Origin of the sequence: Bradyrhizobium archetypum (genome assembly GCF_013114835.1) — a bacterium.
Taxonomy (GTDB): Bacteria; Pseudomonadota; Alphaproteobacteria; order Rhizobiales; family Xanthobacteraceae; genus Bradyrhizobium; species Bradyrhizobium archetypum.
This window is the reverse complement of the sequence record NZ_JAAVLW010000010.1, coordinates 115344-173014: the sequence shown is the minus strand read 5'-3', so window position 1 is coordinate 173014 and position 57671 is coordinate 115344. Positions and strand designations below refer to the sequence as shown.

Here is a 57671-nt window from a genome sequence, read left to right as displayed (position 1 = left end):
GCGCTTGTAGGCCTCGATCTTGGTCAAAATGTCGGACATCGGTCAGCTCGGCTGTCAGGCATTAGAGATTGCGACTAGATGTTTCAATCGCGCCGCCGCGGCACCGCTATCAAGCGATTTCTGCCCAAGGGCGACGCCTTCCTTCAAGGTTTTGGCACGGCCGGCCACGATCAATGCCGCGGCCGCATTGAGAAGCGCGATATCGCGATACGGGCTTGGGGCGCCGTCGAGCACGCTTTGCAGCGCGACTGCATTGGCATCGGCATCGCCGCCCTTCAGCCCCACGCTGCCGCAGCGGGGGAGACCGGCATGTTCAGGGGTCACTTCGAAGGTGCGGATCTCGCCGGTCTCAATCGAGGCAACCAAGGTAGGGCCGGTCAGGGTGATCTCATCAAGTCCGTCCGAGCCGTGCACCACCCACACTGACTCAGCGCCAAGATTCTTCAACACCTGCGCCATGGGCAGCACCCACTGCCGCGAAAACACTCCGACTATCTGTCGCTTGACGCTGGCCGGATTGCACAGCGGTCCGAGCAGATTGAAGATGGTGCGGGTAGCGAGCTCAACCCGGGTCGGGTGAACGTGCTTCATGGCGGGATGGTGGACCGGCGCAAACATGAAGCCGATGCCGGCTTCGTGTACGCAGCGAGCGATGTCTTCAGGGGCCATATCGATCCTCACGCCGAGCGACGCCAAAACGTCGGCTGCGCCCGAGCGCGAGGACAGTGCGCGATTGCCATGTTTGGCAACCCTTACGCCAGCGCCAGCGACGATGAAAGCGGCGCAAGTCGACACGTTGACCGAGCCCGAGGCGTCGCCGCCAGTCCCGACAATGTCAATGGGATCCTGCGGCGCACTGACTCGCAGCATCTTACTCCGCATTGCAAAAGCCGCGCCGGTAATCTCTTCCACCGTCTCGCCGCGCACCCGCAGCGCCATAAGAAGTCCGCCCATCTGCGCGGGTGTGGCTTCGCCCGACATCATGCTATCGAAAGCGGATGCCGCTTCCTCGCGGGTCAGCGTGGCGCCACTGGCGACTTTGCCAATAATCGATTTGAAGGCGTTCATCGTGCTTTCGAACGTGCTTAATTGTTGCTACCGGCAGCGGTTGCCTGGGCGAAGGCGGCCTCGTTGATCGATGAGCCGATCCCGATGTTCCAGCTTGGTGACGAGGGCGCCGGGCCGCTCGATCGCACAACATGCTTGAAGACGCTCTTTTGGCTCTTTGCTTTCGTCCGATGCGAACTCGACAAACGGCACGATCTCGCAGCCTTCCGGCATCATCAGTGGGAAGTCAATTCGAACAGGCGCCAGTTCCAAACTTGCGATCATGCGCACGGGAACCCGTCTGCCGCGTTAGCCGATATCCATTGCTTGCGTGGTGTAGCTTTGGTCATAATTGGTTTCCAAGCCTACAACCTGACGCAGCGTAAGGTTCAACCCCTTTCAGTGGCTTGGCTGAACATTATTCCAGTATTCCATTATTCCATTGTGCCACCACCATATGCGTCTCCTCGCTTCCTGAGGTACGAGGACACAAGCGACCAAATGCAGGCCACTGCCATGGTGGGAAACCATTTCCCAGCGCAGGCTGGCTGATATGAGAACACTCACTGCGGGCGTTTCCAGACAGACGCGCTCAAGATCCCGATGCGGCGCAAAGAAGAGATTGGATCCAAAACGGCAGCCCGACGTGCTCCAGCCGACTTGTCTCGGCAATGCCGACGTTTATTGCACCCAAGCGAAGCGCGCAGTGAGGTGACCGGAGCCGACATCGCTATATTGCAGATATCTCGGTGCACCTCCTAGCCTCGTCAACCTTGCACGAAGCGGCGGATCGAGGGTATCTTCCATTGTGGAATAGATGCGGTTCAGAGCCCCGAGCGATTGTGCACCTTTCTCGAGTGTGGCCTCCTAGAGTGCTCGCCGTAGTGCGGGCGCAAAAGGTTGCGGTACGGAAATAGTTAGCTAAACGCAAATCGTGCCGGCTCGATGCCACTCGATCGACCTGCCTCTTCAGATCGGTCATAGCGGCGTGAAGCCCCGCATGACGATCACGCACCGCCTCGCAGTCCCGCGTTTTCCGGGCCGGGGATATAGGGCGAGGCAAGGAATGGTAGGGCCCATGGGCGGGTCTCCCATTCTTCCTTCAGGTGCGGGCGATCGTTAGACCAGCATTCTCAAGGGCATCCAGGATCTTGCCGGCATAAGCCGGCGGGTCGTGTTGGTGTTCGCCAGTCAGGGCGCCGGCAATGACCGCATACGCCTCCTCGCGCTCCGCGGGCTTGTGCTCAGTATATTCGCCGCAGACATTACAGGCGATCATCGGTCGACCGCTCCAGGGATCATGCGACGCGATTTCGCACCAGTTATCGGAGTTGCATTTCGGACACTGCATGGGCGGGGGCTCCTGGCGGTTCTCAGCTCGCGGGCTCGATACTAGCCAACTCGAACGGGCGCTTGGGCAGCTTACCTGTGCAGAAGCATCGGGAGTGTGGAGCTCGTCTCGGACATTCCAGAAGCGAATAAAGCTAGCGAAGCCAGTGCGGAAGACAGCGAACAGACGTGGCAAACGCGCGCGGCCTTTGCAGCGCGCAAGCGGCGCGCCTCTTGGATCCTTGGTGGCTCAGAAGTACTGAGCCTCGAAACCGCCTTTTCAGCTGCGGCGCAGGCGAACATTGCGAGCAAAGCGAGCGCGGCCCCCAACGGGTAGGACAGCGTTGTTGAGGCGAGGGCGCCGATTAGGCTCAGATCGATTGTGGCTCTGCTTGATATGCCTCCGAGGAACGCCAAGACTGCAAGCGCAGCTCCACAGTTGATCAATATCAGAGCGCAAAGCGCAGTCGGGCCCGAATCGAGGGCTGCCTTTTTGACAAAGCTGCGAAGTCCGCCGTTGTAACGGGCGCGCTGAGTATCTTCGCGGGTCAGGCCGTGATGCCATTTTCCACCTCTTACCACCTGCTCGAGAGCCGAGTGTTCTTCAAGCGCTATTTGTTTGTTGGCATTATCCACTAGGTGTACTCCTGGATCCGTTCGGGGTCGACGAAAACATCGCTTTTGGGCGCGAGCGAAGAGCTAATCCGCCTAAGGCGATAACCCGGTTTCGTGTTTGCGACAGCACATCGCGTTCGTTCAACGACGTATCGGCATCAGAAATTCATAGACCACCATTTGCGTGATGACGTCGTATTGGCACACGACCGTTTCTGAAACCGTTCGCCAGCGCTGCGTGAGGTTAACGGACTTCAGCGGCTCAGTGGTTCCCACCGAAACTGGTTTGAAGCCAATCTCCTCTAGCTGCTTCGAGAGTGTCGACGATGGGGCACATTGAAACCGGATCCGCCTGTCCTCAGCTGACCGACAACAACGCCGCCACTATTGTGAGTAAAACCGTGGCGAGCGCCATCGATACCTCGCCGGTATTCGCCAGCAGCAAGGCAACGATCCTTCACCATTGCTAGCGTTCGAGCTGCGTCATCCAAGGCGATGATGGGCTTTGTCATCAATGAAACGGCGGCTTCTGAGCCAGCGAAGGGCATTCAATCTCTCGCTTCAACGGGACGGTTTTTGTTCTGCAGTACGGGTCGACTGACCGGAATCGTGGTAGTGCGGTCAGGAATCGATCGGGGGACACGCGGACATTCCGATGATGCCCGACGATCTGTTACGGCGCAGATCATCGGGTAAGCGCGGATTACTCTGCTCTGTTTCTGACTGTGCTCTGTCTCTTGCTCTGGTCGTGTCGGTGAAACGCTTTCGCGCTCGCTCTCGTCTTCGTCGCCGCAATCCTGCTGGCGACGATCTCTCCGGTCTTGTGCGACCTGTCAATGGGGCGCACGCACCGCTCCGAGCGCACCGCCGTCGTCGTGATCGGCGTAGATGTGCGACGGCGCACCGAGGCGGGACATTTCTTTCGGCTTGCGGCGCCTGATCTGTGTGGGCGAACGCGATGCATGGTGACGTCGATCGAGCGGATGCCGGCAAGGAAGCCGGCGCTGGCTTCGAGCTCGGGGCCAGCGTGCGCCGCGCTCGTCAGAGTCAGCAGCGCCGCTGCGAAGGTGATGCATTTCACTTGTCTTCCTTTCTGTGGGTGTGGAGGTAGACCCCGCCGCCGATTTGAAAGCCAGCCAGATCGAAGGATGAGCGTGATCATCGCCTTGCGCTTTGCAATTATCGCGCCGATTTCCATTACACGTGTGCCTGGATTGCGCTGCGCTACCTCGATGATCCCGCCAAGGCGGCCCTGATCCGATCGCTACATTCTGAAGATGCCGTAATGTGGCGCCTCAATGGGTGTATTGAGCGAAGCGCTCAGGACGACTGCGAGCGCGTTTCTGGTGTCGATAGGATCAAGAATGCCGTCGTCCCAGATTTCGGAGGTCGCATAATAGGCGCTCGATCGTTCCCGATACTCTTCCAGAATCGGCTCTCGAATAGCTGCCAACTCCTGCTCAGATAGGCGTCCACCCTCGCGGGCTAATTGTCTTGCCTTGACATGGGTGAGCACGCCTGCTGCTTGGTCTGCACCCATCGCAGAAATCTGAGACTGCGGCCAGGTGAACATAAAGCGCGGATCGAAAGCCCGCCCGGCCATAGCGAACGTCCCCGCTCCGTAGGAGCCGTTGCAAACGACTGTGAACTTGGGCACCGACGCTCCAGAAACGGCCATAATCAGCTTGGCGCCATCCTTGGTGATGCCGCGCCGTTCGTATTCGCGGCCGACCATGAAACCCGTGATATTCTGCAGAAAGAGCAGGGGCGTCCGATTCTTATCGCAAAGCTGGATAAAGTGAGCGCCCTTCAGCGCACTTTCGCTGAACAGCACACCGTTATTTGCAATAACCCCGATCTGATATCCATAAAGCCGCGCGAAGCCGCACACCAGAGATTCGCCATAGCGTGGCTGGTATTCGTGAAATCGGCTGCCATCGACCAGACGGGCGATGATCTCCCGCATGTCGAACTGCACTCGAGGATCCCTGGGAATAATGCCGTACAGCTCAGACGCATCATAAGCGGGCGGCTCCGGAGGGGCTCGATTGATCGAGGCTTTCGTAGGAGGATTGAAGCGAGCGACGATCTCCCGTGCGATGGCAATCGCGTGCATCTCGGAGCTTGCGAAATAGTCACTCGTCCCAGACACGCTGGTATGCATATGAGCGCCACCAAGCTCTTCGACGGATACTGTCTCGCCCGTGGCTGCTTTCACGACCGGGGGACCTCCTAGAAAAATCGCGCCCGTTCCCTCCACGATGATGTTGTAGTCGCTAAGCGTCGGGACGTACGCTCCTCCCGCGGTGCAATGACCCATTGCGATGGCGACTTGCGGCACTCCCATTTTCGAGAGAATGGACTGATTGCGGAAGATTCGACCCGCGTAGTATCGATCCGCGAAGAACTCCGCCTGCAAAGGCAGGAAACCACCAGCACAGTCGCACAGATGAACCATGGGCAGACGGTTCTCGATTGCTATGTCCAAGGCCCGCACGATCTTCTTGACAGACAACGGATACCATGCGCCGCCCTTCACGCTGGCGTCATCCGCGTGAACAATGACCTCGCGACCCGCTACGATGCCGATACCGACGACCTGCGCTGCGCCAGGCACCTCGCCGTCGTAAGCCTTATTAGCAGCTAGCGTCGAAAGCTCGAGGAACGGAGTGTCTGGATCGAGCAAAGCCTCGATCCGATCACGTACAAACAGCTTGTTTTGTCGACGCAGGCGCTCAAGGTCCCGTTCAGGACGGTTGAAGCGGACGACACGTTGTCGTTCCTTCAGTTCGGCCGCAAGTCGTCTATTGTGGAGTTCGTTGAGGCGAAATTCGTGGGATTTGACGTCCGCTGCAGAGGAAATGCGCTGCATCTCAACGCCCTTCCTCGGAGAGCGTGACCAGCACTGCGCCTCGCTCGAAGCTCTCGCCTTCGTTGAAGTGAATTCGGTCGATCACGCCGTCCCGTGGAGAGCGTATGATGGTTTCCAACTTCATGCTCTCGATTGTCATCAGCGCCGTGCCTGCGGAAACCGGTTGACCAGGCGAAACGCTGATCGTAACGACGAGGCCCGGCATTGGCGCGCGGGCCAGGAGATGATGTGCCTCATTATTCGCGCAAGCGAGCGTTCTCAACGGGTCGCGGTAGTGCAAAATGCGCGTCCTACCGCGGATATGCACGTGAATAATCTCGCCGTCGATGGCGAATCGGACCGGTTCGCTTTCGCCAGCGATGGTAAGGACGCCGCGACCGTCGCCTTGCTGGGAGAACACGACTGGGGCAATCACTTTGTTACTCAAGCGAAGGCGATAGCCCTGTTGGCAACGTGAAAGCGAGAACTGATAATCTACGCCATCAACTTCAAAAGAGTGTTTCACGTCAGTTTCTCCAGCTGCCCATCGCTGCATGAAGCTCGGGCACGGCATCTGCCGGTTCTCGGACCGGTCTCGTCAGGAGGGCGGCTGTGGCGAGGAAGCCAGATAAGTCGGATGCAGGTTCGCCCGATGCGATGTGCGGATTTTCCTCAAGATAGCCTGTATGGATGTGTCCGCTGAGAAATGCCTCCTCGCGGAGGATACGTGTGAGAAAGCTTGCGTTTGTCTCGCAGCCGAGAAGCACCAGCTCCCGCATCGCGCGATGGGCCTTCAGCGCAGCCTCAATGCGCGTGGGCGAATGCACGATGATCTTTGCGAGCATGGGATCGAACGCTGTCGTGATCTGCTGGCCTTGTAAGATGCCGCTGTCGATCCGTACGCCGTCGCCATCCGGGTACTCGAGAACAAGTACCTTGCCAGTCGTCGGAACATATCCGCGTTCCGGGGCTTCCGCATACAGTCTAGCCTCGATCGCGTGTCCTCTCGAGACGATATCGGACTGCGAGAATCCAAGTTCGCGGCCCGCTGCGACATAGATCTGTTGAGCAACAAGATCGATGCCGGTGATCATCTCGGTCACGGTATGCTCGACTTGCAGACGCGTATTCATCTCAAGAAAATAGAACTCTCCGCCGCCGAAGATGAATTCGACAGTGCCTGCGTTTCGATACTTTGCGGCGCGCGCGATGCTGGCGGCGGTTTCGCAGACCCGTTTCCGCAACTCTGGCGACAGCGCGGGCGACGGCGACTCCTCGATGATCTTCTGGAACCGGCGCTGCACGGAGCACTCCCTCTCAAAGAGATGGACCACGTTTCCGAAGGAGTCGCCGAGCACCTGTACTTCGATGTGCCGCGGGTTTTCGACATATCGTTCGACGTAAAGCCGGCCATCGCCGAAGTACCTCTGCCCTTCACTGCGCGCCTGCGCGATCGCGTCCTCCAGGGTCGCGAGGTCGCGTACGACCCGCATGCCCTTGCCGCCACCGCCCGCCGATGGTTTCACCAGCAAAGGAACTCCAACAGCTCGCGCCCTAAATGTGAATGTCGCTGGATCATCTTCTTCGATCGCCGAAGGTGCGACCGGAAAACCGTTTCGCTGAACGAAGTTGCGGGCCCGGATTTTGTCGCCCATCAGTTCGATGCTTTCGGGAGCGGGCCCGATGAACGCAATGCCCGCCTTTATCACGGCCCTAGCGAACTCAGCGTTCTCGGAGAGAAATCCATAACCCGGATGAAGGGCGTCGGCGCTCGCCTTGTGGGCAGCAGCGATGATTTGCGCGATGTCGAGATAGGCCGCAATCGGCGTGCGACCGCTGATGGCAATCGCCGTGTCAGCCATGGAGACAGCCGGCGTCCCCGCATCGGCCTCGTGGTAGACAATTGCAGAGCGAAGCCCCAGCCTTCGCAAGGTCTTGATGATCCGTACGGCAATCTCGCCTCTATTGGCGATCAGAATGGTGTGGAAGGGTAATTCACGCATTCGCCTATTCGCCCAAACAAGTACCCGATTGCGGGAGTGCCGTCAGTCGCAAGCGGTTGGTGCTGCCTCAATTGCCCGCGCCCGTTCATCTGTCCCCATCCGGCGTTGCCGTCCTGGATTCAGCCGGGGACTAGTCTCGAACGCGGGCAATCGAAGGCGCCAGCCTATTGTCGCTGGCTCATTTCGAGCCTTCCTTGCCTTTGGCAGAGTCTCGAACTGATATCACGTAGCGACATTGGTCACTCAGGTTTGTGAACTTGGCTCTGAGACAGGCAGTGATGGCGCCTGCATCAGGTATGTGGCTGCCACAAAAGCGAAACACGTCCGGTGTGCAAGCCTCTCGCTCCTCCGGTGTCGCCGGCCGATCTCGCGCACCCGCCTGCTCATTGCATAGAGCTGTTGTCGTCACAAGAGCAACAGCAAGTGCTGTTGCACAGCGGTGTGCTTTGAAGAACCAAGACCCATGCGTTCGCTGCTTTTGATTCACGATATCCTCTTCAAGTCGATACATCCTGCGGTATTGTTCGTCCTGCGCGAAGCGCAGTATGACCTGTCTACCGGGAAACAGGCCGGAACCATTCAAAGCATTGACGACCGCGGAAGCGCACTTGCGTATCTGCACACCCATCGCAGCGGTGCTTCGGTCGCTTTGTCGTGAGATACCTAACTTCCGAGCGCATGGAGGCGGCTATCAACCCGCCAGCCGGCTGATGACCCAGAGCCGGCAACGCAGGGCGAAACAACGATTGCGGCCTGGCTAGACGAAAGAAGTTACGATAGCGGTAAGATATACCCCGGGAGCAATTCCGGCATTCAGCTACGTCCAACACGCCCCCGAAGCTGCACCTGGTTGGGGAGAGCGAACACTTGGCGGTCTGTCGCAGCCGGGGCCATCACCCACGTGGTGCGCCGCTGCATTCTACCTCCTGAGAGGAGCGGCGCGCGCGAAATCGGAGATCGAGATTGTGCCAAATGCTCGTCCTGTTCTGGCTGCAACTTGGCCAGTTCGCCATGCGGTCCATAGATCACTTCGCCTTCGGGGGAGTGCTCTCGGATCGTGACGGACTCTTGCGGCGTGAGCTTAAAAGTGTGGGACATTCGCAATTCTCATCACCTGGCGGGACGCTTTCAGATGGCCGGAGGGAGCGCCACCTACTTTTAAGATCGTACAATCTAACGCTACGTACGATTCAAGCCCCTTCGAGGACTGCTCGTGTGGATATGTCCAAACCCGCACGCCCCAAGAGCCGTCTGGCGCGAATCAGAGTGAGAGGCCTTCACTGGCGCGGAAAATCTCAGTTTCATTCCCAACTAGGCCGAGCGCAGCCGTGCACGTGCTAGAAGCGAAGGCTCCAGCACGGCTGATCTCTGCAAGCCGGCAAGTGGGAGAGATCGAAATATTGGATTGGTTTGCGATCCTAGTCAGCGCAATTGCGCGGCCCGGTAGCAGTTCGAAAAGGGAAGAGCTTCATGCCCGAGAGGGCGGGCGCTTTAGATGCTGCGCGTCTAAACCTTCGTCCTGGAAGAAACTTGACCTAGCGCGCTTTCGGAGGAGGTCGTGGTGGCTGGGGGTGGTATCGTGCTGGGTCCGGCTGCCACCGGCTGTGTACGAGGCATGAGCAAAGCAACTCTATCAACCGCTCAATGCGTGTGCGCCCGCTTCGGCTTTATCAAGCGAATCGTGTCCCGCGGCTTCGCTCCCTCTGAGATATCGGCAATTGGGTCGAATTTGCGAAGTTTGCGGGGAGGGCGGCCTACATGATCTTGGAGGTCTGGTGTCGCATTCGCTTAATGTACGAACTGCATGCTCATCTACATGAAACCGAAAGATCAGTTCTACGATCCCAAATTCTGGCGACGCCGTGCGGAAGCGACGCTGACCAAAGCGGCGTCGTTCGCTGAAGGCAGGTCCAGAGATAGGCTTCTTAAGATTGCCGAGGAATATGAGAAGCTAGCCCGACGCGCAGAGGAGTGGCCGACGCTCAAAAAGGATGGCGGCGCAGACTCTAATCACAGTTCCTGATGCTTCGCCGCGGCCTCTCGATAAAAATCCGCAGGTAGCTCTCTGGGAGCGACTAGATTGGTTTCTCGGCTCGATAGGGCTAATTTTGCTGCGTCAAAAGTCATAACGCATGGGGGCGAATTGGATTGCTCAGCCGTTAGCGGTTCGCTCATCGGCGCGCGATCAACCTCAGGCTTGAACAAGCGACGCCCAAGGTTAGCGCCCTGGCTCCGTATCTCGCTGACCCGGTATCATCCAGAATCTTGGTCGCTACTTCTGGAGGAGGCTGAATCCAACGTGTCCTCCAGCATGGAGTTCATCCACGGCTGCTGATCTATTGCAGGAGCCTGGAGGTCACACGGCCTGATGCAAGCGGAAAGCCATCCGATGAGCCAGCCTAGCCTCTTCGTACCGCTTCTTTGTGGAACCCTTGCGATGGTCAGCTGGAGTATCGGCAACGTTCTGTCCAAGGCCGCGCTCTGCTGCATCGAGCCGCTCTCGCTACTAACAGGGCAGTTGGCGGTGAGTGCCGCAAGCCTGACAGTACTATCCATCTGGTCAGGCGCGCCGCCTCGCTTGAGGGATTGGCCTGCCGGCCTTCCCGGGCTCCTGCAGCCAGCGCTTGCGTCTGGCTTTTCGACCTTCGGCCTGACGATGCTGTCGACGTCTGTGGAAGCGATCCTGTTCGCAGTTGAGACGCCAATGATCATACTCCTCGCGTGGTTGATTCTAGGCGAGATCCCCAACCGGGGTGTCGGCTTGCTCTGCTTGTTGGCCTTTGCCGGAGTTGGTTTGCTGAGCTGGACCTCTGAACCCGATCCCTACGCAACGCGCGGACTGGGAGTCGCCCTCGTGCTCGGCGGTGTTCTATTTGCCTCGCTCTACAGTATCACAGTCCGTTTTATGTCGGTTCGGATCGATGCGCTGCGGCTTACGACATTAAGCCAAAGCGTCGCGTTCGCAGCAGTGGGATGTGTATGGATTGGTATTCGTCCATTGCCGGCGCTCGCGCCAACTATCACTGACGTTATTTTGGTGGTCGCATCCGGATTGCTGCTCATGTCAATTCCATTTCTTCTCTACGGCGTTGCGCTGGAGCGTATGAGCGCGACCGCAGCCGCGCTGTTGCTGCCGCTAGTTCCGATGTTTACATCCATTTTCGCATCTCTTTTTCTTCAGGAAGCCCTGACCGCAACACAATGGCTAGGGGCGGCTACGGTTCTCGTATCGGCGCTTGGAATGCCCTTGGCCCTTCGTTCCAAGCCGCACGATTGACCTGAATCAACTTGGCGCAGGCCACGTCGTCTCGCCCGCGGCCCCTGGAATCAAAAATGCCGCGGCTTCCTCGGTCGCGGCCAAGTTGCGGGCGGACAGCTCCTACAGATGTTTGGAGCACGAGATCCGAATTTCTATCGATTTAACTCTCTTTCGCGGGCGGCCCGCACGATCGTCGGCGACCAGATCCTTTTGGATCGTCGGCACTTAATCCCATCGGAAGATGGCTCCTCGCTTCTCATCCCGGCCCAGATGATGCGACAGAAGCTGGATCTGATCGTCCCGCCTTGTATCTTCGCCCCTCACACGCTAGCTGCGAGGAGTTCCGCCAGGGCCTTTGCTCGCAATCCAGCGATCGACGAGCTCGCTGAGGAGTCCGAAGGGAAGTGCACCGCTGCCGAGAACGACATCGTGGAACTCGCGCGTGTCGAACGCCCGGCCCAGCTGAGAGCTTGCCTTGCTCCTCAACGCGAGCAATTGCTGCATGCCCACCTTGTACGCAGTAGCTTGGCCCGGGATCACGACATAGCGTTCCACCTCACTTATGATTTCGGACAACGGATTGGGCGTTACCTTGCGTAGGTAGTTGATCGCTTGTTGGCGCGTCCAGCGACTGGTGTGGATGCCGGTATCCACCACAAGCCGCGCGGCGCGCCACAGCTCCGCCGCGAGCCGTCCGAAATCGGACATCGGATCGCGGTACGCACCCATGTCCTTGGCAAGCGACTCAGCATATAACGCCCACCCTTCCGCATAGGCGGTGTACGAGCCGAACTTCTGGAACGCGGGAACTCCGGTCAGTTCTCTCGCAATCGCAATCTGCATGTGATGACCCGGCACGCCCTCGTGGTAGGCGAGAGCTTCGAGCTGGAACGTCTTCAGGATCTCCATTCTGGACAGGTTAACATAGTAGACGCCGGGCTGGCTGCCGTCAGCCGTCGTTCGCTGATAGAAGGCGAGGGCTCCAGAGTTCTCACGGAAGGGCTCGACACGCCTGACAACCAAAGGAGCCTTGGGAAGCCTGCCAAAAGAATTGCCGAGCTTGCGGTACATCGCATCCAAAATGCGTGACGTTTCGCTGAGGTAGGTGCTCCGTCCCTCCTGGGTATCGGGATAGACAAACTTGGGGTTTGTCTTGATGTGCTTAAAAAAGGCCGCGAGGTCGCCGCCAAAGCCAAGCGAGTTCTTTATCTTTTCCATCTCTCCGTGGATCCGGCCGACCTCCTCTCGTCCGTACTCGTGGATTTGGGCGGCCGACAGCTCCGTCGTGGTTATGTGCCTGAGCGCCTGCGCGTAGAACTCAAGTCCGTTGGGGTGCTTCCAGGCGCCATCGTCCGTGCTGGACGTGGCCTCGAGCCGGGCCGCCGCTGCATCAAATCGACGTAAGCCGGTTGGACGAACCTGATCATCGCTTGAATGGCTGCTTCAGTAAGCTTGGGCTTCTTCGCGTAAGATATGGGCAGCGCGTCGAGCTTGGCGCGGAAATCCGCAAGCCACGTCGAGTCCTTTCCTGAAGCATGAAAGGGCACGCCGCTCAGAAGATTGCGACATTCCCGGATGACCTTGTCGTAAACAAACCTGGGAGCGAAAATACCGTTGCGAGAACGCAATTCGACACCATCAATGATTTGTGCGACCAACCTGCGGATTCCCTCGAGGCGAGAGATGTAGGCCTCGGCATCTTCGACAGCGTCGATGGGATGATGGTTGAGCAGAAAGGCCGGAATGGACGATTGCCAGCCACCCATTTGGTTTAGCGGGTAGTTGTAATGCCGGAACTCGTCCGCTTCTAGGGATGTCACGCAGTTGCTCTCGAACAGCCGATAGCTCAGCTTGGCCGCGTCCGGCAACGTCTGCGGATCGAAGTTCGCGCGCAGTCGATCAAGATCCTGCCGAGTCTCGCGAACCGCTTGGTCCCGTGCTGGTTCGTCGATCTCGTCCCATAGATGCTGGCGATCGTTGCGCCGCAGCAAGGCGGCCTCTCTCATCGGGCTCCGTCGGATTTGCCGTTCGAACGCCTGTTCGAAAAAAACACCAAGCGCCTCGGTTTGCGGTGCGGCCGTAACCGACTGAGGCATGGTAGGTTTGTTCATGGTGTTCAAGGTCCTCAATTGAAAACTGCGGCGAGTCCGCTCTTGAAGATCACCGCACTGCTGTTGTGAGGATGCGGCGAATGAAGCAAGCGACGTGCCGAATTGAATTGCAGGTTTTTGACGGCACTTCGTAAGTGTGTGTAGCGTCAAGTTGCTGACATGGTTCGAAGGCTGACAATCGTCGCTGCTGGTTGTCCGACAGGACGTTGCGCAGCGGGAAGCCGCTTTTTCGAAGAAGTTTCCCATGACGTACTCAATGTGCGCCTTTGCAGGAGTCGGCGAAGCACCGACGCAAGGCATGAATGTCGTGCATCACTTTTTGAGGACGCGCGCAGAAGGTTGGTCTTCACGCCGACGCTGATTCGCGCGGTGTCGTCGTTGCGGCCTAGCGACGGGGAGGCGTCGGGAGAGTACGCAGGACACCCGATTTGCCGAGATTTGACGGCGGGTTATGCTTTGCTCCTAGAAAATTTCCCCGCCCATAAACGAACTTACAGGGGCTACATGCACGCACCGGCGAGTAAGCCGGCTGTAGAAACATGGCCCTTTTAAGCGAGTACGGCCGCACGAAACGGAATTCGCGCCGGCATTCGGCCGAGCAAATCGCCGAGACCGCCGCATCTATCCGGCAATAGGCGGGATGATGCCGATCCTAGCCGCCGAACGATCAGGCTCGGCGCGGTCAAAGCCAGATGCAGGAGATTTCATTAGCGAACTGCGGTTGATGAAATGTCGCCGCATGTTGGAGAGAACACTAGCGGCCGCAGTTCGCAATCGATGGCGAACGAGAGCAGCGACTTCGTCCATCTTGTTCTAAGAGGCGCATGTCACTTCGAGGGTAGCGATGCTGAAATCGCCGCAGCCTTCGGTGCGCTTGGGAGCGCCTTCTCGACTTCCGCTACGGCTCGAGAGGGTTCGGTCTGCTCGGAATTCTCATGGTAAGGAGACGACGAGAATGACCACGCTCGCGGTCGCGGATCAGCTATGGCCGTCATTACGGACAGGCGGTCGGCCGGTTCTTCATACACAATATTGACCATTCAGTGTCCCTTGCGAACGCGGCCGAGTTCTTCAACAGTCTGAGGTCGGCACCACCTCAGCGGATGCTGCTTCATTAAACGGTAAGTAACTTTGGCGCTTGGCCACCGGCTACGAAAAGACGGCCAGAATTGACCTGGCCATCGTCACGCGGTGTTATAAAAACTGCACTCGAAAGGTCAGGGGAGCGAAGAAACGAACTTTGCGCCGTCCGGCAGTTCGCACACGAATTCGCCCTGATTCACTACTTGGGTCGCCCCGACGATCAGCTTGGAGGCCCGCACCGTAAGCTTGCCTTCGCGGCTGAGGCTGTGACGAATGTATTCCGTCACTGGCTGTCCCGAGCTATCCACGGTTTGATGGGCATTGGCAAAGCTGATGCCGTTCTGGGCGGTCACCCTGAAGGCGCTAATAAGCAGCCCGGCCTGCGTCGCTGGCCCGGGCTTGCCGCCATCGAGCGTGGTACAGCGGCTTAGGTCCAATATGAGCTTCACATTCTTGCCAGCCTGCAGAGCACTGAGCACATCGGCGTATTTCGGCGAGGGCTCATCGGCCTTGGCGATCGTGCTCACGCTCACAGCCGAAAGCAAAGAAAACAGGATCGACAGGCATCTGCGACTAAACTTCATACGCTCTTCTCCTTCACAACAACACCGCATGCGACGCATGCGGCAATTACGATGTCGCGTCCGCAAACAGCTTGGCGGATTCCGGACAGCGTGCATGTGCGCTTCGCAACAACTACATGTGTCGCAACCGCTTGCAAGTCGTTGCGAAGGCTAATCCAACCTCACAAGCTCGTAGGTAAGGTTTGCGAAGTGGCGTCACGATTTGCGACATCCTGTGCACTGTTTGGTCCAAGGGTGGCAGCGTCCAAAGGAGGAACGGCAATAACGTAAAATGAAGGAGGCCGATATGAGCGAGAACGTGCGGGTTAGGACTCTCATATAAGCGTGAGCGGAACAGCTTCGAATGAGCAACGGGCGTTCTTGCCGCGCAATTTGTGTGGTCGCCTCGTCAGGGGACCGCTGCCGCCCGAAGGAATGGTCCGGAATGGACGGGCGGCGAAACTGATACAATAGGAGGACGAGCAAAATACTTGATAGTTCAAGGTGTGTGTGTGAGTTGAGCTCGGTCTACCGAAACAAACTTGGCGGAATGTCAATGGCGCGACGGCAGCGTTGACTTCTTGACCACGCGCTTCGCGCGGCTCATGGAATGACTAGCTGACCCGCGTCGCTCCCGCTCAAAACGGAGCGTGAGATGCAAACTCGTTCGCTAGCATGCGGGGGTGCGTCGCGAGCTCATCTGCTTAGACGTTACGTAGATGTCCCTGCTGCGCAATCAAATGGAAGCTCATGCGTCGTCAGGTTTGTGACGCAATAATTCTAATCCGTTCGGATACCCGCGCCCCTCTGGCCACACTGCGCAACGAAGTCTCGCCGACATCGAAATCCGGCGATCGTCCGGCCACTAAGGAGGAAATGGCCTATAGCTAGGCGCGTCCTGCCGCAACTGAAAATCCGTGCGCCCGACGCCGGCGAATCGACGCCGATCATCGGCACTATTTCGTGTGGCATATCATTTGCACGGGTTTGTCTGGGTTGGACGGCCAAGTGCCGCGCCATCCCCAACCGGCCCCACGCACCTTATACCCGGCAGTGTGCGTTGGGCCGGTGCTGTTGCAGCATAGGAGATCGACGCTCGACCGCATTCAGCGGCGTTAAGTCGGATGCAGCCGCTTGTGCGATGCCCGATACAACGGCCAAGAACGCTGCCTTCAAGCGCGCCGGCAGGAAGGAATGGCAACGCGCGGGCATGACATGATCTAGCGCCTGCTCGCTGACAAACTGCCGCGCAACGTGCGCCTCGGCGCCGACACCAACGCGTTCGAGGGGGATTTCGACTGTGTGAAGAAGGAGCGGTTAACGCGCCCAGTGTACGGCGATAGAGAAATGCCGCAGCTGGCCCCTCCAACGTACAGGCGCGTGAGTTTTGCGTCGCTCGTGGTCGTCATCGCGATGCTATTTCAAGGCCAAGCATGCATTTTTTCGCTTTGAGCTTAGGGGGCTACTACAACATTCGGTAGTTGGCTAAAGCCAAATTGAGGCCCTAGGGTCTGGCCGCCTTCCCCGCCGATCATCGTCGACGAACAGAAGTGAACGCAAGCGCAAGTGAAGCCGCTGCCCGCAGCACCTGCCGGTCACCTTCCGCCCTTCCGTCGCTTAGAGAGTGAAGTGCCACCATGTCCGAACAACCTTTGCCGACGCTGCCGATGTGGCGCGTCGATCACATCGAGCCCTCGCCCGAGATGTTGGCGCTACGCGCCGACGGTCCGATCCACCGCGTGCGCTTCCCATCCGGGCACGAAGGCTGGTGGGTGACAGGCTACGATGAGGCCAAGGCGGTGCTGTCCGACGCGGCGTTCCGGCCCGCGGGAATGCCGCCGGCCGCATTCACCCCGGATTCGGTGATTCTCGGTTCGCCGGGGTGGCTGGTCTCGCACGAGGGGGGCGAGCATGCCCGGTTACGCACGATAGTGGCTCCGGCCTTCAGCAACCGCAGGGTGAAGCTACTCTTGCAGCAGGTCGAGGCGATCGCCGCGCAGTTATTCGAGACACTGGCGGCCCAGCCCCAGCCCGCCGACCTGCGGCGCCACGTCTCCTTTCCGCTTCCGGCCATGGTCATCAGCGAGCTGATGGGGGTGCTATACGAGGATCACGCCTTTTTCGCCGGGCTGTCCGACGAGGTGATGACGCATCAGCATGAAAGCGGCCCGCGCAGCGCGTCGCGCCTGGCCTGGAAAGAGCTGCGCGCCTACATTCGCGGCAAGATGCGGGACAAGCGCCAGGATCCGGGCGACAACCTGCTGACGGATCTGCTCGCGACGGTCGACCAGGGCAAGGCGACCGAGGAAGAGGCGATCGGCCTGGCGGCGGGCATGCTGGTGGCGGGGCACGAGAGCACCGTTGCGCAGATTGAATTCGGCCTGCTGGCTATGTTCCGCCATCCGCAACAGCGCGAACGCCTGGTCGGCGATCCATCTCTGGTGGACAAGGCGGTGGAGGAAATCCTGCGCATGTACCCGCCTGGCGCGGGCTGGGACGGCATCATGCGCTATCCGAGAACCGACGTGACCATCGCGGGCGTGCATATTCCCGCGGAGAGTAAGGTGCTGGTCGGCCTGCCGGCGACGTCGTTCGATCCGCGCCATTTCGACGACCCGGAAATCTTCGACATCGGACGCGAAGAAAAGGAGCACCTGGCGTTCTCCTACGGACCGCATCACTGCATCGGCGCGGCGCTGGCCAGGCTGGAACTCAAGGTGGTGTTCGGTTCGATCTTCCAGCGCTTTCCCGCGCTGCGCCTGGCCGTGGCGCCCGAAGAACTGAAGTTGCGCAAGGAGATCATTACCGGCGGGTTCGAGGAGTTCCCGGTGCTCTGGTGATGCGCGGACGCCGCCGGGATCGCGATCTTCTCCGCAATTGCCGGCGCATGGCGCGCGACGGTCAGATCAGCCAGCCAACAGGTAACCAAAATGGACGTGCAAGAAACCACGGCAGCATGCCCCGACGCCTTCGCCGAACTGGCCTCGCCAGCGTGCATCCACGACCCGTATCCGTTCATGCGGTGGTTGCGCGAGCACGATCCGGTCCATCGCGCGCCGTCGGGCCTCTTTCTGTTGAGCCGCCACGCCGACATCTACTGGGCGCTCACGGCCACCGGCGATGCGTTTCGGGGACCGGCGCCGGGCGAACTGGCGCGCTATTTCCCGCGTGCGGCGAGAAGCCTGTCGCTCAAACTGCTGGCGTCCACGCTAGCGATGAAGGAACCACCGACGCATACGCGTCTGCGCCGGCTGATTTCGCGCGATTTCACCTTGTTCCAGATCGACAATCTGCGGCCGAGCATCGCGCGCATCGTCGCAGCGCGCCTGGACGGCATGGCGCCCGCGCTGGAGCGTGGGGAGGCGGTTGACCTGCATCGGGAGTTCGCGCTGGCCCTGCCCATGCTGGTCTTTGCCGAACTGTTCGGCCTGCCCCAGGACGACATGTTCGGGCTCGCCGCCGGCATCGGCGCCATTGCGGAAGGCCTGAGCCCGCACGCCAGCGATCCCCAGCTCGCCGCGGCGGACGTGGCCAGTGCCAGGGTGCAGGCCTACTTCGGCGACCTCATACAGCGCAAGCGCACCGATCCCCGCCACGATGTCGTCTCGATGCTGGTCGGCGCACACGACGACGATGCCGACACGCTGTCGGATGCGGAATTGATCAGCATGCTGTGGGGCATGCTGCTGGGCGGCTTCGCCACAACTGCTGCGACCATCGACCATGCGGTCCTGGCGATGCTGGCGTATCCCGAACAGCGGCATTGGCTGCAGGCAGACGCCGTGGGGGTGAAGGCATTCGTCGAAGAAGTCCTGCGCTGCGACGCGCCCGCCATGTTCAGCTCCATTCCGCGTATCGCACAGCGCGACATCGAACTGGGCGGCGTGGTGATTCCGAAGAACGCGGACGTGCGCGTGCTGATCGCGGCCGGCAATCGCGACCCGGCCGCCTTCGCCGATCCCGACCGCTTCGATCCCGCGCGGTTCTACGGCACCAGTCCTGGCATGTCGACCGACGGGAAGATCATGCTGAGCTTCGGCCACGGCATCCACTTCTGCCTCGGTGCGCAACTGGCCCGGGTGCAGTTGGCCGAGAGCCTGCCGCGGATCCAGGCGCGCTTCCCCGCGCTAGCGTTGGCCGAGCAGCCGACCCGGGAGCCCTCCGCATTCCTTAGGACGTTCCGCGCGCTGCCGGTGCGGCTGCATGCGCAGGGGGGAGGCTGAGATGCGCGTCGTGGTCGACCAGGATCTGTGCAGCACCACGGGGCAGTGCGTGCTGACGCTGCCGAGCACCTTTCGCCAGCGCGAACCGGACGGCGTGGCCGAAGTGTGCGTGGCGACGGTCCCGCAGGCGCTGCACGCCGCCGTGCGGCTTGCGGCCAGCCAGTGCCCGGTCGCCGCCATTCGGGTCATCGAAAGCGACGCTGGGGATGACGAGCGCGCCAGCGCCAACCTTGCGCGTTCTCCACCGGAGGCCGAGCGGCATGCCGCGAAAGACCAACACAATCTAGGATGACACGATGGGACGGTTTGAAGGCAAAGTGGCTGTGGTGACCGGCGCCGGCGCCGGCATCGGCAAGGCATGCGCCCTCGCTATCGCGCGCGAGGGCGGCAGAGTGGTGGTGGCCGACATTGATGGCTCGGCGGCTATCGCCTGCACCGCGCAGATCGCGGCCGAAGCGGGCCACGCGCTCGCCCTGGCGATCGACATCGCCGATGCGCAGGCGGTGGCAGCGCTGTTTGAGACGGCGGAGCGGCACTTCGGTGGGGTCGACCTGCTGGTGAACAACGCGAGCGCCATGCATCTGACCCCGCGCGACCGCGCGATCCTCGAGTTGAACCTGGCGGTCTGGGATCAGACCATGGCGACCAATCTGCGAGGCACGCTGCTCTGCTGCCGGCAGGCCATCCCACGCATGATCGCCCGCGGCGGTGGCGCGATCGTCAACATGTCGTCGTGCCAAGGGCTCAGCGGTGACACCGCGCAGACGTCCTACGCCGCGTCGAAGGCGGCGTTGAACATGCTGTCGGCCTCGCTCGCCACCCAGTACGGTCATGCGCAGATCCGCTGCAACGCGGTTGCGCCGGGTCTCATCATGACCGAGCGTCTCCTGGCCAAGCTGGACGAGTGCATGCAAACCCATCTGCGCCGGCACCAGCTCCTGCCGCGCGTCGGCCGCCCCGAGGACGTGGCCGCACTGGTGGCGTTCCTGCTGTCCGACGATGCTGCGTTCATCACCGGCCAGGTCGTGTGCATCGACGGCGGCATGCTGGCGCATGTGCCGACCTACGCCGACGGTGGCAACAGCCGCGCCGCGCGGCCTGCCGGCGAGACCGCCGAAGCGGACGCGGCGCCGCGCTGCTGATGGACATGCTGCTCAACCCGCTGAACCGTCGGCATCGGCTGCGGCACGACATCCCGGTCGTGCCCGGCGCTTTTCCCTTGGTCGGGCATCTTCCCGCCGTCGTCTGCGACCTGCCGCGCCTGCTGTGGCGCGCGGAACGGACGCTGGGCAGCCACTTCTGGCTAGATTTCGGCCCTGCCGGACACCTGATGACCAGTCTGGATCCGGATGCTCTCGCACTGCTCCGGCACAAGGACGTGTCCTCGGCGCTGATCGAAGACATCGCGCCCGAATTGTTTGGCGGAACGTTGGTCGCCCAGGACGGCATCGCGCACCGGCAGGCGCGCGATGCGATCCAGGCGGCGCTTCTGCCCAAGGGGCTGACCCAGGCCGGCATCGGCGAACTGTTCGCGCCCGTCATCCGGGCGCGCGTGCAGGCGTGGCGGGACCGCGGCGACGTAACCATCCTGCGCGAAACTGGCGACCTGATGCTCAAGCTCATCTTCAGTCTCATGGGAATCCCCGCGCAGGACCTGCCGGGATGGCATCGCAAATACCGGCAACTGCTGCAGTTGATCGTCGCGCCCCCGGTCGACCTGCCCGGACTGCCCTTGCGGCGCGGCCGCGCCGCCCGCGACTGGATCGATGCGCGCTTGCGCGAGTTCGTCCGCGCCGCGCGCGAACATGCCTCGCGCACCGGGTTGATCAACGACATGGTGAGCGCCTTCGATCGCAGCGACGATGCGCTTTCCGATGACGTCCTGGTCGCCAATATCCGCTTGCTGCTGCTTGGTGGTCACGACACCACCGCCTCGACGATGGCCTGGATGGTGATCGAGCTAGCGCGGCAGCCTGGGCTGTGGGACGCCCTGGTCGAGGAGGCGCAACGCGTAGGCGCGGTGCCGACCCGGCACGCGGACCTGGCGCAGTGTCCGGTCGCCGAGGCGCTGTTCCGCGAGACGCTGCGCGTGCATCCGGCGACGCCGCTCCTAGTGCGTCGCGCACTGCGTGAATTGCGACTCGGCCAACAGCGCATTCCTGCGGGCACCGATCTGTGCATCCCGCTGCTGCATTTCTCGACCTCGGCGCTGCTGCACGAGGCGCCTGATCAGTTTCGGCTGGCGCGGTGGCTGCAACGCACCGAGCCGATCCGGCCGGTCGACATGCTGCAGTTCGGTACCGGCCCACACGTCTGCATGGGCTACCACCTGGCATGGCTGGAACTGGTGCAGTTCTGTATCGCCTTGGCGCTGACCATGCACGAGGCCGGGGTGCGGCCGCGGTTGCTGAGCGGCGTCGAAAAAGGCCGGCGCTATTACCCGACCGCACATCCGTCCATGACTATCCGCATCGGATTCTCATGAGCTGGCATCGCATGCCCCGTGTGGTGAGGCAGCGGCGCCGGCGACGCGCGGCATTGCTGCACTTGGCGCGCGCGCTCGGTGGGAGGCCGGCAACACCGCGGCGGCTCGCCGCTCGCCTGGCCGTCTCCTGGCAGGTACAATGACATGAACAACATGCAGACCGGTTGCACACTACACGGCGAGCGAACTAACGTTTCCGCGCTCGGTGGATTGGGCGCGCAGGCGCGCGGCGCATCCGGCTGGCTGCTGCCGGAGATCTGGATGCAGGACGGCGCAAAGCGGGTCGAACAGGCGCTGGCGCGTCTTCTCTGCGGTCAAGACGACGGCGCGACCGAGCTGATGGCGGCGATGCGCTACGCCACCTTGCATGGCGGCAAGCGCACCCGCGCCTTGCTCTGTCTGGCTGCCGGAGCGCTGGCCGACACGCCGGCGCACATGCTCGACGACGTCAGCGCCGCCATCGAGATGATGCACGCCTGTACCCTGGTCCACGATGACCTGCCCGCGATGGACGACGACGTGCTTCGCCGCGGGCTTCCGACCGTGCACGTCAAGTTCGGCGAAGCGACCGCGATCCTGGTCGGCGATGCGCTGCAGGCGCACGCCTTCCTGACCCTGGCGAGCCTGGATGCGCCGGGCGACAACCGTATCGCGCTCGTGCGCGAACTGGCGCAGGCGGTGTCCGCCGAGGGTGCCGCAGGCGGGCAGGCCATGGATCTGTCGCTGGTTGGAAAGCACGTCGAGCTGGACAGGATCCTGGCGATGCACCGGATGAAGACCGGAGCGCTAGTGCGCGCGTCCGTTCGCATGGGCGCGCTATGCGCCATCGCGGAGGATGCCGCGCACGCTGCGCTATACTGTGCGCTCGATCGCTACAGCGCCTGTTTCGGCCTGGCGTTACAGGTGGTCGACGACATTCTCGACGCGACAGCGGATACCGCGACGCTGGGCAAGACCCCCGGCAAGGACGCGGCGGCGCAGAAGCCGACCTGTGTGTCGATCATGGGGCTGCAGGCAGCGCGCCAGTTCGCGCCGGATCTGTTGCGCGACGCCGGGGAGGCCATCGTCCCGCTGGGGCCGCGTGCGGAAAGGTTGGCGCAGATGCTGCAGCGGGCCAACGCGTATCTGTTCAAGCACGTGCCATGCGCGTGAGCGCGCCCGTCCGCATCGAGTCGCCCCTGTGCCGCTGCGATCGGCAGGCGGCAGCGGTGCATGCTGCACTCTGTCCGAGTCCGCGGCGCCGATCGCAGCGGTTGCCCAGCGCGGCCGCGGCGCACGCGGCGCGCTGCGCGGAGACCCATGCCGCGGACCGGCGCAGCATCGGGGCGCGTCGCCGCGCCGGAGCAGGCAGCCATCCGGCGCTGCCCATGGGCCGGGCCGCAACGGCCTGCGGCGACGTGCGCGGCGTCTGCCCGATCCTGGTTCTCGTCGACCGTCTGCAGAAGGAACATCCCGCGTGAACGCGCTGTCCGAACAGATCCTTTCCGAATTGCGCCACTTGCTGAGCGAGATGAGCGATGGCGGCAGCGTCGGCCCGTCCGTCTACGACACGGCGCGAGCTCTGCAGTTTCACGGCAACGTCACCGGTCGGCAGGACGCATACGCGTGGCTCATCGCGCAGCAACAGGCCGATGGCGGATGGGGAAGCGCGGACTTCCCGCTGTTTCGCCATGCGCCCACGTGGGCGGCGTTGCTGGCATTGCAGCGTGCCGATCCTCTTCCCGGCGCTGCGGACGCAGTCCAGGCTGCAACCGGGTTCCTCCAGCGCCAGCCCGATCCCTACGCGCATGCGGTGCCCGAAGACGCGCCGATCGGCGCGGAGCTGATCCTGCCGCAGTTTTGCGGCGAGGCCGCATCTTTGCTGGGGGGCGTGGCGTTTCCGCGCCACCTGGCGCTGTTGCCGTTGCGACAAGCGTGCCTGGTCAAGCTGTCGGCGGTGGCGACGTTGCCGAGCGGCCATCCGTTGCTGCACTCCTGGGAAGCCTGGGGGACGTCGCCGACCACCGCATCTCCGGATGATGACGGCAGTATCGGCATCAGTCCGGCGGCCACTGCCGCGTGGCGTGCGCACGCCGTGACAAAAGGGAGCACGCCGCAGATCGGGCGCGCCGACGCGTATCTGCAGGCGGCATCGCGGGCGACGCGTAGCGGCATCGAAGGTGTCGTTCCCAACGTCTGGCCGATCAATGTGTTCGAGCCATGCTGGTCGCTGTACACCCTGTATCTGGCCGGGCTGTTCGCGCATCCCGCGCTCGCCGAGGCGGTGCGCGTGATCGTCGCGCAGCTCGACGCCCGCCTAGGCGTGCGCGGCCTGGGCCCGGCCTTGCACTTCGCGGCCGATGCGGACGACACCGCCGTTGCGTTGTGCGTCCTGCGCCTTGCAGGCCGCGACGGGGCCTTCGATGCGTTGCGCCATTTCGAAGTCGGCGAGAAGTTCGTCACCTTCCCCGGCGAGCGCAATGCTTCGGTGTCGACCAACATTCATGCCCTGCATGCGTTGCGACTGTTGGGAAAGCCCGCCGCCGGCACCAGCGCCTACGTCGAGGCCAATCGCAACCCGAACGGTCTATGGGACAACGAAAAATGGCACGTTTCGTGGCTGTATCCCACCGCGCACGCCGTCGTTGCGCTGGCGCAAGGCAAGCCCCGGTGGCGCGACGAGCGCGCGCTGGCGGCGCTGCTGCAGGCGCAGCGCGACGACGGAGGCTGGGGCGCCGGTCGCGCGTCCACATTCGAGGAAACCGCCTATGCGCTGTTCGCGTTGCACGTGATGGACGGGATGGAAGAGCCAACTGGGCGCCGTCGCATCGCGCAGGCGGTGGCGCGTGCGCTGGAGTGGATGCTCGCCCGCCATGCGGCGCATCGATTGCCACAGACGCCGCTGTGGATCGGCAAGGAACTGTATTGCCCCACCCGGGTCGTGCGCGTGGCCGAACTCGCCGGGTTGTGGCTGGCGCTTCGTTGGGGGCGGCGCGTCCCGGCCGAAGGAGCAGGAGCGGCGCCATGATCCAGACCGAACGCGCGCTGCAGCAGGTGCTGGAGTGGGGGCGTTCCCTGACCGGGTTCGCCGACGAGCATGCCGTGGAAGCGGTCAGGGGCGGCCAGTACATCCTGCAGCGCATCCACCCGAGCCTGCGCGACACCAGCGCCCGCACCGGCCGCGATCCGCAGGACGAAACGCTGATCGTGACGTTCTATTGCGAACTGGCGCTGCTGTTCTGGCTCGACGATTGCAACGACCTTGGCCTGATCGCGCCGGAGCAGCTCGCCGCGGTGGAGCAGGCGCTGGGGCAGGGCGTGCCGTGCGCGCTACCCGGATTCGAGGGCTGCGCTGTGCTGCGCGCTTCGCTGGCCGCGCTCGCCTACGATCGGCGCGACTATGCTCAGCTTCTCGACGATACCCGGTGCTACTGCGCGGCGCTGCGCGCCGGACACGCGCAGGCGGCAGGGGCGGAACGCTGGTCCTACGCCGAGTACCTGCACAACGGCATCGATTCGATCGCCTACGCCAACGTGTTCTGTTGCCTGTCGTTGCTGTGGGGGCTGGACATGGCGACCTTGCGCGCGCGTCCGATGTTTCGCCAGGTCCTGCGGCTCATTTCCGCGATAGGGCGCCTGCAGAACGATCTGCATGGACGCGACAAGGACAGGTCGGCCGGTGAGGCCGGCAACGCGGCGATCCTGCTGCTGCAGCGCTATCCGGCTATGCCTGTGATGGACTTCCTCAACGATGAGCTGGCCGGCCATACGCGCATGCTGCACCGGGTGATGGCGGAAGAACGCTTTCCCGCGCCGTGGGGACCGTTGATCGAGGCCATGGCGGCCCTCCGCACGCAGTACTACCAGACCTCGACCGGCCGCTACCGCAGCGACGCTGCGGGGGGAGGGCAGCGTACGCCGGCCTGAACGCGCGGGAGGCGGCGGCGTGCGCGCGCTGCCGTCGCCGATCCGACGCAACGCCGTCGCCCGATGCGACGGATGGAGCGAGCAGGAGCGACACCGCGCTGAGCCCGCGCAAGGACGACGATCTGGACCTCGTGCTGGATCGGCGAACGGCGCCGGCCACGGTCGCCGCCCGGCTGGGAGTATATCCGGTTCGAACACTGCGCATTGCCCAAGTTGGACCTGACGCAGATCGAATTGCGCGCCTCGGGTCCGTGGGGCGCAATGGCGAAGCGTATTGCGGCGTCTGGCGTTGGTGGCCGATAAGGTAGCTAATCCACCCGGCGCGCGTACGTACGTGCCTTTCTTGAGACCGCGAGCCGCTGAGAAAGGTCAGTCGATGACCACAGGTGTGTATGCAAGATTGCGCTTGCCAAGGTGTCCATCCTTGTGGCGCCAGCATTTGGCTGGTTGGCACACCGTCTCGCTCATAAGAACGCGTAAATGAGCCAGCAGATACCGGCCCACAGGAGCGCGTTGAGGAGGAGCGCCGCAAGCGGCCAGGGGTTCCACACCATCCGCGGCTGCGAAGTATCAGCATGTAATGCCCCATCGGCCTTGCCGCATTCAATCACGCGCGGTTTTGGTTTGCTCCAGTGCGTCAATTCGTATCCCATGCTTGCGCTGCGTTAGTCGACTAGGCACCGGCAAATCGAAGATCACCAAGTCAAGCGAACGTCGCGATCCCGATGCAAACAGGATCACGGTCGCGAACTGGTGAGGCTGATCGTCAGCCTTGTCGACTGCCAGATGCCAGCCGACCTGCGGTCCAGGTCTGGCCCTTTGAGCACCTAATCATAGTGTTCAATGATCACGTGAGCCTCAGGCCTTTTGGAGATCGATGAACCCAGCGTTGCTTCGCGGTCGGCGCTGCTCTTCAACGGCTGCGCACGTTGCGTGATCTGGTTGTAGCATTGCCGATTCGGGCCCAAGCTCACAGCTGCTTCGTGAGCAGCCGTCCGCTTCATGCTCAAGACTATTTCCTTGGTCGGTGGGGTTAAGTTGGCGGGCTACGGCCACATCAATGTCTGCCGGTCGTACAGTTACGACTAGCGTCAACGCCACATTGATCAAGATCAATCGAACGAGTCTCATTGTGAATTCCTAGGTCGGCGACCAGCGCGCCGCTCTTTAACTGCGGCAATCCTCATCTCAGCAATCGGCGTGCCACACGCCGAAGTGCTCTGCGCGTCGCTTGAAGAAGGAAAAACCGCGCGCGCGAAGCAGAATCTGTGGAATGATTTAGCGCCAATAGTCGGATACTCCACATCAACGTCCGCATCCGAACACGATCGGGACGACAAGATGGAGGGCAAATGACGCCGGGCGAGGCAGCAACAATGCTTTCGCATTTGGGTTTAATCAGCCCCCTAGCACCGGCCAACGTCAAGATCGTCCGTCACGGACGCGAAAGTATTTCCCTCACCAAGGCGAGCAGTTGGGTGCATCTGCAGCAGGGCTGATTGCTTCAAAGGGCAAGTGCGAACTCGAGACTAGTGGTTAATCACGTGTCGCTAATTCAATTCACGAAGAGCGCGCCCCCAAACTAAATCCCGTGGGTCGCCGAAACTATCTTGGCCTATGGCCAAAAGCAGCTCACCAAGAGAGCGGAAATGTGCACGCGAAGCTATCCGCGCAAACTTCTTAGTCGCTCGTGAAGAATCCCTAAAGCCGTGATCGGAGATTCAATTTTCTGACGAAGGCGGAATTGCAAACTTTTGCAACTCGCAGCCTCGGGAGCTCCTAGATTTTTATTGAGCAGATTCTCGAATCGACGCGTGATTCCGTGATGCAGGGGAGGGGCGATGCAACCGAATAAGCCAAAGACGACTGGGGAGGGGGATCTGGTTCGCGCCGGGCTGGATCAGATCATCAACCTGAAGCGCGAGTTGGTGCAGCTCGAGGCAAGATCGACTGGGACTGGATTGATGGCGAGGTCGCGCCGCTCTACTTAACGAGACCGGGCGAACATCGCAAGCCGCTCCCTGATCGGACTGCTGCTGCTCAAGCATCTACGGGCTGTCTGACCAACGGGTTGTGCGATCACTGGGCCTACGACCCCTGTTCCACAGGCGCCGCGAATGCCATTGAGGTACCGAGAAACTCACCGGCGGCACAGTCGAGCGTGCCTATGTGGTTAGCCCTCTTGCGCACAGCGGCGCCAACTAGCCTCGGCGCACCGGTTCGCCTGCGGTGACCCTTTATCATGGAGCCTCCGCCGGTCCCAATGAAACTTCAAGCGATCAGGGGGAACGCGCCAATCTAGGGATTGGCCACGTTCCTGTTGAGCCACTCTCATCCGATATCTTTCGCATGAGGAGTGTTGTCTGCGAAGCCGAGGTCCGGAAAGCGCGAGACGAGCGCGGTCTTCAAAAACTGGATATGCCTGATAGTGACTTCTAGCTCGTTCAACCGCCTTTCCCCTTCCGCTATTTCACTGCCAAGCAAATTCTGATAATGGTTATCTTCCGGTTCGCGCGTAAGATATTCATCGGAATCATTGCCCAACGTTACTGCCGACAGCGCTAACGCTTCATCGACACTCGATTTTAGGTCAGCTTGCTCGGCCATCGCATCTTGCAGCGCGTTCTCTATCGAACGAAAAATGGACGTAGCACGGGCACGATCAGTTTCGGCATCACGACTAGTCGATCGGGCCCTGAAATAGACACCGCTGCGCGCCTTTAGCAATCGTTGAAACATCTTCTTCTCCATGCTTAGTCGAAGTGGCCGCCGAATCTTCACACCCAAATCAGCATGAATGCGAAAAGTGAGGCCCAACCGTCCGGCGCAATAGGCCAATGCTCACACAATATTTCACCGCGTCCTACCGATGATCACTGTGCTACATCTGCGAAGTCGGTGTCGTAACGAAGCCGGTTCCTCCTGGTCAGTAAAGTTCGGGATCAACGACACCGGCGTGAGTAAGTGGTGCTCGCCAGAAGCAGACCGAAAGCTTCAACAACTTTCTGTGACAGCAAAGCTTTGGGCGTAAGTCGGCCTCCCAAGCAATCCGCCGGCAAGATCGATTTGATGCCGTTACGGCGATTGGGCCAAGCTTAAGGGGTCCGGACGAGCTGAGGAGCGCCGAATTGCGCTAAGCGTCCAACCAGCCGAGGCGGTTGATAGTCGCCAACGAAGGCTCTTGTGCCACGGGAGCCGTCCACACATGTGATCAAGGCTGAAGAGGATCGCTGCATAGGAAACAAGACACGGTCAGATCCGGTCTTCTCCGTCGCGACTCTAAAAGATCCCATTCGATCTACATAAAGTCGTCCTCGTACGAGTACGTGGTGGGACTTGCTGCGCTCCCGATATTACTGCTCTCACCGCGCGCAGCTTTGGAGAGATATAGTGGAGGTTTGTTTTTGCCCTGCCATTCACCGGCAGTGTTCTTTATCCAAATGTCGGGGTACTGGGTAGGATCAAGTAACATATTGTTCTCGTCAACCGCGACGAATCCCATCTTCGCTGCACGGGCTTTTGACTCTTGATTGGCAGCACGCCAATTGAGCAGCGGTCGTTCGCCGTCGAGTCGAAGTTGATACTCCAACAGAATATCACCTGCGTTCTCGACAAGCGGGTGAGCAAGCTGAAGATCTACAACGGATGTGATTTCGGTTCGCTCAGGAAATAGTTCGCGCCACTTTTCGCCTTCGAACTTAGTCATGCTGAATCCGCCTTCCGTTCTTAGAAGTCCGACACTCTGCTTTCCTAATTGATAGCTGAAATATCGCGCGCGCTCGCTATCGTTAGTTGTGCCGTATTTCTCGGCGACCTGAGCGATGCGCTTGGCTTTTTCGGATATGAAATCCGAGTACTCTTGTGGATTAGTGGCGATGTGCTTGATTTCATCGTCATAAAAGCGCTTCGCTTCTCTCCTAAATAAAGGCTTGTCGATCTTCACAATCGGAGGTCTGGGAACGAGGGAATATAACGGCGTTACTGCCGAAGATGAGCCAGCGTTAGAATCCGGTGCGGCAAAGTGCATCTTTGCGAACATGTCCGCGAGTCTTTGGCTGTCCGCATCAGTTTTCTCGGCTCTACTTGCTGACGGTCTCATTTCGTCACCCTCGCCAAGGGGAGCGTATTGAATATTGGACGAGCCGCTGATTCGGCTATACATGGCGTTCCGCGCTCTTATCGGATGAGTGTTTTGCACTGAGTTCAGGCTGGCCAGAACCTGCGGGCTTGATAGTCAGCCAAGCTGACGACAGGCTGACGCAGGCGTCACTCGTCTGTCTCTTACGAAAGGGATCTGCCCGGCAGAAGAAGCGCTCGCGCGCATGATGGCGTACAAGAGAAAGCCAATATTACCACAGTGCATACGATGAAGAGTTGATCAGCCCTGATCTCTGTTCGCAGGAGAGACGGCCGTGTCCCTCGAGTAACCCGAAATCGGTTGCGTCAACATACTGCTGATTTCCGGCGATGGCGGGGACATAGAGCTCCTGCCTTTCAGCTCAAAACGGACATTGTCATTTGCCGCACCCGTGTACGGTTCCGCTGTTTGGTCGTGGTTGTCGCAACATCCAATACCGGCGATATTGCGCGCCGGCCTGGCGAGGCTTGGATCAGCTCGACGCGATTGGCAAGACCGAGCGCCGCATTGGTCCAAGCGCCCAGCAACTTTGCCGCAAGAGCAGTCGCATAGTTGCCGATCACGAAGGCATCTGGACGCCGCGCCCACAACTCCTGGAGCCATGCAGAAATCGTCCCGTAGGCGGCTAGAATCTCCGGCGAATCGCAATAAGCGTTGCTGGAAAGCCAGCCGCCCCTCGCCGTGCAAAACGTGCACCGGGCTAGGATGATGCACCCCGTCTGTGCGTCAGCTTATCGTCAGCTCGCGCGCCTATCATGTCTACAGGCCTTCGAATGGGCCAGTACGGTGCAACTTTTGCGATAGGGAGAGCGAACCGCATGGATAGCAGAATCACTGGTTCTTCCAGTCAATTTCCAAGCGCGAGCCAGGCCGATGAATCGGAGCCATTAGCAGGCCGGAGGTTTACGGAAGCGCTTGCAGACACGGCGCCTGGTTCGTCCTCGGGGGCGACACGGCCGTACTCCCTCGTTTCCGTAGCTCCCATCGATGAGATCGACAGGAAGTCATTCAAGAAAGAGCTGAGAAATTTTTACGGTGACGACATCAAGCACATAGCCGATAATCCGCTAGAATACTCGGATTTCGTTTCCAACAAGGCTAGGCAAACAGCGATGGTCGCCAGAGCCGCATCTACCGTAAATGATTCGGACCAGGCGCGATATTTCAGCTATCAATTAGGAAAGCAGAGTGTCGGGCTTTTAAAAACCGAAGGTCGAAGTCGCATGGGAGGGGAGGCGTGGGAGCGGAACTTTCCTGGGCGAAAACACGTCTCGTCCGTTGTCGGTCTCCGGGTTACTCATCCGCTCGTTGAGAACGCAGGCGATGTTCTGCTGGAACATCAACTTGGGCTTGACGGCAAGCGGGCGTTGGTCATGTCACGTCCTGCCACTGATGAGGTTAAGCCCCGTCTAGAGCAAATGGGCTTTGTTTACGTGGGAGACAAGGAAGATGACAATGAATATGTGCTTGACCCTAGGCAGCATCCGGACAAGTGGACGCTGAACGAGGAGGGGAAATGGCAGCGGGCGGATAAGCCTCGGCTATATCTCTCAAAAGCTGAGAGTAGTGATGAGGAAAGCGAAGGAAGTGTCGAGGAATATTCGGGTGAAGAATACATCGAAACGGAATCGTCGGGGGACGATGCTTCTTGGTACTTCGAACAGCTCAATTTAGGCCCGGGGACTGGCTAGCAGAGGTCGCGAGGGTGTGGTTGCCTGAAACCGGACTACTCTTCGTAGCGGCATGCACCGGGGCAACGGGGCGCTGCAACGGGAGCGCCCGCCACTAGCGGGTGTGCTCCCGATGCGGCGCGCGAGCGGAATAGGCTGAACCGGCGGCGGTTCGGCCTTTCCGGCAGAGCAGCCCTTTGGAATCCCTAGTCAGCTGCTCTGAGTTGCTTCTTGCGTCATCTGGCAACTCTCTGGGATTTGAACGCTCCACAAGCATGGACGTGTTGCGCGATTCTGGAAGGGCGCTTCGCTGGATGATCAATTGAGGTGTGCCTCCTCATGACGAGCAAGGGGGCCAAGCCGAATGTCGCTGAGGGGACGCTGCTCGGAGCTCCGCTTGCCGCGCCTCATCCGCACCTCATCTTCATGGATAGCGAAATGTCTTGCCGTCGTTGCTGATCTTTGCGCTTGCCAGCATGACCATCCGACGCAAGCGCAAGGGGGCAATTGCCGACTTGTTACAGCCTACCGCCTGTGCATTGGCAGCGGCTGCTCGCTAATCCCTTCACCGGCTGTTTAGCGCTTGGATCACGAGCGATTTCCGACTTAGGCTTGGGGGAGCCTATGGCTCGTCCGCCCACTTGCCGAACCGTTCACGAGGCTCGCGGGGCCGCGCTGTGCAAAGAGAGAGAAGGCCGTATCGAGAAATTCGGCCTTCTGATCATCCGATCGTCGCATTCTGCTGCGCGAGGCTGCGTGCCCATGCCAAACGAGAAGGCCGGCATCGAAAGAGTTCCTGAATTAGGCGGCGGGATCAAGCTCCGAAACGGTCGCCTTGTGATCCAGGCGTTCAACGGGGCTCATTCCATATGCCGGCCGTGACTGTGCTGGAAGAGCAACTGCTTCCGACGGCGCGTTTGCCGTCGTCAAGGGTTCCTAGCCTCGTCGCGAGGCGAGCCGCAGCCCGCGTGTTTGCGGCAAGCTTCGAAAGGACCGGGGATGTGGTGAGCTAAAAAAGGAGGATCTGGTGCTGAAGCCAAACTCGCAAGCTGAAAAGTACCATCGTGACCTTATCCTTACGGAAACGTACGCGTTTTTCTCAATAAAGGTGACGGAGATGGCTGAAAGTTTATCCTGGCCTCACGGGGAGATCCTTTACCGGCTCGACAAAAGTCGAGCGTCCGCTTGCATGTGTTTGCCGGCATTGGGAGCGGAAGAAGAGAGATGATCTGCATCTGCGGTTTGTTCAGCAGTTTGTTCGAAACCAAATTCATCAGCGAGGCAAAGCAGGGGACGTGAGAGCACAAGTTCTAGAAAAACTCGAGGCCGGCCGCCTACGACATGGCCAATTCGCCAGCGCGCCGGGATCAGGTCCTTGCGGCCTTTTCTTTGTTCAGGGCCCTTGTGGGTGCAGACTGAGGATAGTCGGACTTGTTCGCCCAGGGTGGGAGCATGTCTCTGTCTCCACGCCGCGACGTTGTCCGAACTGGGAGGAGATGTGCTTCGTCAAAGACCTGTTTTGGGATGAAGAGGAGTGCGTGATGCAACTGCATCCGCCTCATTCGCAATACGTAAATAACAGCCGGTACTGCCTGCATCTCTGGAAGCCGACTCGTCAGGACATTCCAGTGCCACCGGTTAGCTTCGTAGGCGTCGTCGGGCTTGGACCCTCTGAAACGGCGATATTGCTTGCACAGCTTGGGGGGGTATCGTGAGAGCCGGGTTACTACAACGAATCGGCGCCTCCAACACGGGGACGCCGCCGCACGTTCCGGTACGAACGACGACTGCAATGCAGGGAAAACTCTCTTCAAGACATTTAAGAGGTTTGTTGGAGTTTGTTCGAGGAGTTTTCCAGATCTCTTCGGCTGATCAACAATGCCCGGAATTCACGCGAAACGATATCGTTGCCGTCGGGAAACTCGTCAGCTTGACGTCAGCTCGCATCCTTAGGGAGCCGATCCTTCAATCGGCGCTGAATGATAACCTTATCACGCATCGAGAAGAGCAGCGAGTTATAGCGAGCATGTCTGGCTCTAGGGAGGACACGGCAAGTGTGGATTGGGTGCCGTTCTGGTTGCGATCGGTCTTGGATGTAGCCGCATTGTGCTGTGTGGCATGCCTTTTGATGACGACTGTTATAATGACGAGCCTTTTTGTTGGCGTACTGCTTTTGCTTCATCTGAGGCGGTGGGCTCGGACGGTGCAAATCGCAACCTCTATTGTGGAAGGTGGACCAGATCGCTTTCGAGCGAAAAGTGAGAAGCATGTCGCACCGAACCAAGAAATGCGTGACGCACACAAAGTCGACCCGGAGCCTCAGGAGAATAGGTCGAGTAGGACCCGAAGTAGTCGACTGTGCCTGAAAGCAGCAGATTGCGCCACATGCGATGCGCTCCTGTTTCGACTTGCAAGAACGGGGAAACGGGTTCGAGCCTCTGGACCGGCGAGTAGGTCAGCCGATGCCGTTGCACTGCATCAATAAGGCCTGCCGGAGGAGGGTAGCGGCTCTCAAAGAGAGAGTATACTCATCGCAGTGTGCCTCAAGACTGAGTACCGTCGAGATCAATCCAGCATACGGTCAACGAGCTGGGGCGTGGCTGCATCGCGGGTGCAGACTACACGATTGAGGATACGCATGTTCTTTACGCCAGTATCGGTAAAGAAGGGTGGCAGGAATCTCTGCTGGTTCCGCTCGATGTCGCCCGCCATTCCGGGATGATGTCGCCCGGGGTGACGAGGCCTCTTCTAGCTACGATACGGTCCCACCTTTCAGCTTTGCGAGCGGGACCTGGATGCCGACGGAGAGGTTTGCGATGCGCCACGTGCGCGATGTGATCAGATTGAAGTTGGTCGGGATGACGACCCGTGGGATTGCTCGGCGGGTGGGGACGGCGCCTTCGACGGTGCGGTTGACGATCCACCGGTTCGAGGCGGCGGGCTGACCTGGCCGTTGCCCGAAGACGTCACCGACGCGGTGCTCAAGGCCCGGCTGTTTGCACAGGCCGGCAGCGGCACCCGGCGGGGCGCCCGCGGCGCGGACGAAGCGATGCGGGGCGGCCCGCGGATGCTGGAATGCCCGCGGGCAACCATTGGGGACCGGCGGTGGCGATGCTCAAGACCGTGTCCGGCTTGCCCTTCTTTTTTCCTTTCATCATGGCGACTCGGCAACACCTTCATCTGATCCGGCAAGACTGTCGTGCAGAACCTCGTGCTGTCGCAGGCCCAGCGGTTCGACGCGTCGTATGTTTTCTTCGACAAGGATTGGGGCGGCGAGAGCGCTTGGTCAACTGCGGCAGTCGGAGCGATCGTTCAGGACGCTGCGGGCTTTTCTCGGTCAGAAAGATCGCGAAGGCATCGGTGAGCGGTTCGAGCGACGGTGCCACGGCACTCCATTCGGCTCGGTGCTCGACGGCGATCAGAACGCTATCAGTCTCGACGCCCGGTTCATCGGCTTCGACATGACCGATCTCTTAGATCATCCACCGTTCGCACGCCGCTCATGATGTATCTATTCCATCGCGTGGAGCGGCTAATCGATGGCCGGTGCCTGATCATTGACTCGACGAGTTCTGGAAGGCGCTTGGAGACGAGGCGGTTTGGGATCCCGCAACAACAAATTTGAGCAACTGACGGAATTGAAGAAGTAGGTTATACGTTGAGGTCGCAGCTCAAGGTCGCAGCATCAATTGGGCCAGACCAAGCATCTCTATGACAGCTTCAACAAGCACACCAACGCCAACGAAATCGGCGCGCTCTTGAACATGCCGCATTTCAAAAGGTTCTGCCCCAACAATTCTTATCGAGCGTCTTGTCGCTCGCAGGGCAGGGTGGCGGCAACTTCGTCGACGCCACCGACCATTATCTTTCGCGAACCGCGCGTATGCCAGCAACAGCGGCAATTCGTACTACCAGAGCGAACTCGACCGGTTCGCGCGACAGACCTGGCCAAGCACTCCATGGCTCAGGCGGTGTACGACACCGCCTTCCAACGAGCTCGCAGGAGCCACTGCGTGAAGAAACATGAAAGGCCGGCAAGAGGTCACGCAACTTTTCCATAACGGCTCATGACGGATATACAATGTCTGGCGGGCGCGTCGTAGCTTGGCTTTAGTCCAGCTAGATCTGCGCATCGCGCCATGCACTCCATCGTCGATGTTTTGAGTAATCGATCGAAGAGCGCGCCACCGGAAGACAGAGAAATCTGTCCCCCGCCAATAACCGTAGTCGACGCAGCACAGTATGCAAACGCATTGCTTCTGCCAGCTCTTCCGACGCCGGCGCACGGCCGCAATCCAGGGCAGGTGGAGTGATCGAATAGGAGCCGGAAGGCGAGGCGATCCGCCGGACCTAGCTACATGCGCCGAAGGTCGTCCGAGGATTTAATAGGTCGCGCCATTGAATTCAGCGCATCTCCAGCAATCGGCTCGTGTCCTCTAATAGTCGTTCGGCAACCGGCGGGCTGGTTGATCCGCGGGTGACGATGCGTGTTCATCATCAAGCAGTCGGCGAATCTCTCGTAGAGGCATCTGCTTGGCTTTGAAAATAAGCGCATCTGGATCAGCTGGGACTTGCAAATTGTCGACCAGCTGATCCACGCCAAACGGCGCGGGCTCATCATTCAGCGGTCCACGGAGTTCTCTTGGTGAGAACGGCTCGAGTGCCTCAGGATCACCTGAGACCGGCAATTGACCGGCGAATTGGTCCGCACCAAGCGGCGCGGGCGCATCATCCAACGCCGTGGCGTCGACGGCAATCTCCATTGGTCCCGTTAAGTTTGCCGTAGAATCGGAACTCTCGCAACGCGTGGGCCGCGACAGGACACCCGAAGCGGAAGCGCGCCGGACGCCAGCCGGCAGAAGTCGGCATAGCGATCGGCCATGCTCTTTCCGAGCAATTGCCGAATCGAGGCCGCTGTATTCTGCTGCTCCGGTGAAAGATCTGGTCTCTTTGCGGGCTCACCTATCTAACTCTGACGGTTAACGCCGCGAGTCCGTGCGCGGCGGGCAATGAATTCTTTCATCAACGGCAGAAAAAACGCCTTGCTGAAATGGCCGAGCGGCGGGTCCGGTTCAAGGTAGAATGACTGGCCGATGACGTCCTGATTGTATTCGTCAAGAATGATCCAAAGGCGTAGCGAAGCATCGAGACCGGCACGACGCTTTTCCATCTCGGGAATTTCGACGGCAAAACGATCGGAGGAGGGCGGTTGGCTGGTGATCGGAAACAGCACCAACGAGTCCTCACCCTTCGGCCTGGCGATCCGCACACCCACAGCCACCGGGCGAGGCTTTGCGGCCTTCCGTCTCCCCACGCTCAGCCTCGCGCACCCACAAAAAGGGAAATCGGATCACGCATCCGGTGCGAAGCTCGTCCCGGCTCACGTCTCGTCGCCCTCCCGCTCATAGGCGTCGATGGCCCGCTTGACGTCGTCAAACAAGTCGTCAGGCATTGTCTCGAGGCGGCCGGCGTTCCGGGTATCGGCTCTGGCCGTGAGCTTGCGGTAGTCTTCGATGCTGAGCAGCACAAGACGCGGCTTATTGCGCTGGGTAATGGTGACGGGCCGACGCAGGGCTTCAGCGATTATATCACCCGACTTCCTGGAAAGATCACTGGTTGAATATTGGGTCATCGATCGATCTCCCTCAATGCTGTAATATACAGCAATACTGCATTTCTTGCAAGGGCCTTTAGGTCGTGGCCGTTTGGGCCGGGGATCTTTTGAGCGGAAGACCTCGCCTGAAGCGAGCCGTCCGTATCATCCATCGCAGGATTGAATCGCTTGAGGTGACGTCCAATTCTACCAGGCCTTTGAAAGGGGGACGCCCGTTCCCCCGTTCGAAATGAAAACAATGCGCCGTGCCCTGTTTGATCATCGTATCCGCCAGATGCGCGCGGCCTTTGCCCCCTTTTTCCAGGAGCTGGAGGAGATCAAAAGGAGGCGGACGACTTCAGCGCAGGGTCGATGCGGGCACTGCCCAGTGGGAAGAGTATGATCAGGAAAACCGGCGCTGGACGTCACTATGGCGAAGAGTTCGCAGAGCGCCGCCTGGAGGCTGAAGCCGCGCTCCTCCTGGTTCGAAAGGCGTTCGTGATCGTGATCTACCACGTATGGGAGCGTGGTGCGCGGCGATGCGTGCCGCAGCCGAGAAAGAAGCCAAAGCATGCTGATCTGGTTGCCGCACTGACAGAGGCGTTGATTGTCATTGACAAAGCGGGCCTGGAGGAACTGAGGCTTCTGGCAACTGCCTAAAGCATAACAGCGAAGATGCGCGAAAACTTTACGTGCTTCGCCGAGATCTGTTCGAGGGTGATTTCGACCCCGACTCCATTCATCCAGCAATCGCTAAGCCCTTCGTGAATATCCGATTGGGCCGACAAGGTGATGCTGACCGGCGACAACGTGGAAACACTATTCAGTGGTTCAGAACTCTCGACCCAAATAGCCGCTCAAGGGGGAGCAATGGCCAAAAAACAAAGCATTCCGAGGCGGCTTCCAAATACCGCGCGTTCAATAATCTCACACTCGATATGATCATTGCGGACAATCTGTTTTACGCCGATCCGAGCACATTCAATGATCCGTTCGACGCTCGGCCGTCGCTCAACACCAATCTTCCTGCCACAGATCTTGAGCGCGCGTTACGCCAGCTCGTCGAGCGGCGAGCCGAGATGAAAGCCGCGGCGAAGATAATCAGGTACAAAGGTCCGAAAACCCTGGATCATATCGAACGACTCAGCCGGCTCCAGGCCGATCGGGTCATTTCGGAAATCAGCTACAACGCCACCGATCCAAGATATGAAATAGATGATCCCCTTCAGTTTCTGCTCGGCAACTATCTGGAGAAGGAGCTGCTGCTGCAATACGACAGGGCATTGTATCCATGGCTCAGCGCGCGACATGCCCGTTGATGTGGAGCCACTATGGTGACCAGCGTCACGGTGTTTGCATCGGCTATTCGGTGCCGTCCGATGCACTCGATCATCTCGATAAGGTAAAGTACGGCGCACGCGGCTTGTATCGATTCCAGCAAGATCCTGACGATGCTCGACGGCGACAAGGACGCTCGTCGTCAGGTAGACGAGGCTGTCCAGTTGCAAAAAGCGTCAAGTTGGCGATACGAGCAGGAATGGCGTTTGATCGGGTTGCGCTGTCCCCCAGCGTCCGAGGTATCGGCCTTCGCGACCACGATTCGGACCTCCGCCTCCGCGCGCGAGCAGATCCTGGATCGCCGTCGACACGATGGCCGATGCGATAGAAGCTAGCGCCGCTATTCCCCCGTTCATCCATCAAGGAAAATACCCGCTGTACGAAATGGAAGTGCCGATTTTCGATTTAGACGATCATAGACGGCTGGCGGAGCAGAAAGATTTTAACCTAGTGAGTAAGGCCCTATCGGTACAACACTGCACGTGGGCAATAGCACGCCGGGTCTTGTTGTGTCGGTGAGTTTTGTCCTCCCGCGCACCGGGCCGAGACTTGTCCTACAATTTTTTCTCCGTGGCGCGGAATGGCGCTTTGAAGCCGACGGCGCCCGGGCTGACCTGGGCGCATCGCCGGGTGCAAGAGCTACGGATGCGCTGGGTTGAGCACGGTTGGGCAATTGCCAACAGGGTGACGGGCGTCAGGAAGGCAAAGAGCTTTATCGAAAGCTAGGGTTCAGACTCAATTGCCCCAATAGTCGACAATGGCGGCGAGGTGGACGGCAGCCAAGAAGTTTTTGGCAAGTTTGTCATAGCAGGTTGCGACACGCCTGAAGTCCTTGAGCCGGCAGAAACGCCGCTCGATAACATTGCGGCCTTTGTAGTGCGTTCGCTGAAGCTATGGAGGGGCACCCGTTGGATTTGTTTGGAATGACAGACTTCGCGCCGCAGCTGACGATTTCGGCGCAAAGCCGTTGCCATCGTCAAAAGGACTAGCCCTGCCGCAATATCGGCATCTTGGCCTGGAGTGAGATGAAATGCGCAAGGTTTGCAATCACGGTCGCTCAGCGCGTGGATTTTCGTGGTCCGGCCACCGCGCGAGTGGCCGTTCGCCTGTTCATGCTCCCGCTTTTCTGCCGCTGGCCGAGCGATGCGCTTTGATCGAGGTGGAAGATGGACAAAGTCACGCCGTTCTTGCCGCAGCCGGCGAGCGCTTCAAAGATCGCCTGCCAATATCCGCGCTTGGCGCAGCGATTGAAACGATTACAGATCGTCGCGTAAGGGCCATAGTCGGACGGGCAGTCGCGTCACCACGCGCCGCACTGAAGAATATGAATGATGCCGCTGATAATGCGTCGATCGTCATCGCGCGCCGGGCCGGTCTGGTTCGTCGGCAGATGCGGCTGTAGCTGAGCCCACTGCTTGTCGTGGAGCCAGAACAGTCCTCGCATCGAAGTCCCCCGCACCAAACCAGCTCGGCGCGAGGGAATCAGAGTTCGTAATTAGGTGCAGACCCCAGGGCGCCTCGTGCATAAATCCTGCTTGGTGCGGCTTACTCGATATCCGCTCTTCCCGATACCGACCAAATACCGCAGCGGAGCAAATGGCGCGATCAGGTTGGCTGAGTACGAAAAGCCGCAACTGAGGCTTTGCGGCCCCTAAACGTGTTAAGGACTACGGAGAGCCAAGAACCTTCTGCTCGTGGCCATCTCGCGTGCCAATCGCAGGGTTGTCGGTCGCCCGCGGCCGCGCGAGAAACGGCCCGCTGCTGGAAGTGTCAGCTCAGCAGCTCGACGCTGCCGGTGTCGAGCCGATAAAGAGCGCCGACGACCTTCAGCTTATTCTGCTCAACTGCCGCGTTCAGAATCGGGGTTGCCGATTTCAGCTTGTTGACGTTGTCCACCACATTTTGCCGGATCGCGTTGGCGAGTGAATCCCCGCTTTGCTGCGATGACGCCTTGACCGCGGGTGCAAGTGCGGCGATGAGGGCCGGGATGTGCCCCGGCGGCGGCTTGTCGTCTTTCAGCGACTGGATCGTAGCATCGACGGCGCCGCAGCGGTCGTGTCCGAGCACCAGGATCAGCGGCGTATTTAGTACCGCAGCGGCATATTCCATGCTCGCGACCGTGTCATCGTTGGCGAAATTGCCTGCAACGCGGCAGACGAACAGATCGCCAAGTCCACTGTCGAATGCAAATTCGGGCGCAATACGCGAATCGGCACAGCTCAGGATCGCGGCATGTGGATTTTGTCCACCGATCAAGACTTCGCGTTCGTGCTTAAAACCGTGGCACCGCGACGCGCCCTCGACATAGCGCGCATTGCCTTCCATGAGTCGCTTCAGTGAAGCATCCGGCGAGAGCACGTTGTCGGGCTTGGGTGGTGCTTTCGCCTCCTTCGCGTCAGCAATCCTGTCGCCAAGCAGCACGCCAACAGCCGAAGCAGCGAACAACATTAGGGAACGCCGAGACGGCGCGAGCAGGTGAGGTAGATTCGAAGAGCAGTTTTCACACATATTTTTCCTAGCCTGTGCGGTTTACAACGTCTGCGTCAAGAGCGCCTGAAATGTGGTTGTAAGATGTATGGATTACGTGAAAACGTCACGCGTGGCGAGCGGTTAGGTGGGCTTGATGCCCGCACTGGACAGATGAACGCTCAATGGCATCGGCCCCCCGTGTTTGCGCAAGAAACGCGCCGCCAGCAGATTGCTTCGAGGCGCCATTCAATTGCCTCCATGGCGCAATGGAAGTCATATCGAGCAGTTGAGGCGTCTGCCTTGGGTCATTCTCGACCGGGTCGAGGCAGCACAAAGGCCGGCCATATCCGTTATGCCACAAAGCGGAAGTGAATTCGGAGTATTGGCGCCACCGCGACGGGCCGTTGTGGGTTGATCGCACCGCCGTGACTCCCGAACCGGAGTTCCGAACCATGCGCGACGAACTCAGTGACTGACCATGGGACACTATAAAGAAATCCGCGTCGCGCGGATCGCGAAGAAGGATGCCGACGCGTCGCTGATCACGCGGTTGCATTACAGCAAGACGGTCGACAATTCATTCCTCGCGCTCGGCGTCTTTATGCGCGGGCCGGCTCGAAGGCGCGATGGCATTTGGCCCGTCGATCGATAAAAGCCACATCCAAGGGCTGGTGCGCGATACGCCATTGGAATGGATTTCTCGAGTTGAACCGGCTGGTGTTCTTGGAAGCATTGCCGCGCAATAGCGGAAGCCGCGCGCCGGTCCGGTCCCCTTCTCTTAGCCAAGGTGATAGTCAGCTCGGCACCAAGCGCCTCAATCAGCGTCTTGTTCAGCTATTTGAAAAGCCCGTCCGCACCTGTGAGGTCTTTAGGCTTTTCATTGTTAGCAAGCAGTGATCCAGTAGTTCAGGTGTAAACGTCGTGTCGGTCGTCATGTGAGTCTACTCGCTGAGGTAAATTCACAGAAAACCTGCTTACACAGACTTTCTGATACCCTCTTGAGCCGGCATCAATTCGGACGAAAGCAGGAGATCAAGCAGTCTTCGTTAGCCGACTGACCTTGGCAACTCACTCGCTCGACTTCGACCAACGATTCCTTCAGCATGAGAATGCAAGTCTCAGCCCCGGCGGCATGGCCCCAGCGCCTGCAGTTGGTATCTCGGGCTGACCCAAAAACCAGCTGTCCATCTGGCGTCAGCATCTGCACCAACTTGCGGATAGTCGCGCGCATTTCGGCCACCCCTCCAAGGTAGTAGAGGACTTCGGCCAGTACGATCAAATCAAACCGCTCGACGGTCGAAAACTGCTGAACGTCCGAAGCTATCCAGGTTATGTGCGACCACCGTTTCGTCCGCAGGCGAGCTCGGGCAATCGCTTGCGGCATAACGTCGATGACTGTGAGCCGTTTGCAATGAGGTGCTAGTATTTCCGTAAATGCGCCGGCCGCGCACCCGACCTCAAGGGCATGGGAAATCACCCCTTGCGAGCGCGATAGCCGGAGCATTTGCGAGTAACGCTCGCGTTCGAATGGGTTACCGTCGAGCCGCCACGGATCGTTGGCGGCTAGTTCCTGCTCTAGGGATTGATGTCTGCTGTCCGAACTCATGAGTCGCCTACCTACTGAGAATGCACGATCGGATGCCCGTGCCGATGCTGTCAAACGGGACCAGCCTCGAAGAACTGCGCGAAAGCTCCGTCTCCCTGGGTCTACGAGGATTGAAGAGCCTCCAGTCCAGCTTTTCGCAGACCTCAGAGCACACCTCTTCAGTCCCAATCCAGTACGGCGCATACAAGGACGCAGCTGGGCAATCATCCGTTCGTGCTTGCGCATCGTCCAGCAACTGTGTTGAAACCAACAAGTCGTTTCACACGCATTTTCCTGCTTGATGCGCGAGTTAATCGGCGTCTGACTATGGGGATTGCGACAAAATTGGCAAATCTATTGTTTTGATGGGACGTATCCATTCCGAGAATTGGTCCGCGAAGAACGCGTTCGCGTTAAGCGCATGATGGCCGGCCGCCTGACGTAGCAGCACATGCTGAAAAGCCTCACGAGGTTCGTCCTGTGAAGTTCCTCGCCGGGCATCGAATGCCTCGAAAGCTCACGTCAGACGCAGAGCTGGACGCGCTCGAACGCTGCTCGCGGCGAACGGGATCGAGCCGATGCCACTGCTTGATGAAGGCAAGCGGCGGCTCCTCGATGATCGCGTCAGTTAACCGCTCGACACGATCCGATATTGGGTAGCCTGAAACGGAGGCGCCCATCAAACGTGACTAGAGCTAGGTTCAGAATGCTCAAGAGGAATCCGAGTCGTGCAGCGTTCCGGCTGGTACCCGTCCAGAATTAGGTGTGGCACAACTTATTGGAAGAGGCGAGGTGATTAAGTCAATTCGTCAGAATTCTGACGTTCGATTGACGACACGAGCCGGGTGCCCCATGACGACAACTGCAGGTGATCAGAAGACAAGCGCAAATCCGATGCGTCGTCACGTGCCCTGCCTCGATGGACCCGGAAAGCTATGCGAACTGTCGATGCAGCGCTTCGTTGGCAGTCTGGAGCGCTCCATGCCGCTTGTAAGTTGGGCGTCGAGCATCAGAGCGACCGCCGCAATACGACTTGATGTGCAAAGCGAATTATTTCATGCTAGACACTATGTCGATCGGGCGCACGTCTTTCCGTCACAATAACTCCAGCTTGCTGAGCTATCGGCGTGGCTGGGTGGACGAGGCCGTGGCTGCGATCGAGGCCGAGCAGTGCCGCACTGCCGACACGCATCTAATTCGGCTGATCGTGCCGGCTCTCGCCGGCATCGACATCTATTTGAAGGACGAGTCAACCCATCCGACCGGCAGCCTGAAGCACCGATTGGCTCGCTCGCTGTTCCTCTACGCGCTCTGCAACGGACAGATTCACGAGGGCACGCCAGTCGTCGAGGCTTCGTCGGGGTCCACGGCCGTGTCAGAGGCCTATTTCGCTCAGATGATCGGCGTACCCTTCTATGCGGTTATGCCGCGGACGACGTCGGCCGAGAAGATCGCTGCGATCGAGCATTATGGCGGCAAGTGCCATCTGATCGACGACGGCCGCGCGCTCTATTCCGAGGCAGCGGCGCTCGCCACCCGTCTCAACGGGCATTACATGGACCAGTTCACTTTCGCGGAGCGGGCGACGGATTGGCGCGGCAACAACAACATCGTCGAGTCGATCTTCACCCAGTTGAAGGGCGAGCCGCGCCCTGTGCCGGACTGGATCGTGATGGGCGCCGGCACCGGCGGCACCTCGGCGACCATCGGCCGTTATTTGCGATATCGTCAGCTTCCAACGCAGCTCTGCATTGCCGATGTCGAGCATTCCGCCTTCTTCGACTGCTTCCGCTATCAGGACCGCTCGCGAACTTGCGAGCGTCCCTCGCTGATCGAAGGCGTCGGCAGGCCGCGCTGTGAGCCATCCTTCGTTCCGACCGTGGTCGACCGCATGATGAAGATCCCGGATGTTGCGACGATCGCCGCTATGAACGTGCTGTCGCGTCGCCTGCGCCGGCCGGTCGGCGGCTCTACCGGCACCAACTTCTTGGCACTGTGCCGGCTGGCTTCGGAGATGTGCAGCGCCGGCCAAGCGGGATCGCTGGTGACGCTGATCTGCGATTCCGGCGAGCGCTATCGGCAGACCTATTACAAGCCGGAGTGGCTAAAGGCGCGGGACATCGATCCTACGCCCTATGAGGCCGAGTTGATACTCTTCCTAGAAGCCGGGCATCTGCCCGGCTTCCCGATCGCAGACGTGACGAATCCGTTGAATGCCCGAGGTGCAGCAGGACCACGCTGATCGAAATTTACGCCTCGTCTGCACGGCGTCAGAGTTTTCAAATCGCATCGGTTTGCTAGGCGAGTGCCTGTTGTTTAGTGACCAATCAAGTGTGGCGAATCCGACAAAATTCTAACAAAGGCCTCCACTTTGGTGAGTGACGCTCTATAGCTGAGCTAAATGTGCATCTCGTAATTCTTGCGCGCATTTGTTGCAAATGTGAAGCGACGAATAACGCTCTCGCAAGTCGTTGAATTTACGAGCTCTCAAAATTCTTCCTTGCACCAACTGGTTTGACACGTGCATTCGCGGGGTGATCGTCTGGGCGATTATCGCGGAACTCGCTTTCCATGACCCGTTAGAAATTGGGCAGGGGGATTTCGTACAAGACCCGCGATGCATCTTGGGCTTCGCACCTGCGCTTGGACCCGCACTCAGGAGGCGATCGAGCGTTGATAACGGGGCTCTACGAAAATGTGCGTCAAGGCCATTCAGGAGCATGATGGACGAAAGTGTATCAGTGTTGATGCTTCAAGGATGCCCGTCCATTTAACGACAACTATCAGACGAGTTTCCTTTCGGCGCCGTCGACGCACATCTCAACTTCAGGCCGAGATCCATCACACCCACCTCAGCGGCCGACCGGAGACAATATTTGGGCCAAGCAAGCATTGGCCGCACCTAGAATGAAACAACTGTATCGATTCCTTGGGTTTGTTTCTTTCTCGACGCCGCAGTCTGAAAGTTCAGAGACGAAGAGGAAAGCCGGTGAGTTAATCGTCGACTTCATCCATTGGATGAATGAACCGAGTTACGACGGAGATCATGGGGTCGGCATCGCGGCGGCCCTGGGGAGCTTGCCGAGGTTGCTTGGCGCGAGAAGGTGGGGCGCGCCGTCCGCTTCGAACAACGGCACCATCCGACTGAGGGCGATAGATATGCGGCTTTCGCTGTTGGCACGTGTTTTGAATGTCGGACCCTACCCAGAACAGCTCAATGGGAGACGAGGTGATACGTTACAAGATCGTGTGAAGGATCGTTAGTCATCTGCGATCTCAACGTGCGACATTTGCTAACCTGGACGCCCAATGCATCCGACGAAAGCCTATGTCGTGTATCCTTTGCTTTCGTTCAGAGCCATTTGTCTTGCACACTTGTAACTCTGACGCCTAGATTGAGACCTGGAAATCACATATGCGAGCGGAGTCGGACATCAAATGTGCGAACGCAAACAATCGCGCAAGCGCCGTCTGGACAATGGTGCTCGGCTTTGCCGCCGATCCGTTGATGCGGTGGAGTTGGCCTGACGCAAGGCAATATGTTCAGAGCATGCCTCAGTTCATCAACGCCTGTGGCGGACGAGCATTCGAGCATGGCACAGCGTACATCACGCGAGGGATTCGCGCCGCGGCCCTGTGGCTCCCTCCCGGCGTGCAACAAGATGAGGCGGCGCTGGACGAAATCATGGCGCAATCCCTGAGCCCGAGGATTACCGAGGATATGGCACACCTGCGGCGGGGAATGGCCGAACATCATCCGCCCGAGCCACATTGGTATCTGCCTCTCATTGCCACCGATCCGAACTGGGCAGGAGAGGGGCTTGGCACATTGCTAATGCAATACGCTCTTCAACAATGTGATGAGGAGGGCATTACTGCGTACCTCGAAAGTTCGAATCCTGAGCACATTCCCTTTTATCAACGCCACGGCTTCAAGGTCATTGGTGAGATACAACATGGGTCTTCGCCGCCGCTCACGCCAATGTTGCGAAAGGCTGCTAGCTCGAAGGGTTGGCCCAGCGCTTTGGGGCAGCCAGAAAGCCGTGCTGCGGCCGCAGCTGACGCTCGGTCCCACAACCCAGCCCTTCTATGACAGCAAGCGCGCTGATTTCCAGAAGATCTACGCCGAGCTTGACGCACAGAAAAAAGCCGTTGGAAGGGCCCCAAGCATCATCACCTAGCGCTGAGTCAACTCAGTCCCAGGTTCACACTGCGTGGTGGCGCGGGTCTCTTAAATATGAATGTTACGACGGTTGTTGTAGTGGGAAAGGCGGCCTTTGGCATGACGGGATAAACCGGAATGGCCAAAGAAGAGTTACTCATCGATACGAGTGCGCTGATGCCGAATGATACGAGCGCTATAGACCGAAGCGGAAGCTTTCAGTCTACCGGGTGCTAAAGGCCCGTGACCTGATCACGGCCCGCTGGCTTCGGATTTCGGACGTCAATAGGCACTCTAGCGCGAGAGCCCCCAACTACATCCCGTGTCGAGCGGCCTGCGTCGACAGGTGCTCCGCCTCGGCAAGCGGATAGCGCGGGTGGCCGCTAAGCACTTTGCTCAACAAGGACTTACAGAACGCAGGCGTAAGCTTGCCGCGGTGGACCACGACGTTCTCGTGACCCGTTGCGGCCCGGGCGTTCTGCCACTGCCGATTGTAGCCGCGCTGTTTATTGGATTTGACGTGGCTAGCGGCGAACTCGGCGTCATCTAGCGTGGCCAATTGCCGCGCAAGTACCGGCCGGTTCGTGTGGATGTGTACCCACATCGGACTCGGCATTGCACCATTACTCAGCGCCTTGGGTTGGAGCTTGAACTCAAACAGCGTCCCTGGCTCGCCCTTCAACGGGCGCGGTACATCCGCAGGCGCCAACTCCTCGGCCGCCCGCAAGTATTCAAGGTGCTTCTGCGAGGGAAAGGCGTAGGTCTTCATGCAATCAATAATAGTCGTGGCCTTTCGCTCTTTCTCAGCTTTGGCCAGCCCCTTCGCCTGGGACAACATCATATTGAGCCGGACTATTTTGTCGTGCACTTCGGGCACTTGCGCAGGCGTGAGTAGGCCACTTCGACGAGGCTCCTCCAACGCGGCCACACAGGCCTGCATCTCGGCGGCCTGTATCTGCAGGCGCTCAACCACGGTGTCTACGACGTGGTCAGCGTCCTCGGGTTTCATCTGGCGCGCTTGCGAGACGGCCCTTTGCTGTCCAGCCAGATCGAATTGCAAAAGTTCGTCCAAGCGCTTGAGTAGTGGCGTCAGTGCCTCAATCGACGCGGGGGCCTGCCAGATAGCCAAGTGTGCCGCCGCCGACGATGACGGCCTTTGCGCCTCCTCCGCGCTCACCAGCTTCTTCGTACCTAAATCCGAGAGCACGAGAACTTTGGCAGCTGGCGCTGTGGCCTTGTCGGCCGTAGCGACCGGTGGCTGCATCCTGCTGGCCGCTGAACTCCCGGCGCCCTCGACCGAAGTGCGCTTGCCTCTGCGCTTCCTGCGCGTTGTTGTGCCTTCGGCCTCAACCCTGCCGGTAGTGTTGGCCGGTATCGCAGCCTCAGCGTCGGCCGGCGGTCTAATAATGGCTGGGGTCTTCGGCTGCAGTGACAAGAGGCGCTTGGCCTCATGCGCCGTGACCCACGCACCTTCCACAATCTGGCCCAACAGTTCCAATGGGAGGTCGGCACCTGCTCCGAGAGCGCTTAGATTTCCGACGACGTCGTGCAACGCCAACGCAAATTCCGAAAGGCGCTCCATGACGCCTTCCAGAACGGCGCAGTGCTCTGCGTCCAGCGCGCGTCCTTCGCCGTTTAGAACGGCGCCGCGCGTCGAGAGGAATGCCGGAAAAAAATCCTCGATAAAGGTTCCCAGCAGACGCACCTGCCCGTTCTCACCTATGAGGATGTTCCTCACGGCTGGTTCGAACGTGCTCGCCAGCGGCTCAATCATGACCTGCGCGAGAGCGACCCGCGATTGCAGATGCATGCACTTCGTATACAGTGCCCAGCCGGTGTGCAGCCGCAGTGCGGCCTCTTCGGTCTGCCGCATCTCGGCCGTTGTACTTGGTAAGTTGGCGGTGGCGGCGCAGACCGACTGCATCCGTTCCGAGCGCAATGCCTTCTTTCCCCACCACTCCATGCACGCCTCATAGTGGTTGGCCACACTGGAAACCGCGCGGCGCAGCTGGTCGGGGGAAGGGTTGAATTTGAGTATCCGGTCGAGCGCGTCGGCCGCACTCTTCCTGCTCTCCTCCAAGGCGTAGATAGTCGGGGTGGCCAGTGTGTTGCATTGGTCCCCCGCATCGAGCGCCTCGTTCCGGAGTCGGCGAGCTTGATCGTCGGACAGAATGCTACGCGCTACATGCGGGGGCAGGCTCGCGCTGTAGTCCAGAACTTTTGAGCTTGCCTCGACGAGCTGATCGATCAGCTCTTGCGCCTCCGACGAGTTCTGCGCTTGCATGGCCGCCTTACGGCAAGCGTCAAGTTCCTCAAGCAGGCGGTCCATTTGTCGCTTTGTTGCTTGGATCTCGTCGCCTGTCGAGGGAATGCGGACTGCCATACCCGAAGTGCGCGGCTGGCTGCCAGAGCGCATCCCCTCCACGACGGAATCGAACCGTTGGCTGCCTTCCTCAAGCGCAAGACCTGACTCCGAGCGCGAGCTGCTCAACGTGCTGTCGGCGCCATCAGCCCCAACGTGCGATTTGCCAGGTCGGTCAATACCCGTCATGTTCCAACCTCCGATACAGGCGAGAATGCGCAGCCCATCCAGGTAGATGGCCTGGCTGACAATAAGCTGACGAAGCGCATTCTCCCGGATGCACAAAGAAAATCCGAAATCACCCTGGCTTCCAATTCCATGGAAGATGCCGTGTTGGTAGTATCCCGAGTCACAAGTTCGCATCGTAGCTTCGCGTTGATGTGCCAAAGATGAGCGCTGGCAACAGCGACGGAGGTCTGATCGCGGTCCAGCCACTTGCACCCTTGATACAAAGCGACATGACGAGCGTGCCGAACTGAAGTCGCTAACGATGCTGCGAAAGAACGCGCTAGCGCTGGCTCTGAGAGCTCGGATCGTGCTGACCTGCGCGGAGGGCGGTCAGAACGAGGAAGTGGCGGCCAGCGAACCTGTGGTGAGCTGCCCCGAGACGATTTCGCAAGCTGGACCATAGCCGCTCGATTTGCCAGCTCTCGATGAGAGTAGCCGGCGCGCTCTTTTGTCCAACCCGCAAAACCAACGCTTAGCGCGGGTGAGGGCCATGTAGGCGATGAGTCTTCTTGAGCAACCTGAAGTGCTGCGGGTGTTGTGACCCACTCGCAATCCGGTCTCGTTTCGCGTGATCTATCTTCTTCGGACCAGTCTACATGAAGTCATCGTCGTCCCAATCCGGCGTGGTATTTGGAGCACGCTGGGCCCCGCTGGTATCACTGCCGTTAGTGTCAGTAGCTTTAAGATACAATGGAGGCTTGTTTTTCCGCTGCCATTCACCATCATCATTCTTCGTCCACTTGTTAGGATGCTTGGTAGGGTCAAGCACCATCATCGAGTCACTCACCTCAACAAAACCCAACGCCCGCGCGCGCGCCTTTGCTTCGTCATTGACAGAATGAGAGAGGAGCAAAGGCCGTTCGCCGTCGAGCCGAAGCTGATGCTCCAACAGAATATCGCCTGCGTTCTCGACGAGGGGATGAGTAACCCGAAAATCTACAGTGGATGTGAGTTCGGTCCGTCCCGGAAACTGTTCCCGCCAGCGCGCGCGTGCCTTTTCGTCTTTGAACACATCATTCATGCTAGCTCCGCCTTCCGTTCTCAGAAGTCCAACACTCTTGTTGCCTAACTGATAGCTGAAATAGCGTGCGTCTTTCGAGCCAGATTGCCTGCCGTGGTCATAGGCAACTTGTGCTGTGCGTTCGGCCTTCGAGGATATGGGACGCGAGTATATATGTGGCTTCGCGGCGATATCATCGATTTCATCGCCATAAAAGTCCCTCACCTTTTCGTCGAATTCAGACCTTTTGATCTCCACCACAGGAGGTCGGCGATCGAGGGAGTACGAGGGTGTTGCTGCCGAAGACGAAGGAGCGCTCGGCGCTGCCATGTGCATCCCAGCAAACATCTCCGCAAAGCGTTGGCTATCTGCATCAGATTGGGCCTGATTGGTGCCGGAATATCTCATTTCATCAGCGTCAGAAGCGCCGGGGTAGCTGTTGATTCGGCCATACATGGTGATTGGGTTTCCTATCGGTGAAGTGTTCTTGCACTCAGTTGAGGCTCGTGGGCATGGCGAAGTTGATAGTCAGCCTAGCTGACGACCAGCTGACGCGCAGGGGTTAAGCGTGTACGATCCGGCGTTCTACGCCAAGGCCATGCTATGGCGAACGCGCCCGCGCGCGCGGCTCGTGCGAAAGCGGTTGTAGGCTGGCCTGTCCGGTATCGGCATTTCCAGCAAGTGCGAGCGATAGGCCGAGATTGTTGCGCAACATCTGATTGCCTGGCGCCGCTGCGAGAGCCTCGCGATATAGCTCTTGTGCCTCACCATGACGCCCCTCGGCGTCGAGGACGACCCCTTTTGCGTTCATGGCACGCAAATCACCGGGAACTGTAAGCAAGATCTTGTCGGCTACCTCAAGTGCTTCTCGCGCGCGTTTCTGTGCCAGAAGTGCCTGCGTAAGCGAGATTGCCGCATCGACATTGTCCGGCTTTTGCTTCAGAGCCTCGCGCAAACTCTCTTCGTCGGAAACTCGGAGGAGGGCGTGTGCAATGCGCTCGCGCATAGCAGGATCGATGTCCTTGGCACCCAGCAACTCTGGCCGCGGCGTCTCTTGAACGGAGATAGCTTGATGATCCAAGCTGGCGCAACCACCAAGCGCAAGAGTGGCGAATAAAGCAAAGAGAGCTAAGCGCGAGGGCGGATGGAATGCATACAATCGTGCAGCGAATGTTGTTGTAGGTGAACTCATGCCGTCCATCTCACGAGCGACTGCTGTGCTCTGTTAGCCGTTTGTGGCAAGCAGGGTGCGTTGTTCGCCTGTCGGAGCTTTTTCCTTGGCACCTGTAAGCTTGAGCGACCCCACCGGCTGTACCGTGAAATCGGAGGCGAGATCCTGATAAGACAGAACAGGAAGATCGATCCCGTTGCGGGTGAGGAAGCCGCGGACGAAGCGTCGGATATCCAGCGAACTCAGGATGACGGGCTGGCTCTGACCTGCTGGTACGCCCGAATGAATTTGGCGCACTTGCGTCAGCAACATCTCGCTATGGCGGTCCTCAAGCGCGAGGTACGGCCCGACGGCGGTCTCTCGAACTGCACTGCGAACCACATCCTCGGTTTCACGTTCGACGATAAAGGCGGGCAGAACGCGGTGAACGTTGGCATGGCGATAGCAGATTTGCCGTTTTAGCCCGGAACGGACATATTCGGTGAGCAGGACGGCGTTTTGCTCCCGTTCGCTCCATTCGGCAAATGCTTCCAAGACCAGCCGGGTGTTCCGAATCGGGATGCCCTCGTCGAGCAGGCGACGTAGGACATCGGCGATCCGGGGAACTGGAGTCGTGCGCAGCACTTCCTTTACCAGGTCGGCATATTCCTGCTCCATCCGGGCGAGCAATTGTCGCGTCTCTTGAATGCCTACCAAGCGCTGCGCATATCGCGTCAGTACGGAACTGACGCGCAGGGCGATGATTTCGCTCGGACGGTGATGCCCGATTCCGGCCGCTTTGAGAGCCGGTGCATGGCTCTGTTCGATCCAGATCCGGTCGGTGTCTGGATCTTGCCGATAGGGGATGCCGCTCAATTCAATGTTCGCTCGGTCGTCGGTGAGCGCGAGCTGCGTCGGATCGACACGATCCCGTTCAACCGGTACTCCTTCCACATCTAGCCTGAACTCGGATTGGGCCAAACGTTGATCGACCTGGACTGGAATGCGGGGAATCGTGATGCCAAGATCGGCGGAAACCAGTGCCGAAACGCGAGCGATGTGCTGCTCAACTTCCTCTCTGTCAATCGCGTTTACTAGGTTAGGTGCAAAGAAAATTGCAACGGGAAGCGCCTCCGCAGGTATGGTTTGCCTTTGAGCCTGCGCTGGTGTTGAGGTCGGAGCACTAACGTTGGCGCCCGTCTTGGAGCTCGTGTTTGCGCCTTGCACACCGCCTTTGACATAGCCCGCCCCGGCAAAAAGTGCGGCCAGCATGAGAAACGGGGGCAAGGGGAAACCAGGTATCAACCCCATGAGAAGTAAGACGCCGGCCGCTAGCCGCAATGCCTGGGTACTGGCCGTGAGTTGGTTGATGATATCGGCACCAAGCTTGAGCTTGGAAGGACCATTTACACGTGTGACGATGGTTGCGGCCGTAACCGACAGCAGGAGCGCCGGAATCTGAGAAATCAACGCATCGCCGATGGTGAGCAGCGTATATTGATGCAACGCCTCATCGACGGACATGCCCTTGGAGAGCAGTCCGATGCTGATTCCTCCCAGCATGTTGATGCAGATGACTATGAGGCCGGCAATGGCATCCCCTTTCACGAACTTCATGGCGCCATCCATTGCACCGTGAAGTTGGCTTTCTCGCTCCAGTGAAGCTCGCCGGCTGCGTGCCTCGTGCTGATCGATATGACCGTTGCGTAGCTCCGCGTCGATAGCCATCTGCTTGCCTGGCAGAGCGTCGAGCGTGAATCGTGCCGAGACTTCAGCAACGCGCTCGGCTCCCTTCGCGAGAACCATGAACTGCACCATGGTCACGATCAGAAATATAACAATGCCGACCGCGATGTTCCCTGATATTACGAACTCACCAAACGTGTGAATGATGCTGCCGGCGTCTCCCTCAGCGAGAATCAGCCGCGTTGTCGCGATGGTCAGCGCCAGACGAAAGACGGTAGAGATCAGGATGACGCCGGGCAAGGACGAGAAATCCAGTGGCGTACTGAGATAAAGAGCAACCATCAGGAGCAATACGGCAAAGCCCAGATTGAAGCCGATCAGCATGTCGACCACGACGATCGGCATCGGCATGATCATCATTCCGATTGCCAGAAGCAGCATGAACGCGACCATGAAATCCGGGTGGAATGGCGCGCGCACGATAAGCTTACGAAGAAGGTGTGGCATGGAGAGCCTTCTTATTGTTGTTGCGTTGGGGCTATCATGCCACGCAAGGACACATAGTCTTGGAAGACTGCCCGCGCCTCGTCCATACGGCCGGCCCGTCGTAGCGCGTGACTGCGGAGAAGCGTCAAAGGCAGACGCGAGGAGGGCTCGTCGTCAAGCGTGTCTAGTTTATCAAGCACCGCAAGTGCTTCATCGCCAAAGCCCTCCGAGATGAGAGCATAGGTAAGAATGCGAAGCAGGTCGACGTCTTGCGAGTAGTCATGGGCAATGAGCCGCAAAAGAGCGAGAGCTCGTGCGCTCTGTCCACACGCAAGGTGGACGAAGGATATTGCGCAGACCAAATCGCGCTCCTGCCCAGAAATTGGTAACACATCGCCGGTTTTGGAAGCATCGGCCGGCGGCGGTGGACTGGCGAACTGCGCTCCGAGGGAGTCTATCATGCTAGCCCTTGATCAAGCTGTTCTGGTTTTGCCGAAGCAGGAGAAGCCGCCGGAGCTCTTGCTGCAGCGCGTCGATCCCGTCACGCACCGCCGAATCTTCCCGTCCGGCCTGTAGCCTTCCGGCCAAGCGCTCGAGAAGAACACCATGCTTCTCTGCTCGCAGCACGTCCGGATCACGCAGGCGTGGTGTCACGAAGGAGAGCAGGCCAGTTGCGAGATTGCGGCCATAAAGTGAAGCGAGTGCTGCACGGGGATCGAGCTCAGCTATCCGTACGCGCCTGTCGTTGAGACTGACACGCGAGACGGCATCGATATCGTTGACGTCAAGCGCGGCCTCGATTGGCAGATCCGGTGCCTCAGTATCCGGCCAAACCGACCCGTGCCTCTTCGCGCCATCGCCATCGGTGCCATGGATCTCTAAATTATGGACTTGAAGGACGGCCGGCTTGTTCGCTGGCTCATGGTCGTGGGTGTTGAGCCTTTGCGAAGAGGTGCCAAGTCCGACAGGATGCGGGGGCAACTTGGTCATGACGATCTCCTTTCCTCGGCGGTGGAGCTCTAATAGGGGAGAGCAGCAAGCCGTCCATTCCGGCTGAGCAGTACGCGTCCCGCTTCGATTCGATCAACCGTCCATCCATCGTTCAACAGCGCGCCCACGAAGTACTTTTGCCCACCAATAAGAAGATAAGGGTGGGCTCCGCGCCACACCGCCTGGACAGCAATTGAGGAGGGCGGCTTATCCTCCTTCACGGTCACTCCATTTACGAGTGTCAGCGACCCGTTTGTGTGCTGATCGAACCATTGCTGAACCTCCTGCCATTTACTGATTGTCGCAGGTGTCACTGTGCCCTCGGCGCTGACCACGCCTGGCCCAGGACCGATTTTGATGTTGAGAAGTCCCGCTTTGTAAACCTCCTCTTGCAGTTGTTCGGCGGCCGCATGGAGAGGGCGATCATCAGGACCATTGAGCGTCAGCTTGGGTGGAAGTGCGGCAACAGGGGGCGCATCGGGGCTCAGTGCACCGGCACTGCCGTCGAAGAGGAAGCTGATTGCAAGAGTGGCGATCCCGACGGAGCTCAGCAAGACCAAGGCGGCTGCTATTATCGAGACACGCAACAGGCCGATTGATCCTTGTCCCGAATCCTGTGTGCAGCGAATGGACATCATTCCCGCATGAACGACGGCAGGAAGAGAAATAACAATCCGTTTGCCTACGGCAATATCTCCGTTTCCTTCTATACTGACTCCGGCTGCTAGGGCCTCGATCTCCATCGAATCGTGCAGGGGCGTGAGACGGAAGTGATTGGGCTCGAGCCCCTGTTCGATGAAGACGATATCGGCATCGAGGCCACTTCCGATAAGGCTCGTTCCGACGGGCGCTTCACCGGTCACCCCAGAATAGAGCCCTGATAGCACTTCGAAATGAACGGAGGCGGGTTCATTCACGGAGAGTCTCCTGAACAACGAGAAGCCGTACGGCGTTGCCGTACGGCTGGTTCCGAATTCGTTAGGCTGTAGAGAGCATCCAGCACACGAAAAGAGCGGCCGCGAGCCCCTCTTGCAGCGCTAACTCACGCGCTCGTCGGCAACCTTCTTTTCGGACGAGAGCTCGGTCGTAATTCTGCGCATCACGATGCTGTTGGCCTGAGCTTGCTTGCTGACACGCTCGAGCTCGGCGAGCTGCGCGGCGAAATCGCCAGCACCCGTAGCACCGGTTTGCTGATTCGTCGCGACTTCGGATGCGGCGGGGGAACCGCCAACGGGGGAAACCATATCGACTCACCTTTCTGTTTGGAAGTTAGTGGTACTGATGACCTGCTTCACGCCTAACCAGCTGGGGTAACGACGGCAGGAAATGAAATCATTACATGCGCGCCCGGCGCGCCATTCAAGAGCGTCAATTCGCCGTTGCCGTGGCTACACTGCGGCGTCTTTCCTGCGGCAGGGCCATTATCCTTGGCGACCTTGTCAGCATCAGCCTTCTCAGGCTCCAATTTGTGAATAACCTTCTCGAAGGCTTGGTCGAGTACCCCACCAACAGCGGAACCAATCGCCGCTCCCTGCGGCCCACCGAGGTATCCACCAGCCGCGCTTCCGATCATTTCTCCAATCATCGCATTCTCCTGTGTTCATCTCTACTACGCTCAATAGACGACTCATCGCCTAGAGGTCAGCACTGTGATCCTAGGAGGATTACCTTTCGAGAAGCTGACGAGTACCACAAAGGCCGGGGAATGAGTCGAGGGGGCCCGATTTTTCTCTCGCCGAACAATGTGTCGGTACTCTCGGCATTTTGGCCGACGTTGGCGCGCACGCAACTGCGCAGGTTTTGCATCTCAAAGGTCAAGTGCTCCTAGTAGTGCTGGAGCGCGCCGCGACAGTGGAGCTGTGCCAGGTGTCGGGCTGAAGGAGCATGCCTCCTGAGCAGATGACTGCAGGCTGGATCGCCTGGTGCGTCGTAACGCCGTGGACAAGTTCTCGAGATATCGCCGGCCGCGGCGTACGCCGATATTTATTAGTCAAAAGTACGCAAGCGGACGGTGTAACGCCCAGCGCGCAATCGGGCGAACAAAAGGCGACGTGTGCAAGTGCGAGGCCTCGCAACAAGAAGCAAAACGAATTTCGAACAGATGTCTGTTCCGATTATGGCCCTCCACGGCACCTGAAGACCGTCTTGAGCATTCACGCGAGAGGCTCGACCGGCGTCCTTCAGAGAGCGTGGTCGCTCGCCGGCCGCGCGTCCAAAGATGTCGTTGTTGCGACGCCCGTCATAAGGAGCGGTTCGTCGTGATCACATGCTCTCAACATTCAGGTGACACGACGACTGATGTGCTGGTGGCAATTATCCTATCGTCAGCTTTTCGACAGGTACTCCAGATACATTTCCTGCGACTTGGATACGCTCGACGTGAGAGTCCCGATTCCCGAGGGGCAAGGGGGAGAAGTGGTCCGCCGATCAAGGCTATTGTCACCTGCAACCAGAAACGCGAGAGCGCCTGCTGCTGGCCGTGACCTGGGATTGGTTTTGAAGGGCCTCGGCGCAACGTGCCAAGTTGATTGTGCGGGTGGTCCTCGCAGTCTGTCGCTTCCTTCAATGCAATAGGAGTGAATGAAAATGCCGTATCTTCCCGTGGTGGGCGGTTCCAATCCGGCGATAGGGCTCGTGCCTGACGGCGTGCCCGCCGTTCCAATGTTCAACGTCGCGCTGGGGCAGTACGCCGGCGCTGCCGGTGTCCCGGTGGGGGCCTACCAGTACCTGCCGGTAAATAGTCCGGTCGTTGTCGCTCCCGCCGTACTCAGTCCAGCCTACGTTGCTCCAACCCTTCTCGCCCCGCCGCCGCCTCCCCAGTTCGCGTCGGTCCCCCAGAACCAAAGCCCGTCGTCCGCAATTGATCCGGTGTGGACGAATGAGGTCCATGACGGCAAGGCCACGATCCACCTTGGCGATAAGTACACAATTACGGCGGACGAGAAGGACGGCACCTGGACTGTACGCAACAACGAAACCGGCCACGTCACGAAGATCCATGGCGATCCTCACTTCGATGCTGATGGGGACGGGAAGGACGACTTTGATTTCAAGAAAGGGATGACCCTGCAGCTCGACGATGGCACGAAGATCACCGTCGATACGGCTGACTATGGCAACGGCAAGAGCATCTCATCGAAGCTCACCATCACAAATGGCAGCAACGCCATGGTTGTCGAGGGGCTCGGTGACGATAAGGATGGTGCCAACAATCTTAAGGTGACGCAGTCAAACGCTGGCCTCACTCTCGATGCGCTGACATCAGATGGTTCACAGACGATCCACGAGCAAGGTCAGGGTTGGGTGGACGGCGCCGGGCGCGAGGTGGATCAGGCGAGT

General features: G+C 59.4%; 47 protein-coding genes and 4 pseudogenes (2 of these 51 cut by a window edge). 25 read left to right on the top strand and 26 right to left on the bottom strand.

The window, feature by feature from the left end:
• The 4 genes from trpC to HCN50_RS28770 form a co-directional block, all read right to left on the bottom strand.
• Positions 1-39: the start of an indole-3-glycerol phosphate synthase TrpC gene (trpC, locus tag HCN50_RS28785; RefSeq protein WP_171713240.1), read on the bottom strand. The gene continues 780 nt to the left of window position 1, outside the view; 39 of the gene's 819 nt are visible here — the first part of the coding sequence; its start codon is at positions 37-39; its stop codon lies off the left edge, out of view.
• A 15-nt stretch (positions 40-54) separates the two neighbouring features.
• Positions 55-1068 carry an anthranilate phosphoribosyltransferase gene (trpD, locus tag HCN50_RS28780; RefSeq protein ID WP_171713239.1) on the bottom strand — a complete coding sequence of 338 codons (1014 nt, stop codon included), beginning with the start codon at positions 1066-1068 and terminating at the stop codon, positions 55-57.
• A 27-nt stretch (positions 1069-1095) separates the two neighbouring features.
• Positions 1096-1338: a hypothetical protein gene (locus tag HCN50_RS28775; protein WP_171713238.1), complete on the bottom strand. Its 243-nt coding sequence runs from the start codon at positions 1336-1338 to the stop codon at positions 1096-1098.
• An 811-nt stretch (positions 1339-2149) separates the two neighbouring features.
• Positions 2150-2326, bottom strand: coding sequence for a hypothetical protein (locus tag HCN50_RS28770; RefSeq protein ID WP_171713237.1), 177 nt, complete (start codon positions 2324-2326; stop codon positions 2150-2152).
• A 991-nt stretch (positions 2327-3317) separates the two neighbouring features.
• Between HCN50_RS28770 and HCN50_RS28765 the strand changes: the two genes are divergently transcribed.
• Positions 3318-3461 (top strand): hypothetical protein, encoded by a 144-nt coding sequence (locus HCN50_RS28765; protein ID WP_171713236.1) that lies wholly within the window; start codon positions 3318-3320, stop codon positions 3459-3461.
• 233 nt (positions 3462-3694) lie between these two features.
• On the opposite strand, the gene HCN50_RS28760 is transcribed toward HCN50_RS28765, so the two are convergent.
• From HCN50_RS28760 to HCN50_RS28745, 4 genes are all read right to left on the bottom strand, one after another.
• A complete protein-coding gene (locus tag HCN50_RS28760; protein WP_171713235.1) occupies positions 3695-4072 on the bottom strand; it encodes a hypothetical protein in 378 nt (125 codons plus the stop codon).
• Positions 4073-4255: 183 nt separating this feature from the next.
• Positions 4256-5863 carry an acyl-CoA carboxylase subunit beta gene (locus HCN50_RS28755; RefSeq protein ID WP_171713234.1) on the bottom strand — a complete coding sequence of 536 codons (1608 nt, stop codon included), beginning with the start codon at positions 5861-5863 and terminating at the stop codon, positions 4256-4258.
• A gap of 1 nt (position 5864) precedes the next feature.
• Positions 5865-6368, bottom strand: a complete 504-nt coding sequence (locus tag HCN50_RS34520) for an acyl-CoA carboxylase biotin carboxyl carrier protein subunit (RefSeq protein WP_210265140.1) — start codon at positions 6366-6368, stop codon at positions 5865-5867.
• Position 6369: 1 nt separating this feature from the next.
• Entirely contained in the window at positions 6370-7845 is a 1476-nt protein-coding gene (locus HCN50_RS28745) for an acetyl-CoA carboxylase biotin carboxylase subunit (protein ID WP_171713232.1), read from the bottom strand.
• 463 nt (positions 7846-8308) lie between these two features.
• Between HCN50_RS28745 and HCN50_RS28740 the strand changes: the two genes are divergently transcribed.
• Positions 8309-8503: a hypothetical protein gene (locus tag HCN50_RS28740; RefSeq protein ID WP_171583080.1), complete on the top strand. Its 195-nt coding sequence runs from the start codon at positions 8309-8311 to the stop codon at positions 8501-8503.
• A gap of 1731 nt (positions 8504-10234) precedes the next feature.
• Positions 10235-11122, top strand: coding sequence for a DMT family transporter (locus HCN50_RS28730; protein WP_171713230.1), 888 nt, complete (start codon positions 10235-10237; stop codon positions 11120-11122).
• A gap of 309 nt (positions 11123-11431) precedes the next feature.
• Here HCN50_RS28730 and HCN50_RS34875 read toward each other — a convergent pair.
• Positions 11432-13110: pseudogene (locus HCN50_RS34875) on the bottom strand (DUF885 domain-containing protein).
• 1322 nt (positions 13111-14432) lie between these two features.
• Positions 14433-14882 carry a VirK family protein gene (locus HCN50_RS28715; RefSeq protein ID WP_171713228.1) on the bottom strand — a complete coding sequence of 150 codons (450 nt, stop codon included), beginning with the start codon at positions 14880-14882 and terminating at the stop codon, positions 14433-14435.
• A gap of 1616 nt (positions 14883-16498) precedes the next feature.
• Between HCN50_RS28715 and HCN50_RS28710 the strand changes: the two genes are divergently transcribed.
• From HCN50_RS28710 to HCN50_RS33890, 11 genes and pseudogenes are all read left to right on the top strand, one after another.
• Entirely contained in the window at positions 16499-17701 is a 1203-nt protein-coding gene (locus HCN50_RS28710; RefSeq protein ID WP_171713227.1) for a cytochrome P450, read from the top strand.
• 90 nt (positions 17702-17791) lie between these two features.
• Positions 17792-19084 (top strand): cytochrome P450, encoded by a 1293-nt coding sequence (locus HCN50_RS28705; protein ID WP_171713226.1) that lies wholly within the window; start codon positions 17792-17794, stop codon positions 19082-19084.
• A 1-nt stretch (position 19085) separates the two neighbouring features.
• Positions 19086-19376: a ferredoxin gene (locus tag HCN50_RS28700; RefSeq protein WP_171583075.1), complete on the top strand. Its 291-nt coding sequence runs from the start codon at positions 19086-19088 to the stop codon at positions 19374-19376.
• A 4-nt stretch (positions 19377-19380) separates the two neighbouring features.
• Complete coding sequence (locus HCN50_RS28695; protein ID WP_171713225.1) at positions 19381-20226, top strand: SDR family oxidoreductase; 846 nt, start codon at positions 19381-19383, stop codon at positions 20224-20226.
• The gene (locus HCN50_RS28690; protein ID WP_171713224.1) at positions 20226-21569 is read left to right on the top strand and encodes a cytochrome P450; all 1344 of its coding nucleotides are present in this window, start codon (positions 20226-20228) and stop codon (positions 21567-21569) included. The genes HCN50_RS28695 and HCN50_RS28690 overlap by 1 nt, the downstream gene beginning before the upstream one ends.
• Before the next feature lie 144 nt (positions 21570-21713).
• On the top strand, positions 21714-22721 hold the full coding sequence (locus HCN50_RS28685; RefSeq protein ID WP_171713223.1) for a polyprenyl synthetase family protein: 1008 nt from the start codon (positions 21714-21716) through the stop codon (positions 22719-22721).
• Between the two features lie 304 nt (positions 22722-23025).
• A complete protein-coding gene (locus HCN50_RS28680) occupies positions 23026-24576 on the top strand; it encodes a hypothetical protein (protein ID WP_171713222.1) in 1551 nt (516 codons plus the stop codon).
• Complete coding sequence (locus HCN50_RS28675; protein ID WP_171713221.1) at positions 24573-25475, top strand: terpene synthase family protein; 903 nt, start codon at positions 24573-24575, stop codon at positions 25473-25475. The genes HCN50_RS28680 and HCN50_RS28675 overlap by 4 nt, the downstream gene beginning before the upstream one ends.
• A gap of 28 nt (positions 25476-25503) precedes the next feature.
• Positions 25504-25721: pseudogene (locus tag HCN50_RS28670) on the top strand (type 2 isopentenyl-diphosphate Delta-isomerase); the annotation flags it as partial.
• Positions 25722-26827: 1106 nt separating this feature from the next.
• Complete coding sequence (locus HCN50_RS28665; RefSeq protein WP_171713220.1) at positions 26828-26974, top strand: hypothetical protein; 147 nt, start codon at positions 26828-26830, stop codon at positions 26972-26974.
• 342 nt (positions 26975-27316) lie between these two features.
• Positions 27317-27573 (top strand): annotated as a pseudogene (locus HCN50_RS33890) (transposase); the annotation flags it as partial.
• Between the two features lie 233 nt (positions 27574-27806).
• On the opposite strand, the gene HCN50_RS28660 reads toward HCN50_RS33890, so the two are convergent.
• Both HCN50_RS28660 and HCN50_RS28655 read right to left on the bottom strand, forming a co-directional pair.
• The gene (locus HCN50_RS28660) at positions 27807-28214 is read right to left on the bottom strand and encodes a hypothetical protein (protein ID WP_171713301.1); all 408 of its coding nucleotides are present in this window, start codon (positions 28212-28214) and stop codon (positions 27807-27809) included.
• 559 nt (positions 28215-28773) lie between these two features.
• Complete coding sequence (locus HCN50_RS28655; RefSeq protein WP_283812129.1) at positions 28774-29637, bottom strand: sister chromatid cohesion protein DCC1; 864 nt, start codon at positions 29635-29637, stop codon at positions 28774-28776.
• 794 nt (positions 29638-30431) lie between these two features.
• On the opposite strand from HCN50_RS28655, the gene HCN50_RS28650 reads away from it, so the two are divergent.
• The 4 genes from HCN50_RS28650 (at position 30432) to HCN50_RS34870 (ending at position 35344) form a co-directional block, all read left to right on the top strand.
• Positions 30432-31304, top strand: coding sequence for a host specificity protein (locus HCN50_RS28650; RefSeq protein ID WP_210265139.1), 873 nt, complete (start codon positions 30432-30434; stop codon positions 31302-31304).
• Positions 31305-32578: 1274 nt separating this feature from the next.
• The gene (locus HCN50_RS35010; protein ID WP_446471645.1) at positions 32579-32998 is read left to right on the top strand and encodes a DUF7694 domain-containing protein; all 420 of its coding nucleotides are present in this window, start codon (positions 32579-32581) and stop codon (positions 32996-32998) included.
• 1080 nt (positions 32999-34078) lie between these two features.
• Complete coding sequence (locus HCN50_RS34515) at positions 34079-34228, top strand: helix-turn-helix domain-containing protein (protein WP_311966908.1); 150 nt, start codon at positions 34079-34081, stop codon at positions 34226-34228.
• Between the two features lie 744 nt (positions 34229-34972).
• A complete protein-coding gene (locus tag HCN50_RS34870) occupies positions 34973-35344 on the top strand; it encodes a hypothetical protein (RefSeq protein ID WP_171713219.1) in 372 nt (123 codons plus the stop codon).
• A 375-nt stretch (positions 35345-35719) separates the two neighbouring features.
• Here the strand turns inward: HCN50_RS34870 and HCN50_RS28635 are convergent, their stop codons facing one another.
• The 3 genes from HCN50_RS28635 to HCN50_RS28625 all read right to left on the bottom strand — a co-directional run bounded on the left by HCN50_RS28635 (position 35720) and on the right by HCN50_RS28625 (position 36915).
• The gene (locus HCN50_RS28635) at positions 35720-36046 is read right to left on the bottom strand and encodes a hypothetical protein (RefSeq protein WP_171583065.1); all 327 of its coding nucleotides are present in this window, start codon (positions 36044-36046) and stop codon (positions 35720-35722) included.
• 203 nt (positions 36047-36249) lie between these two features.
• A complete protein-coding gene (locus HCN50_RS34865; protein ID WP_311966907.1) occupies positions 36250-36516 on the bottom strand; it encodes a hypothetical protein in 267 nt (88 codons plus the stop codon).
• Positions 36517-36663: 147 nt separating this feature from the next.
• Positions 36664-36915: a type II toxin-antitoxin system prevent-host-death family antitoxin gene (locus HCN50_RS28625; protein WP_171713218.1), complete on the bottom strand. Its 252-nt coding sequence runs from the start codon at positions 36913-36915 to the stop codon at positions 36664-36666.
• Between the two features lie 360 nt (positions 36916-37275).
• On the opposite strand from HCN50_RS28625, the gene HCN50_RS28620 reads away from it, so the two are divergent.
• Together HCN50_RS28620 and HCN50_RS28615 are read left to right on the top strand one after the other, a co-directional pair.
• Positions 37276-37536, top strand: coding sequence for a hypothetical protein (locus HCN50_RS28620; protein ID WP_171583063.1), 261 nt, complete (start codon positions 37276-37278; stop codon positions 37534-37536).
• Between the two features lie 32 nt (positions 37537-37568).
• The gene (locus HCN50_RS28615; protein WP_171713217.1) at positions 37569-38195 is read left to right on the top strand and encodes a hypothetical protein; all 627 of its coding nucleotides are present in this window, start codon (positions 37569-37571) and stop codon (positions 38193-38195) included.
• Positions 38196-38949: 754 nt separating this feature from the next.
• On the opposite strand, the pseudogene HCN50_RS34860 reads toward HCN50_RS28615, so the two are convergent.
• Positions 38950-39658 (bottom strand): annotated as a pseudogene (locus HCN50_RS34860) (IS5 family transposase).
• Positions 39659-39984: 326 nt separating this feature from the next.
• A complete protein-coding gene (locus HCN50_RS28605; protein ID WP_171713216.1) occupies positions 39985-40722 on the bottom strand; it encodes a carbonic anhydrase in 738 nt (245 codons plus the stop codon).
• Between the two features lie 439 nt (positions 40723-41161).
• Here HCN50_RS28605 and HCN50_RS28600 point away from each other — a divergent pair, with 439 nt between their 5' ends.
• On the top strand, positions 41162-41335 hold the full coding sequence (locus HCN50_RS28600; protein WP_171713215.1) for a hypothetical protein: 174 nt from the start codon (positions 41162-41164) through the stop codon (positions 41333-41335).
• A 357-nt stretch (positions 41336-41692) separates the two neighbouring features.
• Here the strand turns inward: HCN50_RS28600 and nodS are convergent, their stop codons facing one another.
• Positions 41693-42289: a nodulation methyltransferase NodS gene (nodS, locus tag HCN50_RS28595; protein WP_171583059.1), complete on the bottom strand. Its 597-nt coding sequence runs from the start codon at positions 42287-42289 to the stop codon at positions 41693-41695.
• 1048 nt (positions 42290-43337) lie between these two features.
• Here nodS and HCN50_RS28590 point away from each other — a divergent pair.
• The 3 genes from HCN50_RS28590 to HCN50_RS28580 all read left to right on the top strand — a co-directional run bounded on the left by HCN50_RS28590 (position 43338) and on the right by HCN50_RS28580 (position 46361).
• Positions 43338-44510 carry a PLP-dependent cysteine synthase family protein gene (locus HCN50_RS28590; protein WP_171713298.1) on the top strand — a complete coding sequence of 391 codons (1173 nt, stop codon included), beginning with the start codon at positions 43338-43340 and terminating at the stop codon, positions 44508-44510.
• Between the two features lie 665 nt (positions 44511-45175).
• Complete coding sequence (locus HCN50_RS28585; protein WP_171713214.1) at positions 45176-45532, top strand: hypothetical protein; 357 nt, start codon at positions 45176-45178, stop codon at positions 45530-45532.
• A gap of 151 nt (positions 45533-45683) precedes the next feature.
• On the top strand, positions 45684-46361 hold the full coding sequence (locus HCN50_RS28580) for a GNAT family N-acetyltransferase (protein WP_171713213.1): 678 nt from the start codon (positions 45684-45686) through the stop codon (positions 46359-46361).
• 382 nt (positions 46362-46743) lie between these two features.
• On the opposite strand, the gene HCN50_RS28575 is transcribed toward HCN50_RS28580, so the two are convergent.
• The 8 genes from HCN50_RS28575 to HCN50_RS28540 form a co-directional block, all read right to left on the bottom strand.
• Entirely contained in the window at positions 46744-48981 is a 2238-nt protein-coding gene (locus HCN50_RS28575) for a T3SS effector XopP-like protein (RefSeq protein WP_171713297.1), read from the bottom strand.
• Between the two features lie 631 nt (positions 48982-49612).
• Positions 49613-50476, bottom strand: coding sequence for an Effector protein NopP (locus HCN50_RS28570; RefSeq protein WP_171583057.1), 864 nt, complete (start codon positions 50474-50476; stop codon positions 49613-49615).
• Positions 50477-50621: 145 nt separating this feature from the next.
• A complete protein-coding gene (locus HCN50_RS28565; protein WP_171713212.1) occupies positions 50622-51212 on the bottom strand; it encodes a tetratricopeptide repeat protein in 591 nt (196 codons plus the stop codon).
• 33 nt (positions 51213-51245) lie between these two features.
• Positions 51246-53363: a type III secretion system export apparatus subunit SctV gene (gene sctV, locus HCN50_RS28560; protein WP_171713211.1), complete on the bottom strand. Its 2118-nt coding sequence runs from the start codon at positions 53361-53363 to the stop codon at positions 51246-51248.
• A gap of 441 nt (positions 53364-53804) precedes the next feature.
• Entirely contained in the window at positions 53805-54332 is a 528-nt protein-coding gene (locus HCN50_RS28555; RefSeq protein ID WP_171713210.1) for a hypothetical protein, read from the bottom strand.
• A 29-nt stretch (positions 54333-54361) separates the two neighbouring features.
• Positions 54362-55249, bottom strand: coding sequence for a SctD/MshK family protein (locus HCN50_RS28550; protein ID WP_171713209.1), 888 nt, complete (start codon positions 55247-55249; stop codon positions 54362-54364).
• Positions 55250-55369: 120 nt separating this feature from the next.
• Positions 55370-55576 (bottom strand): hypothetical protein, encoded by a 207-nt coding sequence (locus tag HCN50_RS28545; protein ID WP_028350678.1) that lies wholly within the window; start codon positions 55574-55576, stop codon positions 55370-55372.
• Positions 55577-55629: 53 nt separating this feature from the next.
• A complete protein-coding gene (locus tag HCN50_RS28540; RefSeq protein WP_171583024.1) occupies positions 55630-55917 on the bottom strand; it encodes a hypothetical protein in 288 nt (95 codons plus the stop codon).
• A 1001-nt stretch (positions 55918-56918) separates the two neighbouring features.
• Here HCN50_RS28540 and HCN50_RS28535 point away from each other — a divergent pair.
• Positions 56919-57671, top strand: partial view of a DUF1521 domain-containing protein gene (locus tag HCN50_RS28535; RefSeq protein WP_171713208.1) — the 5' portion only. The gene runs 678 nt beyond the window's last position; only the first 753 of its 1431 coding nucleotides appear in the window; the start codon lies at positions 56919-56921; the stop codon falls past the right edge of the window.

What these genes read in the sequence shown, in the direction of transcription:
- trpD (WP_171713239.1), bottom strand. Translation starts at nt 1,068, where the DNA reads ATGAACGCCTTCAAATCGATTATTGGCAAAGTCGCCAGTGGCGCCACG.
- HCN50_RS28770 (WP_171713237.1), bottom strand. Translation starts at nt 2,326, where the DNA reads ATGATCGCCTGTAATGTCTGCGGCGAATATACTGAGCACAAGCCCGCG.
- HCN50_RS28765 (WP_171713236.1), top strand. Translation starts at nt 3,318, where the DNA reads ATGGGGCACATTGAAACCGGATCCGCCTGTCCTCAGCTGACCGACAAC.
- HCN50_RS28755 (WP_171713234.1), bottom strand. Translation starts at nt 5,863, where the DNA reads ATGCAGCGCATTTCCTCTGCAGCGGACGTCAAATCCCACGAATTTCGC.
- HCN50_RS28745 (WP_171713232.1), bottom strand. Translation starts at nt 7,845, where the DNA reads ATGCGTGAATTACCCTTCCACACCATTCTGATCGCCAATAGAGGCGAG.
- HCN50_RS28740 (WP_171583080.1), top strand. Translation starts at nt 8,309, where the DNA reads ATGCGTTCGCTGCTTTTGATTCACGATATCCTCTTCAAGTCGATACAT.
- HCN50_RS28730 (WP_171713230.1), top strand. Translation starts at nt 10,235, where the DNA reads ATGAGCCAGCCTAGCCTCTTCGTACCGCTTCTTTGTGGAACCCTTGCG.
- HCN50_RS28715 (WP_171713228.1), bottom strand. Translation starts at nt 14,882, where the DNA reads ATGAAGTTTAGTCGCAGATGCCTGTCGATCCTGTTTTCTTTGCTTTCG.
- HCN50_RS28710 (WP_171713227.1), top strand. Translation starts at nt 16,499, where the DNA reads ATGTCCGAACAACCTTTGCCGACGCTGCCGATGTGGCGCGTCGATCAC.
- HCN50_RS28705 (WP_171713226.1), top strand. Translation starts at nt 17,792, where the DNA reads ATGGACGTGCAAGAAACCACGGCAGCATGCCCCGACGCCTTCGCCGAA.
- HCN50_RS28700 (WP_171583075.1), top strand. Translation starts at nt 19,086, where the DNA reads ATGCGCGTCGTGGTCGACCAGGATCTGTGCAGCACCACGGGGCAGTGC.
- HCN50_RS28695 (WP_171713225.1), top strand. Translation starts at nt 19,381, where the DNA reads ATGGGACGGTTTGAAGGCAAAGTGGCTGTGGTGACCGGCGCCGGCGCC.
- HCN50_RS28690 (WP_171713224.1), top strand. Translation starts at nt 20,226, where the DNA reads ATGGACATGCTGCTCAACCCGCTGAACCGTCGGCATCGGCTGCGGCAC.
- HCN50_RS28685 (WP_171713223.1), top strand. Translation starts at nt 21,714, where the DNA reads ATGAACAACATGCAGACCGGTTGCACACTACACGGCGAGCGAACTAAC.
- HCN50_RS28675 (WP_171713221.1), top strand. Translation starts at nt 24,573, where the DNA reads ATGATCCAGACCGAACGCGCGCTGCAGCAGGTGCTGGAGTGGGGGCGT.
- HCN50_RS28665 (WP_171713220.1), top strand. Translation starts at nt 26,828, where the DNA reads ATGACGCCGGGCGAGGCAGCAACAATGCTTTCGCATTTGGGTTTAATC.
- HCN50_RS28660 (WP_171713301.1), bottom strand. Translation starts at nt 28,214, where the DNA reads ATGTTTCAACGATTGCTAAAGGCGCGCAGCGGTGTCTATTTCAGGGCC.
- HCN50_RS28655 (WP_283812129.1), bottom strand. Translation starts at nt 29,637, where the DNA reads ATGTATAGCCGAATCAGCGGCTCGTCCAATATTCAATACGCTCCCCTT.
- HCN50_RS28650 (WP_210265139.1), top strand. Translation starts at nt 30,432, where the DNA reads ATGGATAGCAGAATCACTGGTTCTTCCAGTCAATTTCCAAGCGCGAGC.
- HCN50_RS34515 (WP_311966908.1), top strand. Translation starts at nt 34,079, where the DNA reads ATGCCGACGGAGAGGTTTGCGATGCGCCACGTGCGCGATGTGATCAGA.
- HCN50_RS28635 (WP_171583065.1), bottom strand. Translation starts at nt 36,046, where the DNA reads ATGGAGATTGCCGTCGACGCCACGGCGTTGGATGATGCGCCCGCGCCG.
- HCN50_RS28625 (WP_171713218.1), bottom strand. Translation starts at nt 36,915, where the DNA reads ATGACCCAATATTCAACCAGTGATCTTTCCAGGAAGTCGGGTGATATA.
- HCN50_RS28620 (WP_171583063.1), top strand. Translation starts at nt 37,276, where the DNA reads ATGATCAGGAAAACCGGCGCTGGACGTCACTATGGCGAAGAGTTCGCA.
- HCN50_RS28605 (WP_171713216.1), bottom strand. Translation starts at nt 40,722, where the DNA reads ATGTGTGAAAACTGCTCTTCGAATCTACCTCACCTGCTCGCGCCGTCT.
- HCN50_RS28600 (WP_171713215.1), top strand. Translation starts at nt 41,162, where the DNA reads ATGGGACACTATAAAGAAATCCGCGTCGCGCGGATCGCGAAGAAGGAT.
- nodS (WP_171583059.1), bottom strand. Translation starts at nt 42,289, where the DNA reads ATGAGTTCGGACAGCAGACATCAATCCCTAGAGCAGGAACTAGCCGCC.
- HCN50_RS28590 (WP_171713298.1), top strand. Translation starts at nt 43,338, where the DNA reads ATGTCGATCGGGCGCACGTCTTTCCGTCACAATAACTCCAGCTTGCTG.
- HCN50_RS28585 (WP_171713214.1), top strand. Translation starts at nt 45,176, where the DNA reads ATGAAACAACTGTATCGATTCCTTGGGTTTGTTTCTTTCTCGACGCCG.
- HCN50_RS28580 (WP_171713213.1), top strand. Translation starts at nt 45,684, where the DNA reads ATGCGAGCGGAGTCGGACATCAAATGTGCGAACGCAAACAATCGCGCA.
- HCN50_RS28575 (WP_171713297.1), bottom strand. Translation starts at nt 48,981, where the DNA reads ATGACGGGTATTGACCGACCTGGCAAATCGCACGTTGGGGCTGATGGC.
- HCN50_RS28570 (WP_171583057.1), bottom strand. Translation starts at nt 50,476, where the DNA reads ATGTATGGCCGAATCAACAGCTACCCCGGCGCTTCTGACGCTGATGAA.
- HCN50_RS28565 (WP_171713212.1), bottom strand. Translation starts at nt 51,212, where the DNA reads ATGAGTTCACCTACAACAACATTCGCTGCACGATTGTATGCATTCCAT.
- sctV (WP_171713211.1), bottom strand. Translation starts at nt 53,363, where the DNA reads ATGCCACACCTTCTTCGTAAGCTTATCGTGCGCGCGCCATTCCACCCG.
- HCN50_RS28555 (WP_171713210.1), bottom strand. Translation starts at nt 54,332, where the DNA reads ATGACCAAGTTGCCCCCGCATCCTGTCGGACTTGGCACCTCTTCGCAA.
- HCN50_RS28545 (WP_028350678.1), bottom strand. Translation starts at nt 55,576, where the DNA reads ATGGTTTCCCCCGTTGGCGGTTCCCCCGCCGCATCCGAAGTCGCGACG.
- HCN50_RS28540 (WP_171583024.1), bottom strand. Translation starts at nt 55,917, where the DNA reads ATGATTGGAGAAATGATCGGAAGCGCGGCTGGTGGATACCTCGGTGGG.